This is a genomic window from Streptomyces sp. NPDC047042 (assembly GCF_040644035.1).
Classification (GTDB): Bacteria; Actinomycetota; Actinomycetes; order Streptomycetales; family Streptomycetaceae; genus Streptomyces.
This window is the reverse complement of the sequence record NZ_JBEYVP010000043.1, coordinates 1-57,671: the sequence shown is the minus strand read 5'-3', so window position 1 is coordinate 57,671 and position 57,671 is coordinate 1. Positions and strand designations below refer to the sequence as shown.

The 57,671-nt window shown below is 70.2% G+C and carries 44 protein-coding genes (1 of these 44 running past the window's edge); 19 read left to right on the top strand and 25 right to left on the bottom strand.

Annotated features, from left to right (window positions below):
* Positions 1–2,773 carry the 5' portion of an HYD1 signature containing ADP-ribosyltransferase family protein gene (locus tag ABZ855_RS38595; RefSeq protein ID WP_360815272.1) on the bottom strand. The gene continues 5,420 nt to the left of window position 1, outside the view, so only the first 2,773 of its 8,193 coding nucleotides appear in the window; its start codon is at positions 2,771–2,773; the stop codon falls past the left edge of the window.
* A 407-nt stretch (positions 2,774–3,180) separates the two neighbouring features.
* Here ABZ855_RS38595 and ABZ855_RS38590 point away from each other — a divergent pair, with 407 nt between their 5' ends.
* From ABZ855_RS38590 to ABZ855_RS38570, 5 genes are all read left to right on the top strand, one after another.
* The gene (locus ABZ855_RS38590) at positions 3,181–6,738 is read left to right on the top strand and encodes an FG-GAP-like repeat-containing protein (RefSeq protein WP_360815269.1); all 3,558 of its coding nucleotides are present in this window, start codon (positions 3,181–3,183) and stop codon (positions 6,736–6,738) included.
* A 637-nt stretch (positions 6,739–7,375) separates the two neighbouring features.
* Complete coding sequence (locus ABZ855_RS38585) at positions 7,376–10,942, top strand: LamG-like jellyroll fold domain-containing protein (protein WP_360815358.1); 3,567 nt, start codon at positions 7,376–7,378, stop codon at positions 10,940–10,942.
* A 53-nt stretch (positions 10,943–10,995) separates the two neighbouring features.
* Positions 10,996–17,520: an RHS repeat-associated core domain-containing protein gene (locus ABZ855_RS38580; RefSeq protein ID WP_360815267.1), complete on the top strand. Its 6,525-nt coding sequence runs from the start codon at positions 10,996–10,998 to the stop codon at positions 17,518–17,520.
* Positions 17,521–17,616: 96 nt separating this feature from the next.
* Complete coding sequence (locus tag ABZ855_RS38575) at positions 17,617–18,045, top strand: hypothetical protein (protein WP_360815264.1); 429 nt, start codon at positions 17,617–17,619, stop codon at positions 18,043–18,045.
* Positions 18,046–18,062: 17 nt separating this feature from the next.
* Entirely contained in the window at positions 18,063–18,518 is a 456-nt protein-coding gene (locus ABZ855_RS38570) for a hypothetical protein (RefSeq protein WP_360815261.1), read from the top strand.
* 11 nt (positions 18,519–18,529) lie between these two features.
* Here the strand turns inward: ABZ855_RS38570 and ABZ855_RS38565 are convergent, their stop codons facing one another.
* The 6 genes from ABZ855_RS38565 to leuA all read right to left on the bottom strand — a co-directional run bounded on the left by ABZ855_RS38565 (position 18,530) and on the right by leuA (position 26,938).
* Entirely contained in the window at positions 18,530–19,789 is a 1,260-nt protein-coding gene (locus ABZ855_RS38565; protein WP_360815258.1) for a sialidase family protein, read from the bottom strand.
* Positions 19,790–19,972: 183 nt separating this feature from the next.
* Positions 19,973–20,641 (bottom strand): response regulator transcription factor, encoded by a 669-nt coding sequence (locus ABZ855_RS38560; RefSeq protein WP_319204589.1) that lies wholly within the window; start codon positions 20,639–20,641, stop codon positions 19,973–19,975.
* The gene (locus ABZ855_RS38555; protein ID WP_360815355.1) at positions 20,638–21,882 is read right to left on the bottom strand and encodes a histidine kinase; all 1,245 of its coding nucleotides are present in this window, start codon (positions 21,880–21,882) and stop codon (positions 20,638–20,640) included. Before ABZ855_RS38555 ends, ABZ855_RS38560 begins: the two co-directional genes overlap by 4 nt.
* 119 nt (positions 21,883–22,001) lie before the next feature.
* The gene (locus tag ABZ855_RS38550; RefSeq protein ID WP_360815253.1) at positions 22,002–24,092 is read right to left on the bottom strand and encodes an MMPL family transporter; all 2,091 of its coding nucleotides are present in this window, start codon (positions 24,090–24,092) and stop codon (positions 22,002–22,004) included.
* 171 nt (positions 24,093–24,263) lie between these two features.
* A complete protein-coding gene (locus tag ABZ855_RS38545; protein ID WP_319204585.1) occupies positions 24,264–24,935 on the bottom strand; it encodes a TerB family tellurite resistance protein in 672 nt (223 codons plus the stop codon).
* 272 nt (positions 24,936–25,207) lie between these two features.
* Positions 25,208–26,938 carry a 2-isopropylmalate synthase gene (leuA, locus tag ABZ855_RS38540; protein WP_319204583.1) on the bottom strand — a complete coding sequence of 577 codons (1,731 nt, stop codon included), beginning with the start codon at positions 26,936–26,938 and terminating at the stop codon, positions 25,208–25,210.
* Between the two features lie 380 nt (positions 26,939–27,318).
* On the opposite strand from leuA, the gene ABZ855_RS38535 reads away from it, so the two are divergent.
* The 4 genes from ABZ855_RS38535 to ABZ855_RS38520 all read left to right on the top strand — a co-directional run bounded on the left by ABZ855_RS38535 (position 27,319) and on the right by ABZ855_RS38520 (position 31,505).
* A complete protein-coding gene (locus tag ABZ855_RS38535) occupies positions 27,319–28,401 on the top strand; it encodes a M4 family metallopeptidase (RefSeq protein WP_360815248.1) in 1,083 nt (360 codons plus the stop codon).
* A 57-nt stretch (positions 28,402–28,458) separates the two neighbouring features.
* Positions 28,459–28,725: a protealysin inhibitor emfourin gene (locus tag ABZ855_RS38530; protein ID WP_319204579.1), complete on the top strand. Its 267-nt coding sequence runs from the start codon at positions 28,459–28,461 to the stop codon at positions 28,723–28,725.
* A 112-nt stretch (positions 28,726–28,837) separates the two neighbouring features.
* A complete protein-coding gene (locus ABZ855_RS38525; protein ID WP_360815245.1) occupies positions 28,838–30,202 on the top strand; it encodes a GH1 family beta-glucosidase in 1,365 nt (454 codons plus the stop codon).
* A gap of 7 nt (positions 30,203–30,209) precedes the next feature.
* Positions 30,210–31,505, top strand: a complete 1,296-nt coding sequence (locus ABZ855_RS38520) for an MFS transporter (RefSeq protein WP_360815242.1) — start codon at positions 30,210–30,212, stop codon at positions 31,503–31,505.
* Positions 31,506–31,523: 18 nt separating this feature from the next.
* Here ABZ855_RS38520 and ABZ855_RS38515 read toward each other — a convergent pair whose 3' ends face one another.
* Complete coding sequence (locus ABZ855_RS38515) at positions 31,524–32,378, bottom strand: NAD(P)-dependent oxidoreductase (RefSeq protein WP_360815239.1); 855 nt, start codon at positions 32,376–32,378, stop codon at positions 31,524–31,526.
* A gap of 122 nt (positions 32,379–32,500) precedes the next feature.
* Here ABZ855_RS38515 and ABZ855_RS38510 point away from each other — a divergent pair, with 122 nt between their 5' ends.
* On the top strand, positions 32,501–33,343 hold the full coding sequence (locus ABZ855_RS38510) for a helix-turn-helix transcriptional regulator (RefSeq protein WP_360815237.1): 843 nt from the start codon (positions 32,501–32,503) through the stop codon (positions 33,341–33,343).
* A 12-nt stretch (positions 33,344–33,355) separates the two neighbouring features.
* Here the strand turns inward: ABZ855_RS38510 and ABZ855_RS38505 are convergent, their stop codons facing one another.
* Both ABZ855_RS38505 and era read right to left on the bottom strand, forming a co-directional pair.
* Positions 33,356–34,171: an acyl carrier protein gene (locus ABZ855_RS38505; protein ID WP_360815234.1), complete on the bottom strand. Its 816-nt coding sequence runs from the start codon at positions 34,169–34,171 to the stop codon at positions 33,356–33,358.
* A 198-nt stretch (positions 34,172–34,369) separates the two neighbouring features.
* The gene (gene era, locus ABZ855_RS38500) at positions 34,370–35,353 is read right to left on the bottom strand and encodes a GTPase Era (RefSeq protein WP_360815231.1); all 984 of its coding nucleotides are present in this window, start codon (positions 35,351–35,353) and stop codon (positions 34,370–34,372) included.
* A 109-nt stretch (positions 35,354–35,462) separates the two neighbouring features.
* Between era and ABZ855_RS38495 the strand changes: the two genes are divergently transcribed.
* The 3 genes from ABZ855_RS38495 to ABZ855_RS38485 all read left to right on the top strand — a co-directional run bounded on the left by ABZ855_RS38495 (position 35,463) and on the right by ABZ855_RS38485 (position 36,917).
* Positions 35,463–35,801 (top strand): P-II family nitrogen regulator, encoded by a 339-nt coding sequence (locus tag ABZ855_RS38495; RefSeq protein WP_360815228.1) that lies wholly within the window; start codon positions 35,463–35,465, stop codon positions 35,799–35,801.
* A gap of 249 nt (positions 35,802–36,050) precedes the next feature.
* Positions 36,051–36,452 carry a hypothetical protein gene (locus ABZ855_RS38490; RefSeq protein WP_360815225.1) on the top strand — a complete coding sequence of 134 codons (402 nt, stop codon included), beginning with the start codon at positions 36,051–36,053 and terminating at the stop codon, positions 36,450–36,452.
* 51 nt (positions 36,453–36,503) lie between these two features.
* Positions 36,504–36,917 carry a hypothetical protein gene (locus ABZ855_RS38485; protein ID WP_360815222.1) on the top strand — a complete coding sequence of 138 codons (414 nt, stop codon included), beginning with the start codon at positions 36,504–36,506 and terminating at the stop codon, positions 36,915–36,917.
* 10 nt (positions 36,918–36,927) lie between these two features.
* Here the strand turns inward: ABZ855_RS38485 and ABZ855_RS38480 are convergent, their stop codons facing one another.
* From ABZ855_RS38480 to ABZ855_RS38450, 7 genes are all read right to left on the bottom strand, one after another.
* A complete protein-coding gene (locus tag ABZ855_RS38480) occupies positions 36,928–37,935 on the bottom strand; it encodes a DUF916 domain-containing protein (protein WP_360815220.1) in 1,008 nt (335 codons plus the stop codon).
* Between the two features lie 101 nt (positions 37,936–38,036).
* A complete protein-coding gene (locus tag ABZ855_RS38475; RefSeq protein ID WP_360815352.1) occupies positions 38,037–39,368 on the bottom strand; it encodes a beta-xylosidase in 1,332 nt (443 codons plus the stop codon).
* Between the two features lie 269 nt (positions 39,369–39,637).
* A complete protein-coding gene (locus tag ABZ855_RS38470) occupies positions 39,638–40,132 on the bottom strand; it encodes a hypothetical protein (RefSeq protein WP_360815217.1) in 495 nt (164 codons plus the stop codon).
* A 250-nt stretch (positions 40,133–40,382) separates the two neighbouring features.
* A complete protein-coding gene (locus ABZ855_RS38465; RefSeq protein WP_319204551.1) occupies positions 40,383–40,742 on the bottom strand; it encodes a cytidine deaminase in 360 nt (119 codons plus the stop codon).
* Between the two features lie 276 nt (positions 40,743–41,018).
* A complete protein-coding gene (locus ABZ855_RS38460) occupies positions 41,019–41,384 on the bottom strand; it encodes a hypothetical protein (RefSeq protein ID WP_360815214.1) in 366 nt (121 codons plus the stop codon).
* A 60-nt stretch (positions 41,385–41,444) separates the two neighbouring features.
* A complete protein-coding gene (locus ABZ855_RS38455) occupies positions 41,445–41,807 on the bottom strand; it encodes a hypothetical protein (RefSeq protein ID WP_360815211.1) in 363 nt (120 codons plus the stop codon).
* A 145-nt stretch (positions 41,808–41,952) separates the two neighbouring features.
* Positions 41,953–45,216, bottom strand: coding sequence for a BTAD domain-containing putative transcriptional regulator (locus tag ABZ855_RS38450; RefSeq protein ID WP_360815208.1), 3,264 nt, complete (start codon positions 45,214–45,216; stop codon positions 41,953–41,955).
* Positions 45,217–45,520: 304 nt separating this feature from the next.
* Here ABZ855_RS38450 and ABZ855_RS38445 point away from each other — a divergent pair, with 304 nt between their 5' ends.
* The 6 genes from ABZ855_RS38445 to ABZ855_RS38420 all read left to right on the top strand — a co-directional run bounded on the left by ABZ855_RS38445 (position 45,521) and on the right by ABZ855_RS38420 (position 50,527).
* Positions 45,521–46,210 (top strand): M15 family metallopeptidase, encoded by a 690-nt coding sequence (locus ABZ855_RS38445; RefSeq protein ID WP_360815205.1) that lies wholly within the window; start codon positions 45,521–45,523, stop codon positions 46,208–46,210.
* A gap of 121 nt (positions 46,211–46,331) precedes the next feature.
* Positions 46,332–46,829 carry an RNA polymerase sigma factor gene (locus ABZ855_RS38440; RefSeq protein ID WP_360815202.1) on the top strand — a complete coding sequence of 166 codons (498 nt, stop codon included), beginning with the start codon at positions 46,332–46,334 and terminating at the stop codon, positions 46,827–46,829.
* A 114-nt stretch (positions 46,830–46,943) separates the two neighbouring features.
* On the top strand, positions 46,944–47,831 hold the full coding sequence (locus ABZ855_RS38435; protein WP_360815199.1) for an NlpC/P60 family protein: 888 nt from the start codon (positions 46,944–46,946) through the stop codon (positions 47,829–47,831).
* Between the two features lie 103 nt (positions 47,832–47,934).
* Positions 47,935–48,714 carry a M23 family metallopeptidase gene (locus ABZ855_RS38430; RefSeq protein WP_360815196.1) on the top strand — a complete coding sequence of 260 codons (780 nt, stop codon included), beginning with the start codon at positions 47,935–47,937 and terminating at the stop codon, positions 48,712–48,714.
* Entirely contained in the window at positions 48,708–49,115 is a 408-nt protein-coding gene (locus ABZ855_RS38425) for a hypothetical protein (protein ID WP_360815193.1), read from the top strand. The genes ABZ855_RS38430 and ABZ855_RS38425 overlap by 7 nt, the downstream gene beginning before the upstream one ends.
* A gap of 200 nt (positions 49,116–49,315) precedes the next feature.
* The gene (locus tag ABZ855_RS38420; RefSeq protein WP_360815190.1) at positions 49,316–50,527 is read left to right on the top strand and encodes a hypothetical protein; all 1,212 of its coding nucleotides are present in this window, start codon (positions 49,316–49,318) and stop codon (positions 50,525–50,527) included.
* A gap of 30 nt (positions 50,528–50,557) precedes the next feature.
* Here the strand turns inward: ABZ855_RS38420 and ABZ855_RS38415 are convergent, their stop codons facing one another.
* The 8 genes from ABZ855_RS38415 to ABZ855_RS38380 form a co-directional block, all read right to left on the bottom strand.
* Positions 50,558–50,917 carry an MmcQ/YjbR family DNA-binding protein gene (locus tag ABZ855_RS38415; RefSeq protein ID WP_360815186.1) on the bottom strand — a complete coding sequence of 120 codons (360 nt, stop codon included), beginning with the start codon at positions 50,915–50,917 and terminating at the stop codon, positions 50,558–50,560.
* Complete coding sequence (locus tag ABZ855_RS38410) at positions 50,914–52,227, bottom strand: hemolysin family protein (RefSeq protein WP_360815183.1); 1,314 nt, start codon at positions 52,225–52,227, stop codon at positions 50,914–50,916. The genes ABZ855_RS38415 and ABZ855_RS38410 overlap by 4 nt, the downstream gene beginning before the upstream one ends.
* On the bottom strand, positions 52,224–52,721 hold the full coding sequence (gene ybeY, locus ABZ855_RS38405) for an rRNA maturation RNase YbeY (protein WP_319204522.1): 498 nt from the start codon (positions 52,719–52,721) through the stop codon (positions 52,224–52,226). The genes ABZ855_RS38410 and ybeY overlap by 4 nt, the downstream gene beginning before the upstream one ends.
* 13 nt (positions 52,722–52,734) lie before the next feature.
* The gene (locus ABZ855_RS38400) at positions 52,735–53,802 is read right to left on the bottom strand and encodes a PhoH family protein (protein WP_319204520.1); all 1,068 of its coding nucleotides are present in this window, start codon (positions 53,800–53,802) and stop codon (positions 52,735–52,737) included.
* A 154-nt stretch (positions 53,803–53,956) separates the two neighbouring features.
* Positions 53,957–55,084 carry a PfkB family carbohydrate kinase gene (locus ABZ855_RS38395; RefSeq protein ID WP_360815178.1) on the bottom strand — a complete coding sequence of 376 codons (1,128 nt, stop codon included), beginning with the start codon at positions 55,082–55,084 and terminating at the stop codon, positions 53,957–53,959.
* Positions 55,085–55,221: 137 nt separating this feature from the next.
* Complete coding sequence (locus ABZ855_RS38390; protein WP_360815175.1) at positions 55,222–56,217, bottom strand: adenosine deaminase; 996 nt, start codon at positions 56,215–56,217, stop codon at positions 55,222–55,224.
* 20 nt (positions 56,218–56,237) lie between these two features.
* Positions 56,238–57,146, bottom strand: coding sequence for a ribonuclease Z (locus ABZ855_RS38385; RefSeq protein WP_360815172.1), 909 nt, complete (start codon positions 57,144–57,146; stop codon positions 56,238–56,240).
* 6 nt (positions 57,147–57,152) lie between these two features.
* The gene (locus ABZ855_RS38380) at positions 57,153–57,506 is read right to left on the bottom strand and encodes a histidine triad nucleotide-binding protein (protein WP_360815169.1); all 354 of its coding nucleotides are present in this window, start codon (positions 57,504–57,506) and stop codon (positions 57,153–57,155) included.
* Between the last annotated feature and the right edge of the window lie 165 nt (positions 57,507–57,671).

Below are 57,671 nucleotides of genomic sequence, written 5' to 3'. Positions count from 1 at the left end.
CCCAGGTGCGCGTCTTGGGACGCGAGAACTCCGTCTGGCTCTTCGCCCAGAGTGCGCCGGCCTTCTTGTCGGTGAGGTCCGTCTCGTACGTGTACTTCGTCGTCACATCCGTCGCGTCCGCCAGCTGCGGATACTCGGTGATCGAGTCGACCACGTACTTGTGGAACCAGGAGATGCGCTCGTCGCTCAGCTGTTCGTCGGCGTGCCAGTAGACCGGGTAGCAGCGCAGCGTGTTCTGGTCGAACGGAGGGAAGTCCTTGCCGCTGGCACAGGCACCCTCGGGCGCCTTGTACGTGACGTGGGTGCGCCCGCCGTACTCGGAGACCACGTCCTGGATGCGCAGCCGCCCGAACAGCGAGTCCGTGTCGCCCGTGGCCCACTTGACCCGGTTGGGCAGCACCAGCCTGTTGCTGCCGAAGGTCACCGGGTTCAGGGGCTTGGTGGAACCGTCCACCGCATAGCCGGTACGGGTGATGGACTCCAGCCACAGCGCCGTGTACTCACCGGTCAGGTCCCAGGGGAAGGACTGTCCGAGGCTCCAGGAGTCGACCTTCGAGAGGGCGGTGGTGCCGTACGTCGAGTCGTCGATACCGCAGGCGTTGCGGGAGCCCGAGTCGTTTTTGTCGTTGTACTCGGTGAGCCTCACGCCCCGCTCGCGCTGAGCGCACGCGGTCACCGCGGCCAGGCGCTTGCGGGACCAGAACGTGGGCGAGTACGTCGAGCACTTCTTGCCCGCCAGGCAGGCGAGGTCGGCCGGGGTGTCGTACCAGGGGCGGGTACGGTCGGACTGCTTGGAGTCGAAGCTGTCGTTGGAGCAGTCGCCGTCGTCCGTGAAGCAGCGCTCCAAGGCGGTGAAGTTCATACGGCCCAGGGGCTCGGCGGAGAAGAGGGTGTCCGAACGCTGCCCGTAGTCGATACGGGTCAGCAGGCCGGCCCGGTCGTAGGCGACCGCACCTGTCTCCGTCATGTTCTTCGCGTAGGCGTTGGTCTCCTTGTCCCACCACAGCGACATCGCGTTGCCGTTGAGGTCGACGACGTAGTCGAGCTGGAAGCGCCAGCCCTGGTCGCAGAAGGAGTTCTTGAACTCGGTGGCGTGGCACGGGTCGCTGCTGTGGTTGCCGGCGACCGGCACCTTCAGTACCGACTCGGTCTCCTCCTTGCCCGAGGACCAGCCCGGCAGACGGTTGAGACCGAAGTAGTACTGGGTGCCGTCGCTGGTGGTGACCCGCCAGAACTCCCCGTTGTCGTCACCGTTGCCGGACGTGTGGGTGACGTTCAGGATGCGCTTGTAGTCGGCCTCGGTGAGCAGTTCCACGCGCGTGTTGTCGCCCCGCGCGCTCTTCCACTCCTTGGTGGTGTCGTCCCGCACCAGTTCGGTGGTCGTGCCGTTCAGCGACAGCACCGCATTGTACGAACCCCAGCACTGGTCGCCCGTGAACTTGTCCTTGTTGTTCGCGTTCGCCGTGTCGGCCGCACAGCTCACAAAGGTGCGGGTGATCGCGCCGGGGTTGTAGTCCCAGCCCTCGCCGATCCAGGACACCTGGTTGTTCGTCGCGGACGTCCGCCCGTCCGAGGACTGCGAGTTGTAGCTCAGCGTCACGTTCGGCGACGGACCCGAGGGGACCTCGGGCCCTGCCATCGTGTACGAGTACGTGAACGCACCCGACGAGCCGCCCTGCGACCAGGAACCGGCCGAGGACAACGGGGTCGCGCCGAAGTCACCGCCCGCGCCCGAGCCGTAGGAGATTCCCGCCAGCACTCCTCCGCCAGTGGAGTCGGCGATCTGGCGGACACCGTTTCGGCTGTCGCCGCGCCACACCGCCGGGTTGGCCGAGCTCGCGTCCGTGTTCACGGCGGTGGATGCGCCGGTCGCCGTGGGGGCGGACACCGACGCGAGGGCGGCAGTGTCCACGGTCAGGTTGAGCAGGGTCTCCTGGATGTCCCTGGTCTTCTCGTTGCTGCCGGAGGTCTCGTCGGGCGCGGTGTCCTCGCCGGGGTCCGCCTCCGAGCCGGAGTCGTCGCCGCCGGCGTCGACCGACACGGTCACCTCGTCGGTGGTGCGCTCGACCTCGGTGGCGACGGGGATGCCCGTCGAGCACTCCTCGCGCTCCGGTGTGGTCGTGTAGCAGGAGGGCATCAGGGCGAAGGACATCCGGTCCAGCCACTGCGCGCTGTACGTCTCGGCGAAGCGGGTCGCGTCGATCTGGAGGACCGCGTCACCGGTCGCCGTGTCGGGGGCATCGACCTGTAGCAGCAGGCCTTGTGCACCGGCGGCCACCGCATCGGCCTCGGGTCTGACCGTGACGTCCCAGGCACCTTCCAGGGAGTCGGCCTGGGCCTGGGTCGCGCCGTCGGGCGCGGTGACGCCGACGGTCACCGTGCCGTCGGTGGAGGCGGCGACAGGCTTGGGGGCGCCACCCGCGGTCAGACCGTCGACCGGCGCGGCCAGGTCGACAACCGCCGGCACCTCGGCCACTGCCGCCGGGTTGTAGTCCGGCAGCTCGGCCAGATCCGGCTTTTCGAGCTCCTTCACCTTGTCGGTCTTGGTCTCGTCGAGCGGGACGGCGTCCGTCTCCTGCAACTCGTCCAGTTCGACCGTCGTACGGGTGTCGTTGTCGGGACCGAACGCCACCGCGCCCTGCAAGGAGGTGACGTTGAGAGCGAGGAACACCGCTGCGACCACACCGAGCCGCGCCCGTCGGCGAATCAACCGGTCACGGACCGATCTCTCCGTCAGCCGGCCCTTGCCGCACCACGACAGTCCCCCACGCATGGCCGACCGACCCCTCCCCGAACCCCGAGTCACACACCATCAGGAACGTTCGGACCGATGACGGAAACGTCCGGGGCGATGGCACATGGTGATCACTGATGGGGTCGAAGTTCGCTCCTCGTGAAGATCCACGTCAAGGAGAAATAAGTCCGCGTTAGCTATGTCACTGTTCAAAATTGGACAAATAACGGCAAAGAAACTCCATATAGCTCCATCGCTTACGCTCCTCCTACTTCGAGGCTTCACAAGGGTGTTGATCTCGCCGGTACGGCCTGCTCATACTCCAACCGCCGAAACCGGGGGATCACGCGTTCGCACGGCTTGCTTCAACAGGCCCGAGGGCAACCCGAAGAGCCACGCCGCAGCGGCACCGCCGCTGACGGCCCAGCCTGTTGGAGAAGGGTTCCTTGAGCGACCAAGAGAGCGCCGCCGGACCGAGCGAGACGGCCGCCGCCGAAGCAACACCCGTCGGCAGACGGGCCGGTCGGCGCGGCCTCGCCGTCGCACTCGCCCTGGCACTGCTGGCCGGCGGTGCCACGGTCCTGGCGCTACGGGACGACGGCCCGTCCAGGACATCGCCGGACGCCGATGCCAAGGCCAAGTCCGCGAGCAGCAGGCTCAGTTCCGAGGACGCGGCCCAGCAGAAGGCTCGTAGGACAGGCAAGAAGACCGAAGTCGCTTCGCTGACCGACGAGTTCTCGCAGACCTTCGCCAACCCCGACGGCTCCTTCACCTACACGGCATCCGTCGCGCCGGTACGGGCGAAGAACGCCCAGGGGAAGTGGGCCCCGGTCGACACCTCACTGCGGAAGAGCAAGGCCGGCTGGACGACCGTGAGCAGCCCCCACCCCGTCACCTTCGCCGCAGGAGACGCTGCTCATATCCCGGCCGCCGCTGGAACGCGGGTGAACAGCGCGAGTTACTCCGCCACATCCCGGGTGAACCGGACAGCGTCGTACCGCACCACGAACAACACCGCCGTGCAGGCCGCCGACGACAGCACTCCCGACGCCGTCTGGACACCGCTCCTGACGATGGCCGTCGAAGGCCACGACCTTCAGGCCGAGTGGCCCGGCACGCTGCCCGAGCCGGTGGTCGAGGACAACCGGGCGCTGTACGAAAGCGTGTTGCCCGACGTCGACCTGATGCTGACCGCACGGGACAGCGGCTACACCCTCGTCCTGGTCATCCACACGCCCGAGGCCGCCGCCGACCTGGCCGCGAACCCGCCCCGCTACCGCTTCGCCTCACCCACGCTCGCCTTCTCCCTCGACCCGTCCACCGACGTCATGCGCGGCAAGGACAAGGACGGCAACGAGATAACCGTCTCGCCCACCCCGTTCCTGTGGGACTCGGCGGGCACGCACGACACGGACACCCCGGCCGTTGACCCGGATGCCGCCAGCGGCACCAACGAGAACCCCGAGGACATCGAGACCTGGACCCCGCCCCCGGGCGATGCCCCCGAGGGCAACCCCGAGGAAGGCAGCGGGAGTTCCACGGACGACGGCGACTCCCGGCTCACCGGCTCGGACATCGACCCCGTCGCCTACGCGCTCCCCGCCGCCGCGAACAGCACCCTCGCCCTGTCGGCCGCCAACGGTCCCGGCGAGGGCGCGCACGCCGCCATCGCCGGGGCCTCCCTGGACCAGGTCAGCCGCGTCCTGACCATCACCCCACCGGCCGACTACCTGGCCCGGACCGGCGCAAAGGCCCCGGTCTACCCCGTCTTCCTCGACCCCTCCACGTCCGCCACCCGGTCCAACTGGACCAGCGTCTACAAGAAGTACCCGAGCTCCAGCTTCTACGACGGCGCCAACTACAACCAGGACACCAAGGAGGCCCGCGTCGGCTTCGAGCGCGACACCTGGGGCACCTCCCGCTCGTTCTTCAAGCTCAACCTCAAGAACTCCATCAAGGGCGCGGACGTCTCCAGCGCGACCATGAAGATCCTGGAGACCCACTCCTGGTCGTGCAGCAAGCGCACGATGCAGGTGTGGCAGACCGGCAACTTCTCCAGCTCCACCACATGGAACAAACAGCCCAGTTGGAGCCGGAAGATCACTTCCAAGTCCTTCGCCTATGGCTGGAAGTCCAACAGCTCCTGCCCGGACACCAACGTCAACTTCACCGTCACCTCACTGGCCCAGGATGCCGCGAACAACGGCTGGATGTCCTTCAACGTGGGCCTGGTGGCCTCCACTTCCTCCTCCGCCCCGACCACCTCGGCGTCGAGCCTGGAGACGGACACCTACTCCTGGAAGAGGTTCAGGGCCGAGGGCCCGGGCTCCCCGACAGTGGAGATCATCTACAACCGCAGACCGGGCCAACCGACCTCGGTCACCATGAGCCCCGGCTCCTGCGACACCAGCGCGGCGCCGTACATCAGCCTGGGCAAGACCGTACCGACCATCAGCGCCAGGGCCACCGACCCCGACAGCGACCTCGCCAGGCTCGAGTTCGAGGTCTGGCGCGAGGGTTCCTACGACGCCACCCACAAGGTTTTCTCCGACGCGGTCGACGACGGCGAGACCGCCTCGGTCAGGCTCGACTCCACCAGGTTCACGCTGTCCAACGGCTACAACTACGTGTGGCGGGTGCGCTCCTGGGACGCGAAGGTCAGCAGCGCCTGGTCGCCCACCAGCGGCGCCGCGCTGTGCCGCTTCCGCTACGACACGGACCTCCCCGACTCGCCCTCCAACGTCACCTCGGTGGAGTTCCCCGCCGACGGCGACTACGACAGCAACGGCGAGGTCTGGTCCACGGTCAGGTTCGGCACCGCCGGGAGCTTCACCTTCACCAAGGGCGCCGACACCGACATCGTCAAGTTCGAGTACTCCATCAACAGCAACAACTACGGCAACTACGTGTGCGCGGGCGGCAAGCAGGGCACGGGATCGGCGACCTGCACCACCGTCATCTCGTCGACGGCGACCGCGACCGGGGTCAAGCCCCCCGCGGCCGGCCCCAACACCCTCTACGTCAGGGCCGTCGACTCGGCGGGCAACATCTCGCCCACCCCGTACAAGCACTTCTTCTACGTCACCCCGCGTCCCACCGCCGACGCCCCCGGCGACCTCAACGGCGACGGCTCCCCCGACTACGCCCACCTCACCGCCGCCGGAAACCTCTGGATCAACACGACCGACCAGAACGCCACGTGGATCTTCAGCTCCTGGGGCCAGCACAAGAACGGGGAGCTACTGCGGGACAGCGGCACCGCCCCACACCTCTGGAACGGTGACACCGAGCACCCCGTGTACTCCCTGGTCACCCACAACGGCGACTTCGCGCCTGGCGACGGCGCCACCGACTGGGTGATCCGCACCCCCGACAACCGGCTGTTCGTCTACCCCGGTGACGGCTACGGCGCCATGAACGTCACCGAACGCGTCGAGGTACGGCTGCCCGCCAACATGCCCCCGCCGTCCACCTGGTCCGAGATGAAGTCGGCGGGCGATCTCACCGGCGACGGCCAGCCCGAGCTGTTCGTGGCAGGCGGCGTCAACGGCGGCGAGCTGTGGATCCTCTCCGGCTACACGGGCGGCACCTTCACCACCGCGACCCAGATGACGACCACCGCCTGGGACACCCGGGACTTTGTGGCCATCGCCGACTACAACGGCGACGGGGCGATGGACCTGACCTACCGGACAGTGGCGGGGAGCATCCAGTTGCGCAAGGGCATCCTCACCAGCGACAAGAAGGGCACGGTTCTCACCAGCCTGGGCACGTCCGGCGGCAGCCTGGACGGCGACGACCCCTACGACTCCGGCACAATGCTGCCCGACAGCTTCCCCCTGGTGTACGGCACGCCCGACATCACCGGCGACGGCGTCCCCGACATGCTGGCAACCAACAAGGCCGGCGCCCTGCTCCTGTTCGCAGGCACCGCCACCGCCAATGACACGACTCCGACGACGCTGAAGTCCAGCGGCTACGACACGGTGAGGCAACTGGGCTGACGGCTGGTCAGCCCAGGCTCCCGGCGGTCCGAAAGCGGAAGGCTGGCCCAACTGGCCGTCCGGGCCGTCGGCGAGCTCCAGGCTGCCAGCATCACTCGGCCTGTAGTAACTGGTGAACCGGCTCCGCTTGGCGGCCGGTACCTCGAAACCGGTGTCCACCACGTCCGGGGGCCCGAAGATCCGCTCCGCCAAGGAATTCCGGCAGCGGCTGTCCGCTTACCCGCGAAAGCAGCACCTCCTCCGTACCCGGTCCGGGAGGCCGGCACGGCGAATACGGTGACGGCTCGGGCGGGAATCATCGGAACCTTTGCTCTGAATTTCCTGTTCATTCGTTGCGTTCAGGGTTTGGCATGGCAGTCACTCCCCCTTCATGGGGTGCATACATCCATTCGATGGCCAACCAATGCCTCCACCTTTTGATTTCCTTTTAGCTTTCCTGTCCCGCCGGAGTGCGAGTTTTGGATGTCATGGGCAGATTCGGCACATCTGTTCTGTCCGAGCACGTTTGACAGGTGAAATTCGCTGAGTTTTGATCTGGCCGGCTGTGAATGGCAGTTGAAGGATCTGTGAGTGCGGGGGTCGGGCTATGTGGCGTGCCGGAAGACGGCTGAGATGGCTGGCGGCATCTGCGTTGTTGGTGCAACTGGTGGGCGCGGCGAGCGCCCACGCCGTTTCCGACGCGCCCGTGCGGGCCTCCTCGGCCACGGATGACCCGACCGACCTGTCGCCCGAGGCGGCCGCTTCGCTGAAGGCCGCCCGGTCGGGTTCGTCCGTTTCGGTGGACGCCGAGACTACGCCCACTCAATTGGTCACCGCGCAGCCCGACGGCACGTTCACCGTCGAGTTCGATCCCGAGCCGGTCCGGGTGCGCCATGCCTCGGGCTGGGTGCCCGTCGACACCGACCTCGCGGCCACCGCCGGGGGGCAACTCGCCCCGAAGGCCGCGGCCGTGGATGTCGCCTTCTCCGGGGGCGGCGCGCACGACCCGCTGGCGCAGATCACCAAGGACGGCAGGACCTACAGCGTCGGTTCGCCCTGGACTCTGCCGACGCCGGCCGTTGACGGCTCGACGGCGACGTACGCGGACGTTCTGCCCGACACGGACCTGGTGGTGCAGGCGACGCCGGACGGTTTCAGCGAGAACCTGGTGGTCAAGTCCCGTACGGCAGCCGATAATCCGGCTCTGGCGAGTGTGCGCTTTCCCGTCTCGGTCGACGGTGTCTCCGCGTACGACAACCACTCGGGTGGCGCGGCGTTCGTCGACGCTCAGGGGCGTCCGGTGTTCACCACCGGTACCGCGATGATGTACGACTCCTCGCCGGCTGCCGCCGCTCCGGCCGCTCCGGCCGCGACGGCCCGCACCGTCTCCCCGGCCTCCTTCGACGTCACGACCGCCGCAGTCCGGACGGCCGTCGCCGACCAGGGCGCGCTCGACGGGCCCGCCCCGGGGGCCCACGCGACCGCCATGGCCGTGACCGCCTCCGACAGTGCGCTGACATTGAAGCCCGACAAGGCGTTCCTCGACGATCCGGACACCACCTACCCGGTGGTGCTCGACCCGCAGACGACCAGCGCGTCGCTGTCGGGGTGGACGACGGTGTGGACGAGTTCGCCGTCGACGTCGTTCTGGAAGACGTCGCACGCGCTGGGTGTCGGCTACGACGCGTGGGTGGACAACAAGAAGGCCCGCTCGCTCTACCAGTTCGACACCCACACCCTCGGCGGCAAGAAGATCCTCTCCGCGACCTTCAACGCGCTCGAGGTGTGGTCGGCCAACTGCACGGCGAAGAGCGTGCAGTTGTGGCGTACGGGGTCCATCTCCTCGGGCACCACGTGGAACGCGCAGCCGTCCTGGTCCGCGCAGGTCGACTCGGTCTCCGCGGCCAAGGGCTACTCGTCGTCCTGCCCCGGCGGAAACGTTTCCTTCGACGCGACCGGCGCCGTGAGCTACACCGCCGGGCAGTCCGCGTCGACCACCACGCTCGGGCTGCGGGCCGCCGACGAGAGTGACGAGATCGCCTGGAAGCAGTTCGCCTCGCCGTCGGACACCAAGCCGACCCTGTCGGTGACGTTCGTGTCGAAGCCGTCCACGCCGACCGGGGTGAAGCTCTCCAACCCGAACCTGGCCTGCGCGACGACTCGCGCCACCGCCGTCGTGATCCGGGACACCACGCCCACGCTGGGCGCGGCGCCGAAGTCGGCGGACGGTTCGCAGTCGACGCTGCGGCCGAATTTCCAGGTGTACAAGTACGACGCCACTGTCACCGACCCGCTGGCCGGTTCGGGCAGCCCGTCGGCGTACACGACGTCGGGGACGACCGGTACGTGGACGACGCCGGCGCTGACGAACGGGCAGACGTACTGGTTCCGCGCCCGCAGCGAGTACAAGTACTCCTTCAACAGCACGACCGGTTACATGTACTCGGCCTGGACCAGCGGCTGTTGGTTCCGGATCGACTCCTCGAGGCCGGTGCAGCCGGACGTCGACTCGACGACGTACCAGGAGTGCGCGAGCCCGGACAGCCCGGACGACTGCACGGCCTACGGCGGGGTGGGTGCCCCCGCGACGTTCACGCTCAAGGCCAACGGGGCCTCGGACGTGGTCAAGTACACCTACCAGCTCAATGACAACCCGGTGCGGACCAAGACCTTCACCACCGCGACCACGAGCTATGCCGTGTCCCTGGCGCCGGACGTGCGCGGGGTGAACACCCTGACCGTCCAGACCTGGGACGCGGCGGGCAACGGCTCGCTCAGCTACACGTACACCTTCAAGGTCGCGCCCGGCGCGGCCCCGGTCGCCCACTGGTCCCTGGACGAGGGCACCGGCACCACGGCCACCGACTCGGTGAGCGGCCGGACGGCGGCCCTGGCCGGTTCGGCCGGCTGGTCCTCACTGGCCCGGCTCGGCAAGTCCCTCCAGGCCAACGGGACTTCGTCGTACGCGGCGACGAGTTCGTCCGTGCTGGACACCACCAAGAGTTTCACGATCTCGGCGTGGGCCCGGCTGACCGGCAACTCCCACAACGCGGTCGCCGTCGCCCAGGCGGGCGTCAACGGATCGACGTTCGCGATCTACTACTCGACCTCGTACAACGCGTGGATCTTCAACCGGTACACCACGGACGTGGCCGCGCCGACCATCGTCCGCTCGATCGGCACCACCACGCCCGAAGTCGGCGTCTGGTCGCACCTGATGGGCGTGTACGACGCGCAGGAACAGACCATCCAGCTGTTCGTCAACGGCGTACCACAGGGTGACCCGGTCGCCTTCACCACGCCCTGGCAGGGCACCGGCGGCCTGCAGATCGCCCGAGGCCAGTACGGCAGCGCGTTCAGCGACTACTTCCCCGGCCAGGTCGACGAGGTGACCGCCTGGAACCGGATCCTGTCCGAGGAGGAGATCGCGGACCTCCAGGCGATGACCGACGCGTCCACCGGGCACGCACAGCCGGCGCTCGCCGCCGACTGGAAGCTGGAGGAGACCTCCGGCACCAGTGCCGCCGACTCCTCCGGATACGGTCACACGGCCACGGTCGCCGGCGGCGGCACCTGGACCGCCGACACCGACGGCGGCAAGGGCAACGTCCTCTCCCTGAACGGCACATCGACCGCGAACGCCACCGCGACAGGGCCGATCGTGGACTCACAGGGCGACTTCACGGTGGCGGCCTGGGCCAAGCTCGACGCGGCCTCGCTCTCCGACACCACGGTGGCCCACCACATGCGGATCGCCACCCAGTCCGGCGGCGTCCGCGACTCCTGGGGCCTGTGGTACGACCAGGCGGCGGGCTCGGCCCAGGGCATGTGGGTGTTCGGCCGTACGACCGCCGACTCCACCAGCGGGACGGTCGTCACCGCGCCCGCGAGCATCGCCTCGGCCCAGCTGGTCGACCCGGGCGCCTGGACCCTGCTGACCGGTGTCTACGACGGCGCCCACCACCAGCTCTTCCTGTACGTCAACGGAATCCGTCAGGGCGCGCAGGGCGACACGGACACGGACGACGACACCGGCGACGGCGTCGTGTTCACCTCGCCCTGGCAGGCCACCGGCACCTTCAACATCGGGCGGGGCCGGATCAGCACAGGCGCGTACAGCGACTTCGCCGCCGGGCTCGTGGACGACGTACGGGTGTGGACGGGTGTGGTGTCGGACACCGACATCGACCAGCTGTACGTCAACGAGCTGCCCCAACCGCTGTAGACGACAGCGCTGACACGGCTTTCACCAACCTTCGAAACGCGGGGAGTTCACTCATGGGCGGGCAGGGGCGCAGACGGCGGGAACCGTTGCGGCGGATACGGCTGTGGGTCGTCGGGGCCACGGCGAGCGCCGTGGTGGCCGCCGGACTCGGCACCGCCCCCGCGGTGTGGGCGACCCAGCGTCACGGGCACCACACCGTGACGGCGCAGGAGGCCAAGAACGGTACGGCGGTCGCCTTCAAGGCGAAGAAGGCCGCGAGGAACGACCCGGCGAAGGCCGCCGCCGCCCGTACCGCCCAGGCCGTCGCCAAGCCGGTGACCTGGCCCACTGGTGCGGCCAAGACCTTTACCGTGAGCGGGAGTTCGGGGGCGGCCGCCACCGTCGGAAGCCTGCCTGTGCGGATGAGCAACCCCGCCAGGGGTGCCGCCGCCACGAAGATCACCGTCCGTACCGCCCCGCACAGCACGGCCACCGCTCTCGGCATCCATGGTGCCGTCTTCGCCCTCACTCGTGCCTCCGGGCCGAAGACGGCCGCCAAGACCCGCTTCACTCTCGACTACTCGGGCTTCGCGAACGCCTACGGCGGCGACTACGCGTCCCGGCTCTCGCTGGTCCGGCTGCCCTCCTGCGCACTGACCACCCCGGATCTGAAGCAGTGCCGTACCACGACGCCGCTGCCCACGACGAACGACACCGCGACCCACACCCTCACCACCACCGCGCCGCTCGCTCTCTCCACCATGGCCCTCGCCGCGACCGCCGCGGCGAAGTCGGGTGCCGGTTCCTACCAGGCGACATCGCTCAACCCGTCCGCCGCGTGGAGCGCGGGTGGCTCCAGCGGCGACTTCACCTGGTCGTATCCGCTGTCGGTGCCCCCTTCCAACGGCGGTCCGTCGCCGAATCTGGCGTTGACGTACGACGCGCAGAGCGTCGACGGCCGGCTGCCGTCGACGAACAACCAGCCGTCCTGGGTCGGTGAGGGCTTCGACCTGACAACCGGGTACATCGAGCGGTCCTACGACTCGTGTGACGACGACGGCCAGTCCGGGAAGAACGACGAGTGCTGGGCGAACGACAACGCGACCCTCGTCCTCGGCGGCAAGTCCAGCCCGCTGATCAAGGATTCGACGACCGGCGCGTGGCATCCCAAGACCGACGACGGTGAGCGCGTCACCCACTCCACGGGCGCCACGAACGGCGACAACGACGGCGAGTACTGGACCGTCACCACCCAGGACGGCACCCAGTACGTCTTCGGCAAGAACCACCTGCCGGGCTGGACCACCGGCGCCGCCGTCACCAACTCGACCTGGACCGCCCCGGTGTTCGGCGACGACTCCGGCGAACCGGGGTACGACCAGGGGACGTCGTTCTCCGGCCGCGCGCTCACCCAGGCCTGGCGCTGGAACCTGGACTACGTTGTCGACCCGCACGGCAACGCGATGTCGTACTGGTACACCAAGGAGACCAACTACTACGCCGAGAACGGCACCACGACCGCCAACGGCACGGTGTACGACCGCGGCGGCTACCTGAGCCGCATCGACTACGGCATCACCTCCTCCACCGTCTTCGGCACCGCGCCGGAGAAGGTCTCCTTCACCACCGCCGAGCGCTGCCTGGTGACCACGGGTGAGGACTGCTCGTCACTGACGTCGTCGACGTCGTCGCACTGGCCCGACGTACCGTTCGACCAGATCTGCGCCTCCGGCAAGGTCTGCACCGCCACCGGGCCGACCTTCTTCTCCCGCAAGCGGCTGACGGGCGTCACGACCAGCGTGTGGGACGCCAGTCTGTCGACTCCGGCCTACCGGGACGTCGACTCCTGGGCGCTCGACCACTCGTTCCCGGACCCCGGCGACGGCACCTCGGCCGGGCTGTGGCTCAAGTCCATCACCCGCACGGGCAAGGACGGTTCGACGACCGCCATGCCGCCGGTCACCTTCGCGGGCATCCAGCTGTACAACCGGGTGGACACGACCCACGACGACATCGCGGCGCTGGTCAAGTGGCGGGTGCGGACGATCACTTCGGAGACGGGTTCGGTCCTCACCGTCAACTACTCCGACCCGCAGTGCGTCGCCGGTACGACCATGCCCAGCGCGCCCGACTCCGACAACCTGCGCTGCTTCCCCACCTACTGGCAGCCTCCGTACACGACCGATCCCCAACTGGACTGGTTCCACAAGTACGTTGTGACCCAGGTGACCGAGGCGGACCCGACCGGCGGTGCGCCGCTGAAGGAGACCGACTACACCTACGGCGGTTCCCCGGCCTGGCACTACGACACCGACAACGTCACCGCGCCCGCCAAGCGCAAGACCTGGTCGCAGTGGCGCGGTTACGGCACCGTGACCACCACCACGGGCGACGCGCAGTCGACCCGGACGAAGACGGTGTCGACGTTCTTCCGGGGCATGGACGGCGACAAGCAGTCCGACGGCACCACCCGGAGCGTCAAGGTCACCGACTCCACCGGCGCCGCGGTCACGGACGCCGATCCGCTCGCGGGCCAGACCCGCGAGGCGGTCACGTACAACGGCTCGGCCGAGGTGGGTGGCTCGATCACCGACCAGTGGATCCACCAGACGGCCACGGACGGCACCCGCAACGCGTACCTGACCCGCCCGGCAGCGGTCCGCACCCGTACGGACCTGGCTTCCGGCGGTACCCGCGACACGTCGGTGACCACGACGTACGACCCGACCACCGGGGCGGCACTGACCGTCGACGACGCCGGCGACACGGCCGTCACGGGGGACGAGCAGTGCACCCGCACGACGATCGCGAACAACACCACCGACTGGCTGATGGCTTTCCCGGTCCGTGTCGAGACGGTCGACGTGGCCTGCGGCGCGACGCCGACCCGCCCCGACGACGTGGTCTCCGACGTCCGCACCCTCTACGACAGCCAGTCCTACGGCACCGCCCCGACCCTCGGTGACGAGACGTCGACGCAGCGGCTGTCGTCGTACAGCGGTGGCAGCCCCGTCTACCAGACCGTGTCCACGTCCCACTACGACACGCAGGGCCGCGTCGACTCGGTCAAGGACGCGGACCAGAACACGGTCAGCACCACCAAGTACACGCCCGCCACCGGCGGTCCGCTGACGAGCACGGTCACCACGGACGCCAAGACCTACCCGACGACCACCACCTTCGACCCGGCACGCGGCCTCGCCACCTCGGTCGTCGACGCCAACAGCAAGCGCACGGACTACGCCTACGACGGCCTGGGCCGGCTGACCAAACTCTGGCTGGCCAACCGCAGCAAGTCCTCGGGCCAGACCGCGAGCCTCGTCTACACCTACGCCATCTCCAACTCGGCGGCCTCCGTGGTCTCCACGGGCAAGCTCAACAACGACGGCACGACGTACGACACGACGTACGCCCTGTACGACGCGCTGCTGCGGCCCCGCCAGACGCAGACCCCGGCACCGGGCGGCGGCCGGGTCATCGCCGAGACCAAGTACGACAGCCGCGGGCTCGCCGTGGAGTCCGACGCCGACTACACCGACAACACCTCCCCGTCCGGGACCCTGGCGAACATCACCTCGGCGGTGCCGTCCCAGACCCTGACCACGTACGACGGCGCGGGCCGCGCCACGGCGGAGGACTTCTACGCGCTCGGCACCAAGCGCTGGACGACCTCCACCGCGTACGGCGGCGACCGCACCACCGTCACCCCGCCCAAGGGCGGCATCGCGACCACGACCCTGACCGACACCCTCGGCCGCACCACCGAGACCCGGCAGTACGACAGCGGCACCCCGACCGGCTCCTACACGTCCATCAAGTACCACTACGACGCGAAGAGCCGGCTGAAGGAGGTCGTCGACGACGCCGGCAACACCTGGTCGTACGGCTACGACCTGATGGGCCGCAAGACGACGTCGACGGACCCCGACACGGGCACCACTCAGACGACGTACGACGACCTGGACCAGGTCGCCACGACCACCACGGCGCTCGGCACGGCCGACGAGAAGACGCTCAGCTACTCGTACGACATCCTCGGCCGCAAGACCGACATGTACGACGGCACGACGAAGGACGCGGCCCACGAACTGGCCAAGTGGACCTACGACTCGCTGGTCAAGGGGCAGCCGACGTCGGCGATCCGGTACGTCGGCGGCTCGTCCGGCCAGGCGTACATCAGCCAGGTCGGCGCGTACGACTCCCTGTACCGGCCGACCGTCACCAGGGTCACCGTCCCTTCGGTCACGGGTGAGGAGGCGTTGGCCGGTACGTACACATCGACGACCGGTTACAACCTCGACGGCACCATCCAGGTCACCTCCGACCCGGCCGCCGGCGGACTGCCCTCCGAGTCGCTGACCTACGGCTACAACGACCTGAGCATGCCGACGACGCTGAACGGCGCCACCGGCTATGTGCAGAACACCGGTTACACCAAGCTGAGCGACATCAGCCAGCTCACACTGGGGGTTTCGTCCTCGGACACCGCCAAGTGGCTCCAGATAACCAACACTTACGAGGACGGCACCCGCCGTCTCCAGCGGGAACTGGTCACCGACGACGCGCAGAGCGCCCCGGTCCAGGACACGACGTACACCTACGACGACGCGGGCAACCCGACGAAGGTCGCCACGCACGCCGACGGCACCGACGACGTCCAGTGCTACCGCTACGACGGCCACGACCGGCTCACCGAGGCCTGGACGGCGACGGACGGCTGTGCCGCCGCCGCGTCCACGGCCGTCCTCGGCGGGCCGGCGCCGTACTGGCACAGCTATGCGTACGACGACCTCGGCAACCGCAAGAGCGACATCGACCACGCGACCGCGGCCGGCGGGTCCGACACCTCGACGTCGTACGTGTACCCGCCGCAGGGCGGCACCCGGCCGCACACCCTGTCGTCGTCGACGACGACCAAGGGCTCCACGACAACCACGAACGGCTACACGTACGACGCCGCGGGCAACACCCACACCCGCACCCTGGCCGGGAAGACCCAGACGCTGGACTGGGACAGCGAGGGCCACCTCGCCAAGGTGACCAACGCCGACGGGACGTCCGCCTCGTACCTCTACGACGCCGACGGCAACCGGCTGCTCACCCGCGACGACTCCGGCACCACCCTCTATCTCGGCGACACCGAACTGCACCTCGCCAAGGGCGCGACGACGGCCACGGGCACGCGGTACTACACCTGGGCCGGGCAGACCATCGCGGTGCGCTCGAGCACCGGCGGCCTGCAGTGGCAGGTCACCGACGCCCACGACACGGCCGAGACGGCGGTGGACGCGACGACACAGGCCGTGGCGCGACGGCGCCTCGACCCGTTCGGCAACGCCCGTGGCACACAGCCGGGTTCCGGTTCGTGGCTGGGCACCAAGGGCTTCGTGAACGGTGTCGCCGACACCACGACCGGGCTGACACACCTCGGCGCGAGGGACTACGACCCGACGATCGGCCGCTTCGTCTCGGACGACCCGGTCCTCGAACTGACAGACGCACAGCAGATCGACGGGTACACGTACGCGGCGGACAACCCGGTCACGGGCAGCGACCCGACGGGCCTGGACAACTGGGCCAGCGACCCGACCATGAACGTCTGTGCCATCGACTGCCAACCCCAGGGCTCGTCCGCACTGGTCGACACCGGCGCGCTCAACAACAGCGGCTCGACGACCCACCACAGCGGCGGGGGCGGGGGTGGGGGCGGCAGCTCGCACCACAGCTGCGGCTGGTCCTTCTCCTGCTACGCCAAGAAGGCCTACCACGTCGTCCAGCGGCACCCGGTGATCGCGGCGGTGGTCGCCACGGCGGCGGTGGTCGGGGTGGTCGCCTGCGTGGCCGCCACGGCGGGCGCCTGCGGAGCGGTACTGGCGGCCGGCGCCGAGGGCTTCACCGCCGGTGCCGAGGCGGGCAGCCTCGGAGCAGCGGTGACCGGCGCCGCCGTCGGAGCGGCGGGTGAGGGCGGGGCTGTCATAGCCGGGTCGGCCGGCATCGCCAGTGCCGGGGCCGCGGTGGTCGAGAAGAGCGTGGACACCGGCGTCAAGGAGGAAGCCGCGGCGTCGGCGGGTGCCAAGGCGTCCGCGGCCGGCGCGGTGAGCACGGCGTCGACGGGCGCGGCGAGCGGTACTGCGCGGGCCGCGAACGCGACGCCCAAGAGCGGCACGAGCGCGGCGCGCGGAAGCAGGGGCGCCAAGGGCAAGTTCCAGCCGAAGGTCACGATTCACCCGTCGACCGGGGACTGGGACCTGGAAGGCAGGGTCTCGGACGCGAACGCTCTCCGCGACGATGTCGGGACGGTCGCAACCGGTGACGCGAAATACCGCACGTACTCCGCTGCCATCAATACGACCAGTGGAGATATCGCGGTCGGTTGTTCCGGTGGCGGAAATTGCGCGGAAGTCAACATTCTCGAATTCACGGGTTGGGACCCGGATAACGTCCTGTTCACGCGGGCGGGCAGGCTCATGGACGTCGAGGACGGCCTTGGTAAGGTCTGGCAGGAGATGGAGATCTGCACGACCTGTCAGGGGATATTCCCGCTGGAATCGTTCGTTCCCGGAGCTCTTCTGGCGACGAAGCCGGGTCACAGCGGGTAGGAGGCGAAGATGCTGAGTGCGGCTCTGCTTGAGCTGGAGAGGTACGACTGGTCGCGGTTGCGGTGCGGCTGCGGCCAGGGGGCAGGGCACCTTCCCGTGACCTTTCGCAAGCTGCTGGCGGCGAGGTCGCCCCAGGACGCGGTCGGTTATCGGCTGGACGGGCACATCGAGGTCCAGTCGATGCTGTTCGAGGCCGCGGTCCCGGCCGTCCCGGTGATCCTGGCCGCGCTCACCGAGGAACTCGCGCCGTTCGTACGCAGTCATTTCCTGGTGGCTCTGCTGTTCGCGGTTTCCGGGGAGTCGCATTCCAGTGAGACCGCGGCAGGGCGGGAGAGTCTGGAAGAGGAGTGCTACGACAAGGCTCGGGAAGGTCTCTGGGTGCTCTATCGCGAGGCGGTGTCGGGAGACACGGAGAACGCGTTGGACATTCTCGAGATCATCGATGAGGACGAAACCCGTTTCTCTCACTTTCGCACCGCCCTGGCGAGCCGCCTCGCAAAGCAGCAGAAGACACGATCGGGATGAATTCCACGGAGGAAGAGATGGCTGTCGACGGCAGACCGGCGGCACGGCGTGCCGCCGGTACGCAGACCGCGTTCGATGTGCTGCTGCGCTGGACCTGGATCCGGCGCCGTACGCCCGCGCGGGACATCGCGGACTTCGAGAACGGCCAGGTGCTGCGGGTCGTCGGGTTCACGAAGAACATCGGCGGGACGGTCACGCGGTCCCTCGGCAACGGCAGGAGCATCGCCCGGCTGCGGCAGGGGAACCTGCGGCTCGCCGCCGGTGAGGCTCCGGTCTGGAGCGACCGGCGGGGCGACCGCACCGCGACCCTGCGCCCGCCGTTCCGCCTGAAGCTCACGGACGAAAAGGTGCCGATGGCGCGCAAGTTCGACCGCTACGAACTCGGCACCGCCGACGGGACGTACGACCTGGCGGTGCCGAAGTTGGACGGAGAGCTGATCCGGCACGTGTTCGCCCCGGTGGAGGGCGGCTGAGCCGGCTCCCGTCAGCCCATCTCATCCGCCTCGCCCACCCCGGCCGCCTCGCCCACCTCGGTCACCGGCACCCGGCGGAACTCGATCGACTCGTACGTCCCCGCAACCCCCGTCTCGTACAGCACGCCCACCAACTGCCCATCCACCCGCACCAGATCCGAGTAGGCCGCCCTCCGGTCCGACAGCGTCAGCACCTTCGCGAAGGTCGCTCCCCCGTCCCCGCTCCGCCAGATCGCAAGCGACCGGCGTGCGGTGGGGTCCGAGGGGCCCGAGAACAGCAACGCCTCGGAAGCATCCTGCAGTTGAAGCACGCTGCCCTGCACGATCGGTACGTCGTTCAGCGTCGGCTGGACGGTGTACGGGTGGTCCAGGGACTCCGCGCCGTCGCTCGAGTACGCGTCCAACCGGTTCCCCGGCATCAGGCCGCTCTGGTCCCTGGAGGAGAAGTACAGCCTGCCGTCGGGGAGTTGGGCCGCGCTCGTCTCGTTGGCGTTCACGATGCCGTCGTACGAGTCGTCGACGAACCCCAGGTGCCAGGTGCCGCCGCCGTTGTCGCTGTAGATCGCGTGGCCACCGTAGTACCTGGACTCCTGGCCGGTGTCGGAGGAACCCGTCGGCGGGGCCGCAGAGTGGTTGGACGGGATCACGATCCTCCCCGCGTGCGGGCCCCGGGTGAGGTACACCGCGTGCCCCGGGCCCGTCGCGTACCAGCGCCAGTCGGGCAGCTTCACCTGGGCCGTGATGTCGCGCGGCGGCGTGAAGCTGCGGCCGTCGTTCGCGGCGGTGCTCGTCTGGACGAACACCCTGCGGCTCTGCTGCGGGGTCGCCTCACCCCGCATGATCTGGGCCTCGGTCACCGCGCCGTCGTTGTACGACGTGACCAGGACGATGCGCCCCGTCTTCTGGTCGACCACCGGCGCCGGATTGCCCCGTGTGTCACCGTCCCCGGCGGCGACCACCGACAGCGGGCCCCAGCTGCAGCCGCCGTCCGTGGAGCGGCGCAGGACCACGTCGATGTCGCCGCTGTCGCCCGCACCGTTGTGCCTGCCCTCGGCGAAGGCCAGAAGGGTGCCCTTGCCGGTCGTGACGGTGGCGGGGATGCGGTAGGTGTCGTAGCCGCCCTCGCCCGCGACGTACGGGACGGACGAGACGCAGGAGGAGCGGGTGGCCGCCTGGGCCGTGGACGTGGTGAGGCCGGTGGCGATCCCGGCGCCGGTGAGCAGGGCGGCGCCGGTGGTCGCGGCGAGCAGGGTACGGCGCAGTGGGGTCATCGCTCTCCTTCGCGGAGTGGAGTCGAGTCGGTGCGTGGGGTGCCGAATACGACGATGGCGACAGGAGGTGACAGTAACTCCACTGACGGTCCGTCACCATGCGGGGCGCGCGTACGGAACATACGTACCCGCGCGCCCACCCCACCCCTTTGCGCCACTCCCCCGGGTCCTCAGAACGGCCCCTCACCCCGCCCCCGGCGTCACCAGCCCCGACTCGTACGCCACGATCACCAGCTGCGCCCGGTCCCGCGCGCCCAGCTTGCCCATGATCCGGCTGACGTGGGTCTTCGCGGTCAGCGGGCTCAGGCCCAGCGTCTCCGCGATCTCCGTGTTGTTGAGGCCCCGCGCGACCAGCCTCAGCACCCCGCGTTCCCGCTGCGACAGACATTCGGGGCCGCCCGTCGGTGGCGGCGCCTCGGCGTTGCGCAGCAGGCGGGCGATCAGCCGGGCCGTGGGCCCGGGGGAGAGCAGGGCCTCGCCCGCCGCCACCGTGCGGATCGCGTCCAGGAGGTCCGCCGGCCGCGTGTCCTTGACCAGGAAGCCCGACGCGCCCGCGCGCAGCGCCTCCACCACGTGCTCGTCCGTGTCGTATGTCGTCAGGACAAGCACCTTCACGCCCGCCAGGTCCTCGTCGGCCGCGATCAGCCGGGTCGCCTCGATACCGTCGAGGTCGGGCATGCGCAGGTCCATGACGACCAGGTCGGCGCGGGCGCTGCGGGCCAGCTCGACGGCCTGCCGGCCCGTGCCGGCCTGCCCCACGACCTCCATGCCCGGCGCCGACTCGACGAGCATCGCGAACGCCGCCCGCACGAGCGTCTGGTCGTCGGCGAGCAGCACACGAATGGCGGTCACCTCGCCCCCTCCCCCGCCCTCTTCACCAATACCGGCACCGGCAGCACCGCGCTCACCGTGAACCCCCCGTCCTCCCCGGGCCCGGCGTCCAGTGTGCCGCCCACGCTGCGCGCCCGCTCGCGCATCCCCACCAGGCCGAAGCCGCCGCCGGACATGTCACCCTCGTACGCCCCCACCCCGTCGTCCGTCACCTCGACGCGCAACGCGCCCTCACCCCCGTCCAGCAGTACCCGTACCGTCAGATCCTCCCGTCCCCCGTGCCGTACGGCGTTCGTGAGCGCCTCCTGCACGATCCGGTAGGCTGCCGCGCCCACGGCCGGCGGGGCCGTGTCCGCCCGTACCGTGAGTTCTACCTCGGCGCCCGACGCCCGTGCCGTCTCCGCGAGGTCGGGGAGGCCGTCGAGCCCGGGCAGGGGGCCGCGCCCCTCGCCCGCTCTCTCTCCCACGCCCTGGCCCTCCCGGAGTACCTCGAGCGTCGTACGCAGCTCGCCGCGTGCCGTTCGGCAGGTGTCGGCGATGTCGTCGAGGGCCTTGGCCACGGCCGCGCGGTCCAGGCGGTCCGGGTCGGCGGCCAGGACGTGGGCGGCCACGGATGTCTGGACCCCCACCAGGGTGATGGTGTGGGCCAGCAGATCGTGCAGGTCGCGGGCCACGCGCAGGCGCTCCTCCGCGACTCGGCGGCGGGCCTCCTCCTCGCGGGTGCGTTCGGCCCGTTCGGCGCGCTCGACGATGGCCGACACATACTGGCGGTAGAAGCGGACGTCGATGCCGCAGAACAGCACCGCGACGACCCAGCCGGAGATCCGCAGCAGTTCGACGGCCTGGTGCATGCTCACGGTGAGCATCACGCTCAGGGAGATGCCGAGGACGACGACGCCGGTCGCGATCGTGCGCAGGGGGCGGCCGGTGACGGCGACCGTGTACAGCGCGACGTACGAGGCCGGGGTCGGCGCGGTGTGGTTGTAGTCGAGCGCGTGGTAGGGCACGACGAGCGCCACCACGGCGACGAGCACCAGCATCGGACTGCGCCGGCGCCACACGATCGGCACGTACGCGGCGAGCAGCAGCGTCCAGCCGAGCGCGTCCGGCCGGCCGCCCCCGTCGAGGGTGTCCGGGCGGCTGCCTCCTCCGTCGGTGAACAGGGCGAGGACCGTGGCGAGCACGGCGCCCGTCAGCGCGAGCAGCGCGTCGTTGCGGAGCGCGTGCGGGGCACTGCGCGGGTCGCGGGTGATCGCCGCCATGATCCGCTCGCCCCACCCAACAGGGGCCGCTCTTACGGTGGTTGAGTACACGGCCCCATCCTCCGTCAGCGGGCGCCGCACCGTCAGGGAGAGGCGCCCGCTCGTTCGTACGACGGTTGTCATACGGTTTCCGGCTGCCGTTCCTGTCGTACGGCGGCCGGGTCGGGCCTGCGGGACAGGGCGCCCGGCCACCACACCCGCCGGCCCAGTGCCACGCTCGCGCTCGTCACCAGGTAGGTCCGGACGAGGAACGTGTCCAGGAGCACGCCGACCGCGATCACGAAGCCCAGTTCGACGAGCTGGACGAGTCCCATGTTGGTCAGCACCGCGAAGGTCGCGGCGAGGACCAGCCCGGCGGAGGCGATGACCCCGCCCGTGGTCCGCAGCGCGGTCAGCGCGGCGGCCACCGGATCCGCGCCCCCCAGCGCCTCCTCGCGCATCCGGTGCATGAGGAAGATGCCGTAGTCGACGCCGAGGGCGACCAGGAACACGAAGGACAGCAGCCCGAGCCCGGGATCGGTGCCCTCGAAGCCGAGCAGCGGGCCGAACACCAGTCCGCCGATGCCGAGCGAGGCCCCCCACACCGCGACCACGGCGACCACCAGCATCAGCGGCGCGACGAGCGAGCGCAGCAGCGCGACGAGGATCAGCAGCACGGAGACGAGCACGATCGGTACGACGACCCACACGTCACGCGCGTTGGTGTCGATGAGGTCGATCTGCTGGGCGCTCGGTCCGCCGACGTAGGAGCCCTTCAGCTCCTTCCGCAGCCGTTCGATGGTCGCGGTCTCGGCGGCCGACTGCGGCGCGTCCTTCGCGAAGACGGTGATCTCGGTCCAGTTGGAGCCGGTACGTCCCTCGCGGGCGTCGCTGATTCCGTCGGCGCCCCGGATCGTCGCGAGGGTCTCGTCGGCCCGTCCTGCCGGGGTGATGACGCTGATGGGCTGGGTGCCCCGGTCGGGGTAGGCCTTGGCGAGGGTCTGCATCGCGGCGACGGCCTCCGGCTTGTCGACGAAGGCGTCCTCCTGCTTCACCGGTCCGGGCAGATTCAGGACACCCAGGGCGAGGGCGCCGAGCAGGACGGCACCGCTCGCGAGGACCACCAGGGGCCGGCGTCCGGCGGAGCTGCCCATCGCGGCGAACAGCGACAGCCTGCGTACCTTGGGCGCGCTGCCGTAGGCGGGGACGAGCGGCCAGAACACCCGGCGGCCGAGGAGGACGAGGATCGCGGGGAGCAGGGTCAGCATGGCGACGAGCGCGCACAGCACACCCACGGTGCCCAACGGGCCCATGCTGCGACTGGAGTTCAGGTCGGCGGCGAGCAGGCACAGCACCCCGGCGGCGACCGTGCCGGAGGAGGCGAGGACGGCGGGTCCGCAGCCGCGCAGGGCGGCGACCATGGCGTCGTACGGGCGCTCGATCCGGCGCAGTTCCTCGCGGTAGCGGGAGACGAGGAGGAGGGCGTAGTCCGTGCCGGCGCCGAAGACGAGGATCGTCATGATCCCGGAGCTCTGGCCGGAAACCGTCGTGCCGAAGGCCTGGTTGAGGCCATAGGCGACACCCATCGACAGGAAGTCGGCGATGCCCGCGACGACGAGCGGGACCAGCCACAGCACCGGGCTGCGGTAGATGAGGATCAGCAGGACGGCGACCACGGCGACGGTGGTGTAGAGCAGGGGTCCGCCGAGCGAGTTGTAGACCTCGGCCGCGTCGGTGGCCATCGCCCCCGGCCCGCCGACCTTCACGCTCAACCCGCCCTGGGTGTGGGCGACTTCGCGCACGTCGTGGACGAGGGCGTCCCGTTTCTTCTCGTCGGTGCCGGGCTCGTTGCTGCTCACCGGGTACATGAGGGTGGTGCCGTCGGCGGACGGTACGCCCTGCGGGGTGGCCGTCAGGACGTGCTCGCCGGCGATCTTGTCCACCTGCCCGGCGGCCGTCGCCTTGTCGGCGGCGGTGAGTCCGCTGTCGCGGTGGTAGACGAGGACCAGCTGGGTGGTCTCGCCGCCGGGCAACTGGTCCTGGATACGGGCGACTTGGGTCGAGTCGGCGTTCGACGGCAGATAGTCGGTGATGCGGTTGTGCTGCACCTCGGAGAGCTTCGCCGCGAACGGCCCCACGATCGCGAGCACCCCGACCCACAGCCCGAGCACGAGCCAGGGCACGGTTCGCCCGCGCCGTGCCGCGCCCGTCAGTGTCTTTGCGGCCCCCATGTCGAGGCCCTCCCCTCGTTCGGACATCCGGGTGGATGACGCTCACCAGAATTCCGTCGCCGGGGCGTGGATTCGTCGCACGGGAGGGCGAGTTCGGGGGTACTCCCGGGGGTGGCCGGGAGGGGCCGTTACTCCCTGGGGAGTAGTGGGGGTGTGGAGGTGCGGGGGGTGTCAGGACGGCGTGCGTGCCGCCTCGAGCAGCCGGGTCACGTCGTCCGCGCAGATCGTCAGCGCCGCGCCGACCGTCGCCAGGACGTCGCGTTCCTCCGGGGTGTACGGGCCGTCGGCCAGGGCGATGCGGGCGCCCTGGAGCAGGATCGATTCGCGGCCGGGGGCGGCGAGGTGGGGGGCCAGGGGGTCCAGGGCCTCGTGGAGCTCTATGGCCAGCCCGGGGCCGCACGGCGGGCCGAAGAGGCGGCCGGTGTCGGCGGCCAGCGCCTCCACCAGGGCCGTGAGCTGGTCCTCCGTACAGTCGTCGAAGCCGGCCGCGCGGACGCCCGTCACCGCTGTCTCCAGGGTGAGGCGGGCCTGGGTGCCGCCGGCGGCGAGGACGGCGAGGGCGACCGTGTGGACCGCGTCGCGCAGCATCGCGGAGAAGCGGGTCGTGGTGGGGTGGTCGAGGACGTCCGTGCCGAAGTGGCTCTGGCAGGCCGCGCACTCGACGACCGGGCCGGTCTCGCCGCGCGGCAGAATCGGTACGCCCAGAAAGGTGAAGCGCCGACGGCCGGTCAGCCGCTGGTAGTTGCGGTCGCCGCCACAGCCGGGACAGAAGAACTCTCCGTCACCGACACCGGCCCAGACCGTACGGGAGCCCAGGACGCGCGCCGTCCGGCCTCCACGCACGACTCGGCGGTCCCGGCTGCCTCGGCCGTGTCGTCGCTGTCCTGGGAGCACGTAGCACCTCCGGTAACTCCCCCACTGCCTGCTGCAAGGCGCGGGAGGTACCCCCACCGGCAACACTGCCGCGCAGGCGTGATGTTAGCCACATTGTTGATGTGGAGTCAGTACCCAGGACCAGACCTGCCCATGACCCGCCCTTGGATTGGCCGGTATACGACGGCGGCCCCGCCCGCCACAGTGGGCGGACGGGGCCTGAAACCAGCCGGTCGGGTGAGTCAGCGGCCCGCGCGGTTGACGGCGGAGACGACCGCCTTCAGGGAGGCGCGGGTCGTGTTGGCGTCGATGCCGATGCCCCACAGGACCTTGTCGCCGATGGCGACCTCGATGTAGGAGGCGGCCTGCGCGGAAGCGCCCTCGCTCATCGTGTGCTCGGTGTAGTCCAGCAGCCGGGCGTCGATGTCCAGACCCTGCAGGGCGTGGAAGAAGGCCGAGATCGGGCCGTTGCCCGTGCCCACCAGGGTGGTCTCGACGCCGTCGACCTCGGCCTCGACGGTGAGGGTGTCCACGCCGTCCTTGTCGGTGGTCGACTGCCCGGCGCTGACCTGGATGCGTCCCCACGGGTTCTCGGGGTTCGGCAGGTACTCGTCCTGGAAGATCGTCCAGATGTCCTTCGGCGTGACCTCGCCGCCCTCGGCGTCCGTCTTCGCCTGGATCAGCTTGGAGAACTCGATCTGCATCCGGCGCGGCAGGTCCAGCTTGTGGTCGTTCTTCAGGACGTACGCGATCCCGCCCTTGCCGGACTGCGAGTTGACCCGGATCACGGCCTCGTAGGAACGGCCGACGTCCTTCGGGTCGATCGGCAGGTAGGGGACCGCCCATTCGATGTCGTCGACGGTGACGCCCTTGGCGGCCGCGTCGGCCTCCATGGCGTCGAAGCCCTTCTTGATGGCGTCCTGGTGGGAGCCGGAGAAGGACGTGTAGACCAGGTCGCCCACGTACGGGTGGCGCGGGTGGACCTCCATCTGGTTGCAGTACTCCCACGTACGACGGATCTCGTCGATGTCGGAGAAGTCGATCTGCGGGTCGACGCCCTGCGAGAACAGGTTCATGCCCAGGGTGACCAGGTCGACGTTGCCGGTGCGCTCGCCCTGGCCGAACAGACAGCCCTCGACGCGGTCGGCGCCGGCCATCAGCGCCAGTTCGGCGGCGGCGACGGCCGTACCGCGGTCGTTGTGGGGGTGGATCGACAGGACGACGTGCTCGCGGCGGGTCAGGTTGCGGCCCATCCACTCGAAGCGGTCCGCGTGCGTCGACGGGGTCGAACGCTCCACCGTGGCGGGCAGGTTGAGGATGATCTCGCGGCCCGGGCCGGGCTGCCAGACGTCCATGACCGCCTCACAGACCTCCAGCGCGAAGTCCAGCTCGGTGTCGGTGAAGATCTCGGGGCTGTACTGGTAGCCGAACTCCGTCTCGGGGCCCAGCAGCTTCTCGGCGTACTCCATGACCAGCCGGGTGCCGTCGACGGCGATCTGCTTGATCTGGTCCTTGGAGCCGCGGAAGACGACCCGGCGGAAGACGGGGGCGGTGGCGTTGTACAGGTGGACCGTGGCGCGCTTGGCGCCCTTCAGGGACTCGACGGTCCGCTCGATCAGGTCCTCGCGGGCCTGGGTCAGTACGGAGATGGTGACGTCGTCCGGGATCGCGCCCTCGTCCTCGATGATCGAGCGGACGAAGTCGAAGTCCGTCTGCCCGGACGCCGGGAAACCGACCTCGATCTCCTTGTAGCCCATCTTCACCAGCAGGTCGAACATCGCGCGCTTGCGGGCGGGGGACATCGGGTCGATCAGGGACTGGTTGCCGTCGCGCAGGTCCGTGGAGAGCCAGCGGGGAGCGGTGGTGATCCGCTTTCCGGGCCAGGTGCGGTCGGGGATGTCGACCTGCTCGTACTGGCCGTACTTGTGGATCGGCATGGAGGTGGGCTGCTGGCGGTTGGCACTGTGGGCCATGATGCGGGGCTCCTCGTGGTGTCCTGAAGGACGGCCGACGGCGCAACGCCAGACTCCGCGGGGAGGGGGTCGGCCTCTATTGCAGACCCTCACCGCGGCAGCTAAGGAGGAGCAGCCCGTAACGCATGATGCGAAGCATGCTAGCCGAGCCGCACCGGGGGCGCGGGCCTGTATCACTATGCGGGACTGCCAGTATGGGGGAGCCGAAGAACAAAAAGGGCAAAAAGTGCGCCATCCCACACCCCACGCCGGGCCACCCCCAGGGCTGTCACTCAGCTCATACCACTCCGTCACTGAGCGATGTGCCGCTTATCCCGGTATTTCACCAATCATGGTTGCGGGTAGTGACAGCCGTATGACGCGGTGCAAGGGTGCCGGGCATGACGACAAACGGGGGCTTTGAGCCCGTCTTCTGCACGATCGTTCCACCGCACCTCCTCCACACGCTCGCCCGTCACGAGGACCCCGCCCTCTCCGGCCCCGCGCAGCGCACACTGCTGCTCGACGCCGAGAAGCGTGCCCAGCGCAGCATCACCGCCGAGTTCGGTCTGTTCGCCGCCCCGGCCGTGAACGCCCCCTCCGACAAGCCGCTGCGCACGATCTACGACGCCGAGCACCGCACCGCGCTGCCCGGCAGGAAGGTGCGCGCCGAGGGCTCGGACCCCGGCCAGGACGCCAGTGTCAACCGCGCCTACGCCGGCCTCGGCGCCACCTTCGACCTCTATCTCAAGGCGTACCAGCGCCACTCGATCGACGGCGACGGCCTGCCGCTCGACGCGACCGTGCACTACGACGAGGGCTACAACAACGCCTTCTGGGACGGCAGGCAGATGGTGTTCGGCGACGGTGACGGCGAGATCTTCGTCGACTTCACCAACTCGATCGACGTCATCGGCCACGAGCTCACCCACGGCGTCACCCAGCACACCGCGAACCTCACGTACTACGGCCAGCCGGGCGCCCTCAACGAGTCGATGTCGGACGTCTTCGGCTCGCTGATCAAGCAGTACGCCCTCGGCCAGACCGCCGCCGAGGCCGACTGGCTGATCGGCGCGGACCTGCTCGCCCCGGGCGTCACCGGCACGGCCCTGCGCTCCATGAAGGAACCGGGCAGCGCGTACGACGACGACGTGCTCGGCAAGGACCCGCAGCCCTCGACCATGGACGGCTATGTCCGCACCGGCCGCGACAACGGCGGCGTCCACATCAACAGCGGCATCCCCAACCACGCCTTCTACCTCGTCGCCACCGCGCTCGGCGGCAACGCGTGGGAGCGGGCCGGGCAGATCTGGTACGACGTGCTGACCGGCGGCGAGCTGGACGAGCGGGCGTTCTTCGACGACTTCGCCCAGCTGACCGTCGCCACCGCGCGCAAGCGCTACGGCGACGGCGAGGAACTCCAGGCCGTGACGAAGGCGTGGGAGCGGGTCGGCGTGCCCACGACACCCCGGCCCCGTCTGTAGCCGGACAGCCGGACAGCCGGACTCGTGCCGGGGCCGTTCTCGTACTAGACAGGGACCATGCGTATTCAGGTGAGACGTACGGGCGGGTTCGCGGGTATCGAGCGGCACGCCCAGGTGGACACCGCGGGCCGGTCCGACGCCCACGAGTGGCAGGCCCTGGCCGAGCAGGCGGTCGCGGCCGGCCGGGGCACCCGCCCGGCCGGGGTTCCGGACGGCTTCGCCTACGAGATCACGGTGGACGGGAGGACGGTGTACTGCGCCGATCCCCGGCTCACGGAGGAGCAGCGCAAGCTGATCTCAAGGGTGTTGAAAGAGGGAGCGTAAAACGGGGAGGGACGGGAGACAGAGGGGGCATAACGGGTGCCACAACGGTCGGCGGACGGCACGTAAGGGGACGTTCACTCCCGGCCGTTGACACCCGTTACTCCCGGTACCCATGATCCGGCGCATGGCGATCAACCCGATACCCCAGTTCCCGGCCGGCTTCCTCTGGGGTGTGTCCACCTCGGCACACCAGATCGAGGGAGCGGCGGACCAGCGCGAACCGTCCGTATGGGACACCTTCACGGCCGAGCCCGGGCGGGTGAAGGACGGCTCGACGGCGGAGGTGGCCTGCGACCACTTCCACCGCTACCCCGAGGACGTGGCCCTGCTGGCCGGCCTCGGCGTGGACGCGTACCGCTTCTCCGTCTCCTGGCCCCGGGTGAACTCCCCCGGCGGCCTGGACTTCTACGACCGGCTGGTGGACGAGCTGTGCGCGGCGGGCGTACGTCCCGTCCCGACGCTCTTCCACTGGGACCTGCCCGTGAGCCTCGAGGAGAAGGGCGGCTGGCTGGAGCGGGACACGGCGTCCCGGTTCGCCGAGTACGTGGCCCTCGTCGCCGAGCGGCTCGGCGACCGCGTGAAGAAGTGGATCACGATCAACGAGCCCGCCGAACACACCCTGTTCGGGCACGCGTTGGGCGCGCACGCGCCGGGCAAGCAGCTGATGTTCGACGCGCTGCCGGCCGCCCACCACCAGCTCCTCGGCCACGGTCTCGCCGTACGGGCACTGCGCGCAGCCGGGGCCACCGACATCGGGATCGCCAACTCGCACGGGCCGACCTGGCCGGCGTCGCAGGAGCCCGCCGACCTCGAGGCGGCCGGATTCTACGACCTCCTCCTCAACCGGCTGTTCGCCGAGCCGATCCTCCTGGGCGAATACCCGGACGGTCTGGGCGAGTTGATGCCGGGTGACGTGGCGGCCGACCTCAAGGTGATCGCGGAGCCGCTCGACTTCTACGGCGTCAACTACTACGCGCCGACGAAGGTGGGCGCGCCGCAGGGTGCCGACATCGAGTTCGGCGGTCTGACGATCCCGGCCGAACTCCCCTTCTCCGTACAGGAGATAGCGGACGTGCCGGTGACGGACTTCGGCTGGCCCGTCGTACCCGAGGGGCTCACCGAGCTGCTCACCACCTTCCGGGACCGGTACGGCGACCGGCTGCCGCCCGTCGTGATCACCGAGAACGGCTGCTCGTACGAGGGGCTCGACGACCAGGACCGGATCGCCTACCTGGACGGTCATGTCCGGGCGCTGCACCGGGCGTTGGAGGCGGGCGTGGATGTGCGCGGCTACTTCGTGTGGTCGCTGCTGGACAACTTCGAGTGGGCCGAGGGGTACGCGCGGCGGTTCGGTCTGGTCCATGTGGACTTCGCGGACCCCTCCGCTCTGACGCGGACCCCCAAGGCTTCGTACGGCTGGTTCAGGGATCTCCTTCGGGCACAGCGCCAGGAGGAGCCGGAGGGGGCGGGACGGTGACCCGGAGATGACGACGGCCGAGGGCGCGGAGGAGGCCCAGGGGGCGCAGGGGGCTGAGGGGAGGGTGGCGGCGGCGCTCGCCGAGCCCGTGGAGCGGGTCGGGCGGGGGTGGACCGCCTCGCTGTCGCTCGCCAACGGGGCGATCTGGGTGGGCTGGTTCGGGCCGCTGCAGATCCTTCTCGCGTCCCAGGCCGAGGACTTCGCGCCCGGCACCGGGATGTCGAAGGAGACCCTGCTGGCGTGGGTGGCGGGCGCGGGCGCCCTGGTGTCGCTGGCGGCGAACCCGTTCTTCGGCGCGCTGTCGGACCGTACGACGTCCAGGTGGGGCCGCCGTACGCCGTGGATCGTGGCCGGTGCGGCGGGCGGCGCGCTGTCGTTGCTGCTGCTGGCGGGGGCGGGTGGGCCGTGGACGATGGTGGTGGGGTGGTGCCTGGTCCAGCTGACGCTGAACGCGGCCTTCGCCGCCGTCACGGCCGCCGTCCCCGACCGCGTCCCCCGGCTCCAACGAGGCTCTGTGGGCGGCTGGTTGGGCGTCGCGCAGATCCTCGGCGTGGTCGGCGGGACGGGCCTGGCGACGGTCGCGGGCGGGGTGGGCGCGGGCTATGCGGCGTGCGCGGCGTTCACCCTGCTGGGCGTGCTGCCGTACGTACTGCGGCACAAGGATCTGCGGATCGGGCCCGAGGACGTTCCTGCGTGGTCCTGGCGTACCTTCCTGGCCGGGTTCTGGCTGAGTCCGCGCCGGTACCCGGACCTGGGCTGGGCCTGGCTGACCCGTTTCCTGATCAACCTGAGCAACGCGCTGGTGCTGCTGTACCTGCTGTACTACCTGCGCGACCGCCTCGACCACTCCGACCCCGAGCAGGGCGTCCTCGTCCTGACGGCGGTGAACAGCGTGACGCTGGTCGCCACGGTCGTGGTCGGCGGGGTCTGGTCGGACCGGGTGGGCCGCCGCAAGCCGTTCGTGATCTGGTCGGGCGTACTGATGGCGGTGGCGACGGCGGCACTCGCGGGCTGGCAGACCTGGCCGGGGGCGATCGTCGCGTCGGCGGTCCTCGGGATCGGCTTCGGGGTGTTCACCTCGGTCGACTTCGCCCTGATGACGGACGTACTGCCGAAGGCACTGGACCGGGGCAAGGACCTGGGCGTCATCAACGTGGCCAACGCCCTGCCCCAGGTCGCGGCCCCCGCCCTGGCCGCGCCGATCGTGACCTATCTGGGCGGATACCGGGTGCTGTATCTGGTCGCCGCGGTGATCGGGCTGGCGGGGGCGGTGCTGGTGGGGCGGATCAGGGGGGTCGACTGAGGCGAAGGGGCGGCCGGCTCACAGGGCGCCGGCGTCCCGGGCCGCGTAGACGCTGGGGTACAGGGGGCTGAAGCCGAGTTCCCTGCGGATGCGGTCCGTGGAGGTGATCCCGAACCACGGGTCGGGGTCGGTGTTCTCGTACAGCTCGGCGGGGACCTCGACCCCGTTGAGCTGGTGCAGTTCGACCGCTGTGACGGGGGCGTAGTCGCCGATGTTGTAGATCCGGCCGGCGATGCCCGGTGCGTGCAGGATGCGGAGCAGGCCCTGGGCGACGTCCGCGTGGTGGGCCATCTGCAGTCGCTGGGCCGCCGCCCAGTGCGCGGCCCACATCAACGACTGGGCCAGGTGGGGGTCGCCCTCGCCGTAGACGAAGGGGAGCCGTCCGACGCGGACGTCCAGCCCCTCCAGCGCGAGCAGCCGGCGTTCGGCCTCCGCCTTCGACTCGGGGTACGCACCCCACATGGCGCCCCCGGGCCGGGACTCGTCCTCCTCGACCAGCGGGCGCCCGCGTCCGGCGCCGTACACGAGCCCCGTACTGACCTGGACGAAGCGCCCCACTCCCGAGGCCAGCGCGGCGCGGCCCAGTTCCACCGCCGCGTCCAGGTTGACGGCCCGCGCCTCCTCGTCCGGGACCCCGCGGAAGGAGGCGGCGACGTTGACGACCGCGTCCACCCCGGCGACCGCCTTGCCGAGCGCCTCCGTGTCGCGCAGGTCCCCGACGACGACCTCGGCGCCCAGCTCGGCGGCGCGCTCCCCACGGGCCGCGTCACGCACCAGGACCCGCACCTTCTCCCCCGGCCTGCTCTGAGCCAGCAGCCTCGGCAGGAAGCGCCGGCCGACCTGTCCCGTCGTACCCGTCACCAGTGTCAGCATGATCTTCTCCTTCGGTCTCGTGCCACCACCCTCCGGCCGGGCCGCCGGGCGCGGGAGAGACCCGTCGATCAGGGGATCAGCAGTCCCTGGATAAGCCGGGCGGCCGGCGACATCCTGGAGGGGTGAACCGAGCCGAACTCGCCGACTTCCTGCGCCATGGGCGTGCCCGTCTGGAGCCCTCGGCGGTGGGCCTCGCGTCCGGCGCCCGCCGCCGTACGCCCGGGCTGCGCCGCGAGGAGGTGGCGGCGCTCGCCGGTATGTCGGTGGACTACTACACGCGCCTGGAGCAGTCCCGGGGCCCGCACCCCTCGCGCCAGATGCTGACCGCCCTGGCCCGGGCGCTGCGCCTCACCGACGACGAAAGGGACCACCTCTTCCACCTTTCGGGCGAGGTACCGCCCCGGCGCGAAAGCCCCTCCGAACACGTACGGCCAGGTTTGCTGCTGATCCTCGACCGGCTGCACGACACCCCGGCCCAGGTGGTGACCGACTGCGGCGAGGTCCTGGCCCAGAACGCGATGGCGAGCGCCTTGTCGGGGGACGTGTCGGACCGTCCACCGCGCGAACGGAACCTCGTACGCCGGTTCTTCACGGACCCGACCGCCCGGACCCTGTTCCCACCGGAGGACATCGCCGAACACGCGCGCTCCCACGTGGCGAACCTGCGGGCGGTCGCCGCGACCCGCCCCGACGATCCGGTACCGACGGCGCTGGTGGCCGAACTGCGGTCGAGGAGCACGGAGTTCGCCCGCCTGTGGGAGTCGCACGAGGTGGCGGTACGGCGGTCTTCGACGAAGCGGTTCGTGCACCTGGTGGTGGGCGTCCTGGAACTGGACTGCGAGATCATGCTGGCCCCCGACCACCACCAACTCCTGATCGTCCACACGGCCCGCCCGGGCACGGAGTCGTACGAACGTCTGCGGTTGCTGAGGGTGGTGGGGGTGCAGGACATGTCGGCGCGGTAGTGACCCCGCAAGCTACCTGCGAGGAAGTGACGTGTTGATGATCGGGAGCCGCGTCGTGGTGCCCGACACGTACATGTCCGTCGGAGCCGTGCGCAGGACGAACTTGTTGTCGTAGCCGCGGACGCGTACCGACATCACGAAGAAGCCGTCCTCCTCGGTGGTCGTCATCACGCGGTACTCGTTCTCCCAGTACGTCTGCAGGAAGACCTCCGTGCCCCCGCGATGGATGCCCCTGGGGAGGATGACCTTGCCCTGGACCGTGAGGATGGTCCCCGCCTTCACCTTGCGCTTGTTGACCGAGTAGGTGACCGCGCTGACCTTGGGCTTGACGGTCACTCTGGTGTCCGCGTAGTAGCCGTCCTGCGGGGTGTTGTAGTTGCCGTCCTCGTCCCAGAAGGCGGAGATCTCCACCTGGTGGCGGACGCCGAGCAGGCTGCTGGTCGACACGTGGTCGATGTTCACATTGCGGATGCTGAACTTGCCGTTGGCGTCGGTGACCGGCTTGCCCAGGTCGCGCGTCTCGTAGTCGGTCGGGTCGATCGGGTCGCCCCACGGGTTCCACGACTCGAAGAGGACGGCCTCCTTGACGTCGATCGGGATGTTGGGCGCCGGAGTTCCGTCGGCCTTGGTGAGGGTGCCGGTGACGTTGACGCGGCGGCTGTAGTAGTGGGTGCTGGTGGGGTTGGTGGTCACCGTCAGCTTGTAGGCGCGGACCGGAGCGGCGTCCGCGGGCTTCGCCGAGGCGGCGGCGGGTACTGACAGGGCGCCTGCGGCGAGCAGGAGCGCGGCGGTTGCGGCAAGCCGCGTCGACATCAGGTTCCTGGGCACGGTTCAACTCCAAGTACGGTCGGGACTGGAGGAGTTGCGCCGGACGGCACCGGTTCCGCCGCGACGCGGGTGTGCGACACACCAGGTTCGACACGCGAGGCGGGGTGCAAGTTGTACCCGTACGGCCACTGTTACACGGCTGTGGGCGGGAAGATCCGGACTGCGCCGGGCGGGCGGACGGGCCGAGGACCCGCCGCCTCAGAAGCCCAGCTTCCGCAGCTGCCGGGGATCGCGCTGCCAGTCCTTGGCGACCTTCACATGGAGGTCCAGATAGACCGGCGTACCCAGCAGCGCCTCGATCTGCTTGCGGCTCTTGATGCCGACGTCCTTCAGCCGCTTGCCCTTCGGGCCGATGATGATGCCCTTCTGGCTGGGCCGCTCGATGTAGACGAACGCGTGGATGTCGAGGAGCGGCTTGTCGGCGGGGCGGTCCTCGCGGGGGAGCATCTCCTCGACGACGACCGCGATCGAGTGGGGAAGCTCGTCGCGTACGCCCTCCAGCGCGGCCTCCCGGATCAGCTCCGCGATCATGACCTGCTCCGGCTCGTCCGTGAGGTCGCCCTCCGGGTAGAGCGCCGGGCCCTCGGGGAGCAGCGGGACGAGGAGGTCGGCCAGCAGGTCCACCTGCTTGTCGGCGACCGCCGAGACGGGCACGATCTCCGCCCACTCGAAGCCCAGTTCGCGCCCGAGCTGGTCGATCGCGATGAGCTGTTCGGCCAGTGCCTTGCTCTCGACCAGGTCGGTCTTCGTCACGATCGCGATCTTCGGCGTCTTCTTGATCGCCGCCAGTTCCTTCGCGATGAAACGGTCACCGGGGCCGAGCTTCTCGTTCGCCGGCAGGCAGAAGCCGATGACGTCGACCTCGGCCCAGGTCGTCCGCACCACGTCGTTCAGGCGCTCGCCGAGCAGGGTGCGCGGCTTGTGCAGTCCCGGCGTGTCGACCAGGATCAGCTGTGCGTCGGGGCGGTGCACGATGCCCCGTACCGTGTGCCGGGTCGTCTGCGGCTGGTCAGCGGTGATCGCCACCTTCTGGCCGACCAGAGCGTTCGTGAGGGTGGACTTGCCCGCGTTGGGGCGGCCCACGAAGCAGGCGAAACCGGCGCGGTGCGCGGCCGAGGCCTTCGACGGCTCGGTCGGCTCGGACGGCTCGGATGACGGGGTACGGACACTCATGGCGCCCATTGTCCCTGATCCACGGAGACCCACCGCACGCCGAGCCCCTCCGAGCCCTTCCGAGCCCCTCCGGGCATCTCCGGGGTGCCCCGCCGGGCCGCGCATCTACCATGCTCCGATGAAGCTCATCACCGCGATCGTCAAGCCGTACCGCCTCGACGAGGTCAAGACCGCGCTCCAGGAACTCGGCGTGCACGGTCTGACCGTGACCGAGGCCAGCGGGTACGGGCGTCAGCGCGGGCACACCGAGGTGTACCGGGGCGCCGAGTACCAGGTCGACCTCGTCCCCAAGGTCCGTATCGAGGTCGTCGTCGACGACGCGGAGGCGGACACCGCCATCGAGGCGATCGTCAAGGCCGCGCGGACGGGGAAGATCGGGGACGGCAAGGTGTGGGTTCTGCCGGTGGAGACGGTCGTACGGGTCCGCACGGACGAACGCGGCCCGGACGCGCTCTGAGTGAGTCCGAGGAGTCCGAGGAGGCGGACTTCGCCCTTCGGCCTCCACGGCGTGTGAGCGGGTAGCGGCGGCCGGTTCCGGTGCTGCCCCGGCCGGGCGCGCGGGGGCACGGACATCCGGGGGCTCGCCGGGCGGCCTCGCGTCCAGCCGGGCACCCCCTCCGTGAAACGCCCACTCGTGGCACTCATACGGGACGGTTCCGCGCTCCGTCCGCTCTGTGACGAGCAGTCACTGAGCGAGGAGACGACAATGACGAGCACCCTGCGCGCGGCGGCGCGTTCACTGCGGCGCGTGATCCCGGCCGGCGCCGTCGCGACGGCCGCCGCGCTTCCCCTGCTGGTCCCCGGCCCGGCCCAGGCGACCACGGCGGACGCCCAGGTGTACGTGTGGGCGACCGGTGTGAACGTAAGGGCGTGCCCGCAGACCACCGCGGCCTGCCCCCCGATCTCCGGCGCGCAGATCGGCAGGCGGTATGTGACGGCGTTCTGCCAGCAGCAGGGCTCCACGGTCGTGGACGGCCCCTACCGCAACAACTGGTGGGTGCAGGTCAACGCGGGCGGCCCGATCGGCTGGATCAGCGCGGTGTACATACGCGGCGGCGACAACGACCAGCCGGTACCCGGCCTGTCCACCGACTCGTTCTGCCAGTGACCCAGTGACCCAGTCACCATCCGTCCACCGACACCGAGAGGGGCACCCGCTGTGTCCTCGAAGTCCTTGACCCGTCTGTTCTCCCTGCGGGCGCTCGGCGCCATGCTGCTCGGCCTGACCGCCGTACTGGGGCTGATGTCGGCCCCCGCGCAGGCCGACGCCTCGGCCTCGACCGTCCATGTCTGGGGCAGCCAGGTGCGGGTGCGGCAGTGCGCGAGCACCACCTGCGGGCTCGCCACGCAGGAGCGGCTCACCAACGTCAGCGTGCGGGCGTTCTGCCAGAAGTGGGGCGACCGCGTCTCCGACGGCACCTACTACAACCACTACTGGGTCGAGATCGTCACACCGCAGGGCTGGCTGGGCTGGGTGAGCGCCGTGTACGTCAGCGGCGGCTCCAACGACGGCCCGGTGCCCGGCGTTCCGGTCGAGACCGCCTCCAGCCCCGTGTACTGCGAGTACCCGTAGGCCGCGGTACCTAGGCGGCCTGCGTGTGGTCGTCGCGGCGCGCGCGTCTCCCGGGGCGCGCCCGGCGTGCCCTGACCGCCAGGACGGTTCCCACCACGCCGAACACCACCAGCACCACCGCCATGAGCCACGGCAGCGCGAAGAACGACACGCTCGCCGACTCCCGGGTGTCCTTGGCGGACGCCGTCAACGTGATGTCTCCCCAGTCGAGTTGGGGTGCGTCGTGCCAGGGTTCGGTGAGCCGGACCCGTTGGCCGGGCAACAGCTCGGAGGGGATGCGGGTGAGGTCGCGGGCGAGCAGCGTACGGCCGAACAGGCCCTGGGCGCGCACCTCCACCCGGGGGTCGAGGGTGACGTTGCCGGTGTTGTGCAGGGTGTAGGAGATCGTGGTGGTGCTGTCGCCGAGGCCGGGGACGAGGGGCTGGTGGTGGCTGATGCTGACCCGTTCGACGGCGATCGCGGAGACGGCCGGCCCGTTCACCCGCAGGTACACACGCGCTCCGACCGCGCGCCGCACGCCGAGTGCCAGGGAGCCGTCGCCCTTGTCGATCCGTTCGTCGAGGGCGACCAACGCGCCCACGTGGTCGCCGGGTTCGGCTCCTTCGGGCACCTTGAGGGTGAAGGGCACGGTCACGGACTTGTGCGGGGGCACGGTGACCCGGGACTTCGCGGGCCGGGCCCAGGCGCCCACGCCCCGCTGCTTCTCCTCGGCGGTGCGGATCGCGAACCCGCCGTCGCGGGCGGTGTTGTAGGCGTCGGCCGCGTACAGCCGGAAGGTGAGCGGTTCGCCGGTCTTGTTGGCGACGGTGACCTTGTCCTGGGCCGTCGTACCGGGATCGGCGGAGAGGTAGAAGTACGGGCGCTGCGCCACGGCGGAGGCGATGGGATACACCGACCAGCTGCCGTTGTCGGCGGCGCGGGCGGGGGCGGACGTCAGAAGTGACGTGCCGAGCGCCGCCAGCAGGAACAGGGGAAGCGCGAGAAGGACGTACGGCTTACGGCGCATCGGGAGTGACATGGGTGCGGACCCCCACGGACGAGGTAGGTGGCGGGCGGGTGCGCGCCCGGCCACCGGATGACGAACAGCCGTTCAGACAATGCTTGTTGGGTGTACGTCGGTCAGGAGAGGGTGAGGGTGAGTACGCCGGAGTACGAGCCCGGCGGGGTGAACGCCGGTACGTCCAGCGAGAGTCCGGCGTCGACGGTGAACTCGCCGCCGGTGAACGTTCCGTCGGGTACGGAGGCCAGGGTGGCTCCCGTACTGCCCACGGGACCGGGTGAACCGGGTCGGCAGGTGCTGGGACTTCCGGGCTTGGTGGCGCAGGCCGGGGTCCAACTGAGCTTGTCGGAACCGATCTTGGCGCCGGGTCCGGTGAAGTCGGTGACCTTGCCGGTCAGGGACCAGCCCGCGGGTCCGCCGCGGAAGTCCTTGACGGTCACCGGCTGCAGCGAGCCTGTGGAGGGCCCGCCCTTGCCGAAGTCGACCGCCTTCAACTGAACGGCGTCCCCGGCCTGGGTCATGGACAGATCACCGGCCCTGACGGTGGTGGTGATCTTCTGGCTGTTGTCGGGAATGGGCGTGTCGTCGATGACCACATAGGCGGCCGGGCCCGCGCCCTTGGTGTCGCTCCAGGCGCTGCCCTCGTACGCCACGACCCCGGTCGTCGTCTTGTCGTTGACGGCGAGGGTGCCGCTGAAGGCGCCCTGGGAGTCGGCGGTCACGGTCGCGGTGTCGGCGGTCTGGGCGGACCCGGACCGGCCGGCGAGCGTGACCGTGGCGCCCGGCGTGAAGTGGGCGCCGTTCACGGTGACCCCGGCCCCGGGTGCTCCGGAGGCCGAACCCAGGGTGATGGCACGGGTGTTGGTCTGGGTCCCGTCCGTGGCCGTGACCGTCTCAGAGACGGGTGCGGGCGGGTTGATGACCGTGCAGGGCGTGTCCAGCTCAAGGATGTAGCTGGTGTGGATGTTGTAGTCGCTGGGCGACAGCGTGATCGCGCCGGGCGCGGTGACCGTGAAGGTGCCGGTCATCGAGAAGCCCGGGAAGGCGCCCTTGCCGGGCACTGGGTCGTTCTTCTTGGGCCCCGCGACGGTGATGTCGCCGGTCTGCGCTCCGCCGAGGGTGACCTTTCCGGTGGGGGTCATGATGTCGGCGGGCAGTGCGAGATCGGTGGGGTTGCTGGCGGCCGGCTTCTGCACCGCGTACGTCACGGTGACGGTGTCGCCGACCTTGGGTGAGGTGTTGTCCACCGTGATCTGCGCGGTGGTGGTGCCTTCGATCGGCGGAAGGCCGGCGATCGGTGGCGGTACGCAGCGCGTGGCGAATTCCACGGGAACGGACGCCGTGGCGGCTGCTCCGGCCGGGACGGCCAGCGCACCGCCGGCGGTGACCGCGAGTGCGGTCGCCCCGAGCAGCGCGGCAAGGCGTCGTCGTCTTCGGCCGGTCGAACCCATGGATGCCGTGTTGGCCATGGTTGCCCCCTCTGAGGGATGCGGGCGCAGCGGCTCGTCTGCGCCGACAGGGGGCCATTGATGTGCAGGTTGTGTGAGAAGTCAATGCCATCTCACCGATTGACCGGCAAGCCGGGAAAGTGAACTGACGGTACATCAGTTCCAGTCTCAGTTCTTGTCGGTTCCCGGCTTCCCAGTCGGAAACGGCCGGCGCCGCGGTGAAGCGAGCGACACCGGCCGCTGTCGAGCAGGTGCGGGGAGGTGCGTCCTCGCTAGAAGACGAACGGTCCCGGTGACTGGTTTCCGGTCGGCGTACAGGTCACGGTGATGCCGAAGAGAACCATCTTGAGAGTGCCGCCGCCCGCCTCCAGGCTGTCACCCGAGGCGACGGTACCGTTCAGCGGGCCGACGGTGACCAGACCGCCGGTGGGAATGGCCGGGTTCTTGGTGCCGGTGAACGTGGTGAGGCCACCGCCGGCCTTCGCCAGGGTCAGCGTGGTGGCGATGGAGTCGGCGGCGAGCGGAAGCGGGGCCGCGATGTTGGAGCTGACGGTGATCGTGGCCGAGGTGCCGTTCTGCGTGACGGTGAGGACCGTCGAACCGCCGCCGAACACACCGCAGTTGTAGGAGATCGTCGCGGAGGGTGGGGTGACCGCCGCTGCGGCCGGCGCGAAGGCCAGACCGGTGACGGCGAGCGAGCCCGCCGCGAGTACCGCACCGATACCGATCCGCCTGCGCGCGGGCGGACGTACTGTCTTGCTGGTCATCGATCGGATTCCCTTCCCTGGTACGGGAATTGCCATGTGGGGAATTGCGATGTGGGGGGTTCGACGGCCGGGTGCGGTCAGCCGCGGGGCGGGTGCGGGGCGCCGCGCGGGGGAATCTGACGGTCCGTCGGAAGAGCGTGCTCCATTGACGCGTGGGTTGCTCGCGATTGCAAGACAAGCTGTGCGGGTTCTTCCGGACGCCGCGAAAGTGGCCGGAAGTCCTACCCTCGCCCGGTCCCCGCGCCCCGCCTCACCCGGCGGACACCGTCGCCCGCACCACGCCGTCCGGCCCGGCCCGGTGCACCGGGGTCGCGGGCCCGCCCAGATCCCGTACGGCCGCCAGGTCCTCCGCCGGCACCTCCTCGGCGCCCGTCACCACGGCCGCCGCCTCCAGCGAACGCGCCCCCGACGCCACGGCCATGGCGACCGCCGTCCGCAGCGCGCTCAGTTTCAGGGAGTCCAGGTCGACCGTGCCGGCGACATACGTACGGCCGGTCTCGTCCCGTACGGCCGCCCCCTCGGGGACACCGTTGCGAGCGCGGGCCGAGCGGGCCAGGGTGACGATCTTGCGGTCCTCGGAATCGAGGTCGAGCGCGTTGCTGTCGGTCATGCCATGAGCATACTTACGCGGTTTGTCCCCTGCTGAGGCCGACTGGGGCTTCATGACACAAGGAAGTCACACAAGAACAGGTATCAGGTACGGGCGATCAGGGCATGACCCAGGAACCGCGAGCCATGAGGAGGCGTTATGAACCGCCAGACCCGCATCCGCGTCATCCGCCGGCCCAGCGCCCCCTCCCCCCGCGACCTCCCCATCGACCGCAGGACGCCCTCGGGCCGCATCCTGCCGTACTAGCGGTGAGGTGCCGTACCAGCGGTGAGGTGGTCAGCAATTGGGAATGCCGGGCGCCGGGTCGGCGCCCACATTCACGTTGCCGCCCCATACCCACACGTTCATCAGCTCGTAGCCGCCGACGACGCCGCGGTACCAGACGTTGGTGGTGTATCCGCCCGCGGTGACCTGCTCGCCGGGGAGCCAGCAGTCGATGGCCGCCTTGGTCAGCTTCGTCGTGGTGCCGACGAGAACCTCCTTGCTGGAGGGGCCGCCGCGCAGGTTGCTGTTCGCCTGGACGGTCGTCAGGCGAGGGGTGCTCGAGGGCGCGGCCTCAGCGGTACCGGCGGTGCCGAGCAGGGAGACGACCGCGCCGAGCACGAGCCCGGCCGCCGCTGTCGAGACGCTTCGCCTGGTCATGGGTGTCATTCCTCTGGTCATGGGTGTCGTCATGGGTGTCGTCATCGGTCCGGTTCGGAATCAGCAGGGGGCGATGCCGGGCGCCGGGTCTGCGCCCACGTTCACGTTGCCGCCCCACATCCAGACGTTGTTGTAGATGTGGCCGATGTCGTAGTCGATGACGGTGCCGTAGTACCAGACGTCGGTGCCGTAGTTGCCGACCTTCACGTACTGGCCGCGCGTGTAGCACTCGACGCCGCCCTCGGTCTCCTTCGTGGTGGTGCCCCAGATCCGGCTGCTGGTGTTGGGGGCGCTGCGCAGGTTGCTGTTCGGCTGCACGGTCACCGCGCGGGGATCGGCGGACGCGGCCTCGGCGGACCCGGCGGTGCCGAGTGAGAGCGCCGCGCCGAGCGCCAGCCCGGTAGCCGCGAGCCTGGTGGACAACTTCGCCATTGTTCTGCCCTTCGCCGTGGATGTTTCCCGTTCGGCTCCATGACGGAAGGGGAGGCGCGCCCGTATGACCGTGTCGCGGGCCGCCTTCGGTTTTTTACGGCTACGGAACTGACGGGAACTACGGCTCTTACGGCACTTACGGCACTTCCTGCGCCTCGCGGCTGCCCAGCCGGCAAAAGACGCCGTAGGCCTCCTCCTCGAGTTCGCGCCCCGCCGCGCTCTCGCCCCTGGCCAGTGCCGCGCGGGACAGGTCCCGCAGGGTGCGGGCGCGCCACAGGGGCAGCTCCAGCTTGTCCCACAGGCCGAGCGCCTGACGCAGGGTCTCGGTCGCCGTCTCCCAGTCGGACGCGGCGAGGTGCCACTCGCCGATGGTGCGCAGGACGAGGGCCTCGCCGAACATGTCCTGGCGTTCACGGGTGATTTCCAGACACCGGTCGAGCCGCTGCCGGGCCTCGGCCATCCGGCCCTGCCGGAACTCGACCTTGGCCAGGGACTGGCTCGCGTACATCACGCCGAAGGCGTCGTCCGTCTCCTCGAAGAGGTCGAGGGACTGCCGCAGCAGCGGCTCCGCGCTCGCCAGGTCACCCCGGGCCCGGTGGCACAGGCCCAGTGAGCGCAGGGCGAGCGCCTCGCCGTGCCGGTCCCAGACGGTCACGTACAGGCGGTGCGCGCGGGACAGGGCCTCCCACGCGTCGTCGTCGCGGCCCTGTTCCCGGTGGACCGATCCGATGCCGTACAGCACATGGGCCATGGACGCGATGTCCTCCGGCTCCCGGTACAGGTCGAGGGCCGAGGTCAGCAGGGTCAGCGCCTCGTCGAAGCGGGCCTGTTCGCGGCGGGCCGCGCCCATGCCGGCCAACGCGTCGGCACGGCCGCTGCGTACGGACAGTTCCTCGAACAGGCCCAGTGCCGCCGCGAAGAACGCGTACGCCTCGTCGAAGCGGTCCTGCTCCAGGCGGAGTTGGCCGAGACCGTGCAGCAGCCGGGCCTCGCCCTCGACGTCCCCGCCACGGCGTACGGCCTCCAGGGCCACGTCGTGGGAGCGGGACCAGGCGTCGAACTGGTTGTAGAGCGCGGCGGAGGCGGCCATGAGGGTGGCGGCGAGCTCGCGGGCCGCGTCGAACATGCCGTACTCGGCGCAGTGGGCGACCGCGGCCAGCAGGCACCGCTGCTCGGCGGCGAACCACGCGGCCGGCTCACCCGTCAGGCCCGCTGCCGAATCCGTCGGCCAATCCGTCAGCGGGTCCGTGGGCGAGGTCGGCAAGGAGGTCGACAGGGAGGTTGTCAGGGAGTTCGCCTGCGAGGTCGACGGCGATGTGGGCCCGCCCGCGACAGCCGCCGACTCGCCCGTCGTGGTGACCGGGAGGAGGCGTGAGGCGCCGCCCGGTCCGTGGGCCGCCGCGCTGCGTGCCATGCCCAGCCAGCGGTCGACCAGCCGTCGGACCGCCGTCTCCCGTTCCTGCCGGGCGTCGTCGGCCAGACAGCGCTCCCGGGCGTACTCGCGCGCCAGGTCATGGATGCGGTAGCGCGTCCTGCCCGTCTCGTCGGTGCGGACGACCTCCACGAAGTGGCAGTCCACGAGTTGTTCGACCGCGTCGTCCGCGTCGTCCTCGTCGACGTCGAGGAGCGGCCCGGCGACCCAGGCGGCGAAGTCGGGCAGATCCATCAGGGCCAGCCGGCGCAGGGCGCGCTGCTCCTGCGGGTCGAGGTCCGCGTAGCCGAGTCCGAGGCTCGCGCGCACCTCCAGGTCGCCCGCCTGCAGTTCGTCCAGGCGGCGGCGCTCGTCCCGCAGGCGTGACGCGAGCCGGGCCGGCGTCCAGTGCGGGCGGGCGGCGAGCCGGACGCCCGCGATACGGACGGCGAGCGGGAGCCGGCCACACAGCGCGACGATCTCGGCGGCCCGGTCGGGCTCCAGGGCGGGCCGGGTCGGGCCGGCCACCCGGGCCAGCAGCTCCAGCGCCTCCGGCTCGGAGGGCACACCCAGGTCGAGGTGGGCGGCGCCCTCCAGCGCGACGAGCCGACGGCGGCCGGTGATCAGCACGGCCGAGCCGCCGCCCGGCGGGAGCAGCGGGCGCAGCAGGGCTTCGCTGACGGCGTTGTCGAGGATGAGCAGGACCCGGCGGCGCGCGATGTGCGTGCGGTACAGGCCGAGGAGGTCCTCCTCGTCGCGCGCCGGGGTCTCGGGGTCCACGCCGAGGGCGCGCAGCAGCCGGGCCAGGGCGTCCACGGTCCGTACCGGCTCGGAGTCCGAGGCGCGCAGGTCGACGAAGAGCTGCCCGTCGGGGAAGAGCGCGGCGGTGCGGTGGCCCACATGGACGGCCAGGGCGGTCTTGCCGGTGCCCGAGCGGCCGGAGATCACCCCGATGGGCGGCGCGGTGCGCAGGGGGTTGCGCACCTCCTCCAGGAGAGCGGTCGCCCAGGCGATCTGTTCCGTCCGCCCTATGAAGTCGGCCACGTCCGGCGGGAGTTGGGAGGGCGCCGGACGACCTGATCCGTCGCGGGGCGGCGAGAAGTGGGGCTGCTCGGGGTGGGGCTGCTCGAAGCGGCCGCGGGACGCCGGTACATCGTCGCCGGGGTGCGGGGTGGTCGCCGCCTCCGCCTGTGCGGGCACCTTCGCCGGGGGCGTGGCCCTTGGGCGGGCCGGCGCTCCCAGTACCGTCGTGTCCCCCCGGAGCAGGGCCTGGTGCAGCGCGCGCAGTTCTGGGCCGGGGTCCACGCCGAGCTCCGTACTGAGCAGCCGGCGGCCCTCGTCGTAGCAGCGCAGCGCGTCGGGCATCCGGCCGGCGCGGAACAGGGCGGTCATCAGCTGGCCGCGCGGGCGCTCCCTGAGGGGGTGAGCGGCGACGTGTGCGACGAGTTCGGCGACGAGATCCGTACGCCGGTCCAGGTCCAGCTCGGCGGAGAAGCGGAACTCCTTCGCCTCGAGCCGGAGCTCCGTCAGGCGCATGGCCTCGACGCGGGCGAAGGACTGCCCGAGCCCTTCCAGGGCGTCCTGGCCACGCCACAGGCGGGACGCGGCCTGCAGGGTCTCGACGGCCTCCTCGGCCCGCCCGTCGAGTGCCGCGTTCCGACCGGCGGCGAACGCCTCCTCGAAGCGCCGGGCGTCCACGGCGGTGTGCGGGAACTCGGCGACATAGCCCGGCGAGCGGGTGCGGATGGCGTCGCCGCCCTCCGTGCCGGCCAGGGCCCGGCGCAGTCCGGACACATGCGAGGCGACGAGCGCCCGCGCGGTGGCGGGGGGCTCTTCCTCCCAGGTCAGATCGACCAACCGCTCGGCGGACAGCACCTCACCGAGATGGACGACGAGAGCCGCGAGTATGGCCGTCGGTTTGGCGCCGTTGAGCGGAACGCGATGTCCCCCGCTCGAGACTTCGACCGGCCCAAGAAGGCGAACGTCCACCGTGTCCCCCGATTTAACGTGCAGTCGGGGACAACATACCGGCACCCACCGACAGGCATGCCTCACACCGGACTGCCCTTTTTTCGCGGCAGACCGGTAAGGAGTGCGGGTGGCCTGAAATCACTGGGTTTCCGGTGAGAATTCCTCCCATTCCGAAGAAAAGACTGTCCGGCTTTCGACTGGGGACGGAAGAGGACGCCCTTCCGTATGAGCGGCACCGCCCTGCAGCTCTGCAGCAGGCGTTGCAGGCGTCCTGCAGAGGATCTGCATCGTTCCTGAATGACGCTCCTCCACGCTGTGAAGCGTGACGGACATCATCCTGCTCTCGGATCCCCGGGTCGCAGCCACGCGTGTCACCGAGAACGGTGAACTCCTCGCAGACGCAAGGGAGTTCCCCGCACTGCGGGTCGACACGCGGAAGGCCGACCACGACGGCTCGTACGCCCACCTCAGGGCCGACGTACTGCGCCGGCTGCTGCTCGCGCAGGCCGCGTTGCCCTCGGGCATCCGCCTGCTGATGGTGGAGGGCTTCCGGCCCCCCGCGCTGCAGCGCCACTACTTCGACACGTACGCGGCGACGCTGCGCACGGCCCACCCGGACGCCGGGCCCGCCCGGATCCGCGAGCTGGCCAGCGCGTACATCTCGCCCCCGGAGGTCGCCCCGCACGTCAGCGGGGGCGCGGTGGACCTGACGCTGTGCACCGAGGACGGCAGGGAGCTGTCCCTCGGTACGGAGGTCAACGCCACGCCCGAGGAGAGCGAGGGCGGCTGCCGCACCGCCGCGGCCAACATCGACGCCGAGGCCCGGGCCAACCGGGCGGTGCTGGGCCGGGCGATGACGGCGGCGGGGTTCGTCAACTACCCGACCGAGTGGTGGCACTGGTCGTACGGCGACCGGTACTGGGCGCTGCTGACCGGGGCGCCGACCGCCAAGTACGGCCCCGCCTCCCTGAACCAGCCACAACCCCACAGCACGGCAGCACCGCAGAGCTAGAAGACGCCGAAGGCACCGAAAGCACCGACAACGCCGGCCCGACCTCAGTCTGAGACCGACAGACCCCGGGGGAAACACCGTGGAGAACACCTGCATAGCGACGACGCCGACCACGTCGTCCATGACCACCGACCACATGACGGCAGCCGAGTTCGACGAGGCGTTCACCGCCGCGATGCCGAAACTGCGGCGCCGGCTGCTGGCCATGACCGGCAATCCGCACGACGCCGACGACCTGCTGCAGGAGACGTACCTGAGACTCTCCCGCCGGGCACGGGCCCGCACCCTGGCGCGTCAGCAGCAGCCGTACGCCTACACCTGCGCGGCGGCGCTGAACCTGCTGCGCGACCTGTACCGGCACCCCTCGCGCCAGGAGCGCTGCACCGACCTCCTGCCGGAGGGCAGCTGGGACGGCGGTTTCGCGAGCAGGGAGGCCGAGACGGTGACGACCGCGCTGCTGCGCGGGCTGTCCCCCAAGGAGGCGGCGGCCGTGATCCTCGTCGACATCGAGGGCCTGACCCACGACATGGCGGGGGAACGGCTCGGCGCACACCGCGGCACGGTGCAGCGCAACCGAATGCGCGGCCTCGCCAAGATCCGCTCCGCACTCGACGCATAGGAACCGGCGCCGGCCGCGACGCGCGAACGGCCACGACGTTAGGCAGCCCGACCACCTGCCCGACACCAGCACTCACCCGCACACAACAACCTGCGCAGCACACAGGGGGAACACATGCGCCGCACCAACCGCAACCGCAACCGCACACTCGCGACGGCAGGCGGACTGCTGCTCGCCACCACCCTGGCCTGTACCGGGACGGCGATGGCCGCCGCGTCGCCGCTCCCCGCGAAGGCCGTGGCCGCCGCCGACTGCCGGCCTCTGGCGAACGCGTCCGCCCAGGCACAGGCGATCGTCAACGCCGCGTGCTCACAGCTCGGGGTGCCCTACTCGTGGGGCGGCGGCTCCATCCACGGGCCGACGTACGGCCAGGACTACCCCGGCGGCGGCCCCGGCGCCCACGACAGCCAGGTCAAGGGCTTCGACTGCTCGCACCTGGTGCAGTACGCGGCCTGGCAGGGGGCCGGCATCGCCCTGCCCGAGGGGTCCTGGAACCAGGCCAAGTGGAGCGGCGCCACCGCCCGGTTCACCCGCGACCAGGGGCTCGGCCCGCTGCAGCCGGGCGACCTGCTGCTGTGGGGATCCAACCCGGCCGACCTCGGCAGCGTCCACCACATCGCGATCTACCTCGGCGGCGGCAAGATGGTCGAGGCCCGCGAGTCCGGGACGGTCGTGATGGTCAGCGACGTACGGCTGAACTCCGAGTACGCGGGCGCCCTGCGCATCGCCGGCGCCGAGCAGCCGCCCGCCGGGACCAAGCGGTTCATGACCTGGGGAACCGGCGTGGGCCTGCGCCCGGACCCCGGCACCCAGAGGCCGCCCGTGACCCGGCTGCCCGGCCCCACCGCGGTGGACGTGCAGTGCCAGGTGCACGCGGAGACGGTCACCGCCGAGGGCTACACCAACGACGCCTGGTCGTACCTGCCGAAGTACAAGGCGTGGATCTCGAACATCTACATCCAGGACCCGGCCGCCTGGCTGCCCGGCGTCCCCAACTGCTGACCAGCCGGCAAGCCCTACCGGACACACCCCCAAGCACAAGCCGGCACACCAATCACCAGTAACCAATCACCAGTAACCAGCTATTCACGGAGGAGAGTTCGCCATGCGCGTGCTCAATCGCACCAAGTCCATCGGCATGCTCGTCGCCACCGTCGTCGCGACCGGCCTGATCCCGCTCGCGGCCGGCCAGGCCGACGCCGCCCCCAGCGCGGTCGCCGCCGCCGGTGCCTGCCCGGCCGCCGGCACGGTGACCCAGGGGTGGCACTCCGGTCACGACGGCGTCGACATCGCCAACAGCCGCGGTACGGCGATCTACGCCACCGGGGCGGGCACCGTCATCGCCTCCGGCCCCGCCCAGGGCTACGGCCAGTGGATCCGCATCAAGCACGACGACGGCTCCATCACCGAGTACGGCCACATGTACGAGCGCCTGGTCTTCTTGAACGATCGGGTGAACGCCGGTCAGCACATCGCGCGCATGGGCTCCGAGGGCGACTCCACCGGCAACCACCTGCACCTCAGGACGTACGCGTCGTCGTCCGCCAGCCGCGGCATGAACCCTGTCGACTACCTCTCGGCGCGCGGTGTGAGCCTGCCGTGCACCCCGGGCGGCGGCGGTGGAACGCCCACGCCCGGGACCAACTTCACCACCTGGGGCACCTCGGTCCGCGTGCGCGCCGACGCGCGGCTGAACGCGGCGGTCGTGCGCACGCTGACCGGGCCGACGGCGGTCTACGTGGAGTGCCAGAAGCACGGCGACACGGTCAACGCCGAGGGTTACACCAACGACGCCTGGTCCAAGATCCCGGCGCTGGGCGGCTTCGTCAGCAACATCTACATCGACCACCCCGCCGCCTGGCTGCCGGGTGTGCCCGAATGCTGACCGTCGCCCGCGCCGGTACGACGGGTCTCGCAGCGGTCGCTCTGGCCGCCGCGATGCTTCTCTCCCCCGGCCTCACCTCGTCCGCGCGGGCCGCCGACTCGGCGCCCTGTACCCCCGACCGGAACTACCCGGGAACCTTCCTGTGCCCGATCTGGGGATCGAACGTCAACCTGCGCTCGGCCCCCGAACCGCAGGCCCCGGTCATCGCGACGTCACCCGACGGCGGCTTCCTCAGGGTGCTGTGCCAGGTCAAGGGCGGCCGTGCGACGTACAACGGCTACTGGCACACCTGGTGGGTCAAGACCCAGGCGATGGGCATGGCCCCGTCCGCGTACATGAGCGAGATCTTCCTCGCCGGAGGCGGCAACGACGAGCCGGACTCGGGACTGCCGAACTGCTGAACGGCCACTGAAAGACCGCTGAAGGTCCGCTGCACCACGGGCCCCGCGCCAACCGGATGCCCCCGGGATCACCCCAGATCCCGGGGGCATCCGGCGTCATACGAGGCCATAAGGCGTCATACGAGGCGGACTGTGACGCCGTCTCATCACTGGTGCGAGCGACGCACCGCTACCCGACCCGAGGGATGACCATGATGACCTTGAGCAGCGCACGGGGCGGGGCCGTCGTCCGGTCCGCCCGTCGTGGCGCGGTGCGGGCGGGCCTGCTGGCCGCCGCCCTCGCCGCGCTCGTCTCCACCACCGCGACCGCCGCCCCCGCCGCACTCGCCGAGACCCCCGCCCCGCGCCCGGCGGCGGTCCAGGCCGACGTGCCGGCCGGGGTGACGGCGGGCGTCGCCGTGTTCGACCGCCAGACCGGCACGTTCACCGAACAGCTGAACACCGCCGGGCAGTTCCGCTCAGCGTCCGTGGTGAAGCTGCTGATCGCCCTGGACGTGCTCTGGAACCGCAGCCCCGACGCCCTCCCGGCCGCCGACCGGGCCCGGATCGACACCATGCTGCGCGGCAGCGACGACACGGCCGCCAGCACGTTCTGGTCGAACAACGGCTCGGGGGCGATCGTCGACCGGATGGTCACGCGCCTCGGCCTCACGGACACCCTCCGCCCGCCGTCGACCCACCCCGGCTACTGGGGCTACACGGCTCTCTCGGCCCGTGACACCGTGAAGATCTACCGCCATCTGCTGGACTCCGCCCCGGCGGCGACACGCGACTACCTCCTCGGCAACCTCAGGCAGTCCACCCGCTGCGCGACCGACGGCTACGACCAGCACTTCGGCATCGCGGGCTCCTTCAACCGCCCCTGGGCCGTCAAGCAGGGCTGGTCGGGCTTCAGTTCGGGCGGCTGCACGGCCACGACCCCGACCGCGACGGCGGCAGCGGCGAAAGAACCGGCCGCGACGGCCGCTCGGACAGCGGCCGGCGCCGACGCCGTGGACCTCTCCCGTCCCGCGCTGCACACGACGGGTGTGGTGGGCGCGGGCGACCGTTCCATCGTGGCGGTCTTCACCCTGCACCCCAGCGGTACGTCCTACGGCAAGGCCTACACGGACATCGGCCGGCTGACCCGCTCCCTGAACGTCCCCGGCGCCACCCGCCCGGCCGGCACCTGGATCGGCACCTGGGGCAGCGGCGTCCGGGTCCGCGCCCAGGCGACGACCGCCTCGAGCACGCTCACCACACTGCCCGCCGGTGTCGAGGTCCTGGTCGACTGCCAGAGGCGCGGCCAGCAGGTCAGCGAGCCGCCCTACGTCAACGACTGGTGGGCCCATCTGCCGCAGTACGGCGGCCACATGACCAACATCTATCTCAGCGTCCCGGAGAACCAGGTACCAGGGGTACCGGTCTGCTGACCGGTCCGCACCGGCCGGTCCGCCGACCGCTCAGGGCCGGTCGAGCCGCAACCGCTCCGCACGCGGCAGACCGGCCACCACCAGGTCGTACGAGTCCTCGATCAGCTCCCGTACGAGCTGATCGGGCAACTCCCCGTCCACCGTCACCGTGTTCCAGTGCCGCTTGTTCATGTGGTACCCGGGGCTGATCAGCCCCGGGTGGTCGGCGCGCAGCCGGATCGCGTCCTCCGGGCCGCACTTCAGGTTGACCTTCAGGGGCAGATTGTCCGTCCAGGACAGGGCGAACATCTTGCCCAGCACCTTGAAAACCGAGATCTCCGGGCTGAACGGGAAGTCCTCGACGGCGGCGTTGAAGGAGAGACAGAAGGCGCGCAGCTCCTGCGGGGTCACGCCTCGCTCCCCTCCTTCTCCTCCTCCGCGATCCCGGCGGGGTCGGTCGGCTCCACCAGCACCGTCACGATCTTGTTCCGGCGCCCGGCCGCGGCCTCCGCCGTGAGCCGCAGCTCGCGCCCGTCGGGCAGCTCGACGGTCGCCGAGGCCCCGGCGATCGGTACGCGGCCCAGGGCCTTCGCGAGCAGCCCGCCCACCGTCTCCACGTCCTCGTCGTCGTACTCCTCGAGGCCGTACAGCTCGCCGAGGTCGGTGATGTCGAGGCGGGCGGTGACGCGGTGCCGCTCGTCGCCGAGCTCCTCCACGGGCGGGAGTTCACGGTCGTACTCGTCGGTGATCTCGCCGACGATCTCCTCGAGGATGTCCTCGATGGTCACGATGCCGGCCGTGCCGCCGTACTCGTCGATGACGACGGCGACGTGGTTGCGGTCGCGCTGCATCTCGCGGAGCAGGTCGCCGGCGTTCTTCGTGTCGGGTACGAAGGCGGCGGCCCGCATCGCGGTCGACACCAGCTCGCTCTCCGCGTCCCGGCTGATGTGCGTCTTGCGGACGAGGTCCTTCAGATACACGATCCCGACGATGTCGTCCTCGCTCTCCCCGGTGACCGGGATGCGCGAGAACCCGGAGCGCAGCGCGAGGGTGAGCGCCTGCCGGATCGTCTTGTACCGCTCGATGACCACCAGGTCCGTACGCGGGACCATGACCTCCCGTACGAGGGTGTCGCCCAGCTCGAAGACGGAGTGCACCATACGGCGCTCGTCGTCCTCGATCAGGGACTCCTTCTCGGCCAGGTCGACCAGCGCGCGCAGCTCCGCCTCGGAGGCGAACGGGCCGCGCCGGAAGCCCTTTCCAGGCGTGAGGGCGTTGCCGATGAGGATGAGGAGGGAGGGGATCGGCCCCATGATCCGGGCGAGGGGCAGCAGGACGTACGCGGCTGCCGTGGCCGTGTTCAGGGGGTGCTGACGCCCGATGGTCCGCGGCGAGACCCCCACCGCGACGTACGAGACGAGCACCATCACGCCGATGGCGACGGCGAGGGCCTGCCAGGTCCTGTCGAACTCCTTGAGGCAGGCGTAGGTGACGAGCGCGGCGGCGGCCATCTCGCAGGCAACGCGCACCAGCAGCGCCACGTTGAGATAGCGGGTCGGGTCGGCGGCGACCTGGGCGAGCTTTGCGCTGCCGCGCCGGCCACCGCGTACGGCTTCCTCGGCGCGGAAGCTGGAGACGCGCGCGATGCCCGCCTCCGCGCAGGCGGCGAGCCAGGCGACGACGACCAGCGCTATGGCGCCGGTGACGAGTTGGGGATTCATGACACCGTCGGGGCGGGCGACGGACCGGTCATCCCCTGCTCGCCGCGCCACCCGTCGACGATGGCGGCCTGGAGGCCGAACATCTCGGCCTTCTCGTCCGGCTCCTCGTGGTCGTACCCGAGGAGGTGCAGCACGCCGTGGACGGTGAGGAGTTGGAGCTCCTCGTCCATGGAGTGCTGCGTCTCGGCCTCCTTGCCCTGCTTCTCGGCGACCTCGGGGCAGAGCACGATGTCACCGAGAAGCCCCTGCGGCGGCTCGGCGTCGTCCTTCGACGGCGGACGCAGCTCGTCCATCGGGAAGGACATGACGTCGGTCGGACCGGGCAGGTCCATCCACTGGATGTGCAGTTGCTCCATGGCGTCGGCGTCCACGACGATCACCGAGAGTTCGGAGAGCGGGTGGATGCGCATCCGCGCGAGCGCGTAGCGGGCGATGTCGAGGATCGCCTGCTCGTCGACCTCGGTTCCGGACTCGTTGTTGACGTCGATCGACATGGTGCTGGTCTGTCTACTTCCGTTTGTTGCGGCTGTCCCGGACGCCCTTGTGGGTGCCGTTCTCCGTACCGTTCTCGCTGTCGTACTTCTCGTACGCGTCGACGATACGGCCGACCAGCTTGTGCCGGACGACATCCTGGGACGTGAGACGCGAGAAGTGGACGTCGTCGAGGCCCTCGAGGATGTCCTGCACCTGCCGCAGGCCCGACTTGGTCCCGGACGGGAGGTCGACCTGCGTCACGTCACCCGTGATCACGATCTTCGAGTCGAAGCCGAGCCGGGTGAGGAACATCTTCATCTGCTCGGGCGAGGTGTTCTGCGCCTCGTCCAGGATGATGAAGGCGTCGTTGAGAGTCCGGCCCCTCATGTACGCCAGCGGCGCGACCTCGATCGTCCCGGAAGCCATCAGCTTGGGGATCGAGTCCGGGTCCAGCATGTCGTGCAGCGCGTCGTACAGCGGGCGCAGATACGGGTCGATCTTCTCGTAGAGCGTGCCGGGCAGGAAGCCCAGCCGCTCTCCCGCCTCCACCGCGGGGCGGGTCAGGATGATCCGGTTGACCTGCTTGGACTGCAGCGCCTGCACGGCCTTCGCCATCGCGAGATAGGTCTTGCCCGTACCGGCGGGCCCGATGCCGAAGACGATGGTGTGCTTGTCGATGGCGTCGACGTAGCGCTTCTGGTTGAGGGTCTTGGGACGGATCGTGCGGCCCCGCGAGGACAGGATGTTCTGGGTGAGGACCTCGGCCGGGGTCTCCAGGCCGTCACCCTCCCCGTTCCCGCTCGCTCTGAGCATGGCGATCGAGCGTTCCACTGCGTCCTCCGTCATCGGCTGTCCGGTGCGGAGCACCAGCATCATCTCGTCGAACAGCCGCTGGACGAGGGCGACGTCGCCCGCTTCGCCAACGGCGTTGACTTCATTGCCCCGGACATGGATGTCGACCGCCGGGAAGGCCCTTTCGATCACGCGCAGGAGGGCGTCTCCCGAACCCAGCAGGGTCACCATGGGGTGGGCGGCCGGGACGGTGAACTGCGCTCGCGCCTGCCCCCGCGCGGGGGTCTGAGCTGTGGGTGTCTGAGTCATGGGCCGGCTCTGTAGGCCTGCACGACCTCCTCGATGAGGCTCGCTTACCACGTGGGTAGCCTTCCGCTCCCAGGGTACGTCGGTGCACTGACAACGCCGTAGGGCTTTTCGCTCACGGTCCGGTGTACGTAGGTCGTTGCCCGCGTGTCCGTGCTCAGGCCGATCTGCCGAAACCGATCGTCGGGACGGCCCGTCGCAGCGGCCAGGGGCGCGGTCGGGCGCTCTGGGGCACCAGGTCGGCGAGGAACGCGTACCGCCGCAGGGCCGCCGGGTCCTGCCGCTCGTACGACTGGATCTCGCGCCACCAGGCGCCGACCTCGGCCCAGCCGGGTGCGGAGAGGGAACCGCCGAAGTCCTGCACGGAGAGCGCGGCGGTGAGCCCGGCGAAGGCGAGGCGGTCGGCGAGCGGCCAGTCGGCGAGTGTGCCGGTGACGAACCCGGCGACGAAGACATCCCCCGCACCCGTCGGGTCGAGTGCCTCCACGGCGATGGCGGGCACCTCGGCCGTCTCCCCCGTCCGGCCGTCCACCGCGTACGCGCCCTCGGCACCGAGGGTGACGACGGCGAGCGGCACGTGCTCGGTGAGGGCGCGGGCGGCCTTGCGGGGGCAGTCGGTGCGGGTGTAGCGCATGGCCTCCTCGGCGTTGGGCAGGAAGGCCTCGCAGTGCTCCAGGTCGGCGAGGCCCGCGAGGTCCCAGCGCCCGGTGTCGTCCCAGCCGACGTCGCCGAAGATCCGGGTGCCCTTGCGGGCGGCCTGGGCGATCCAGGGGGCGCGGACGCCCGGGGTGAGGGAGGCGACGGCGGCCCTGGCGTGCGGCGGGCACTCCGGGGCGGGCTCCTCGGGGGGCGGCTCGTGACCGTGCGAAACCATCGTGCGCTCGCCCTCGTACGCCATGGAGACGGTGACCGGGGAGTGCCAGCCGGGGACCGTGCGTGACGTGGACAGGTCGATGTGCTCGCCCTGCTCGAGGGCGTCCCAGCAGTACTCCCCGTAGTGGTCGTCGCCGAAGGCGGCGGCGAGGGAGGTCCGCAGGCCGAGCCGGGCGAGGGCGGTGGCCATGTTGGCGACCCCGCCCGGGCTGGACCCCATCCCGCGCGCCCAGGACTCGGTGCCGCGCACGGGGGCGGAGTCGAGCCCGGTGAAGATGATGTCGAGGAAGACGGTGCCCGTCAGATAGACGTCCCACGGAGGTTCACCGGGCGTGCGCAGCGCGGCCAGGGGATCGACCTGGGCCTGACGGTAGGACGATCCCTCTCCGGTGGACGCGGTGGACGCGATCACGGTGCGCTCCCTGACGACGGACCCTGAATACGGACCCTGATGACGGACAGTGCGGATCAGGCCAGTCTGCACCACACCACTGACACCGGCCCGCCCCTACGGCCCCGGGAGCCGCGCGTGGCGCCCGGCGGAGCCGGTCAGCCCCCGAACTCGTACGCCGCCACCTCGGCGAGATACCGGGCCCGCCGCTCCTCGTCGTCCTCCAGGAACGACGCCAGGAACGAGTTCCGCGCCAGCTCCCGCAACCGCTCCTCACTCAGCCCCAGGGCCTCCCGTACCGCCCCGAAGTTGTCGCCGACGTATCCGCCGAAGTAGGCGGGATCGTCGGAGTTGACGGTGCACAGCAGACCCGCGTCGAGCATCGCGGGCAGCGGATGCTCCGCCAGCACATCGACGGCCCGCAGCCGCACATTGGACAACGGACACAGCGTCAGCGGCACCCCCTCCCGCACGAGCCGCGCAACCAGCACCGGGTCCTCCATACAGCGCAGCCCGTGGTCGATCCGCTCGACGCCGAGCACGTCGAGAGCCTCGGTGATGTACTCGGGCGGCCCCTCCTCCCCCGCGTGCGCCACGCGCCGCAGCCCCAGCGCGGCGGCGGCCTCGTACACCTCGCGGAACTTCACCGGCGGGTGCCCGACCTCGGCGGAGTCGAGCCCAATGCCGATGATCCGATGGAGATACGGCTTGGCCGCCTCCAGCGTCTCCATCGCGGACTCGGCGGACTGATCACGCAGGAAGCACATGATCAGCCGAGTGGAGATGCCATGGGCCGCCTCACTCTCCCCCAGTGCCCGCCACAGCCCCTCGACGACCGTCCCCATCTCCACACCGCGCGCGATGTGCGCCTGCGGATCGAAGAAGATCTCCGCGTGCCGCACACCCTGGGCGGCGGCCCGCGCGAGATAGGCGTTGGCGAGATCCGCGAAGTCCTGCTCGGTACGCAGCACGGCCATGAGCTCGTAGTACAGATTCAGAAAGGACTGAAGATCATCGAAGTCGTATGCCTTACGCAGTTCTTCACTGTCGCCGTAGGGCAGCACGACGCCATTGCGCGCGGCGAGCGCGAAGGCCAGCTCGGGTTCGAGGGTGCCTTCGATGTGGAGGTGCAGTTCAGCTTTGGGGAGGGACATCAAAGAATCGTACGACCGGTTTACCGCCGTTTCGGAACCGGAACCCGGAGCAGGTCGTAGGCGACGGTCAACTCACCCTCGTACCCGGCGGCCCGAGCCTGCCGCTCGAACTCGTCGGGGTCGGAGTAGCGCTGGCTGAAGTGGGTGAGAACGAGATGCCGGACGCCGCCGTCCCGGGCGACGGCGCCCGCCTGACCAGCGGTCAAGTGCCCATGGTCATCGGCAAGTTGCCGATCCTCGTCGAGGAAGGTCGACTCGATGACAAGCATGTCCACGCCCTCGGCCAACTCATACACCCCGTCACACAACCGGGTGTCCATGACGAACGCGAACCGCTGTCCGCGCCGCAGCTCACTGACGTCGTCGAGGGTGACGGACCCGAGGGAACCCTCCCGCTGAAGGCGCCCCACGTCGGGCCCCTTGATCCCGTGCTCGGCGAGCAGCTCGGGCAGCATGCGGCGCCCGTCGGGCTCGACGAGGAGATAGCCGTACGACTCGACGGGGTGGGAGAGCCTGCGGGCTTCGAGCCGATAACCGCCGGCGTCGGCCAGCATCCCACCCTCCCCCGCAACCGGCACCTGCCCGAGCTGAACGGTCTCGCGATAGGCGGTGGCGTACCGCAGCCGGTCGAAGAACTTCTGCCCGGAGCGCGGGTAGTGCGCGGTGATCTCGTGCGGGACCCGGTCGAGGTTGATGCGCTGGATGACTCCGGCGAGCCCGAGCGAGTGGTCCCCGTGGAAGTGCGTGACGCAGATCCGGTTGAGGTCGTGGGCGGCGACCCCAGCGCGCAGCATCTGGCGCTGGGTGCCCTCGCCGGGATCGAAGAGGATGCCCTCGCCGTCCCAGCGGAGCAGGTAGCCGTTGTGGTTGCGGTGCCGGGTGGGTACCTGGCTGGCGGTGCCGAGGACGACCAGTTCACGTGCGGACATGGCGTGTTATCCGGGCGGCCAGTGCAGTCCGCGCCCGCCGAGGAGGTGCGCGTGGGCGTGGAAGACGGTCTGGCCGGCGCCGCTGCCCGTGTTGAAGACGATGCGGTAGCTGTCCAGCTTCTCCTCGGCGGCGATCTCACCGGCGTCGCGCAGGACGTCGGCGGCGGCACCGGGTTCGGCGGCGGCGAGGGAGGCGGCGTCGGGGTGGTGGACCTTGGGGATGACGAGGATGTGCGTCGGTGCCTGGGGGTTGATGTCCCGGAAGGCGAGGGTGGTGTCGGTCTCCCGGACGATGGTCGCCGGGATGTGCTTCGCGACAATCTTGCAGAACAGACAGTCGTCCTGCGGTGCCCCTGCCATGTGGTGTCTCCTCACCCGATGACCGACGCGACGGTTGATCGCGTACCTGGGGCATCGTATCGAGGTGATTTCGCCCCCGCCGCCCCTACCCGTCCCATCCGTCTCGGGGGCGCTGCCCCCGAACCCCCGCTCCTCAAACGCCGGAGGGGCTAATTTTTAGCCCGT

Bases quoted from the DNA above. Each gene is read 5' to 3' on its own strand.
- ABZ855_RS38580 (WP_360815267.1), top strand. From the start codon at position 10,996: ATGGGCGGGCAGGGGCGCAGACGGCGGGAACCGTTGCGGCGGATACGG.
- ABZ855_RS38570 (WP_360815261.1), top strand. From the start codon at position 18,063: ATGGCTGTCGACGGCAGACCGGCGGCACGGCGTGCCGCCGGTACGCAG.
- ABZ855_RS38565 (WP_360815258.1), bottom strand. From the start codon at position 19,789: ATGACCCCACTGCGCCGTACCCTGCTCGCCGCGACCACCGGCGCCGCC.
- ABZ855_RS38555 (WP_360815355.1), bottom strand. From the start codon at position 21,882: ATGGCGGCGATCACCCGCGACCCGCGCAGTGCCCCGCACGCGCTCCGC.
- ABZ855_RS38550 (WP_360815253.1), bottom strand. From the start codon at position 24,092: ATGGGGGCCGCAAAGACACTGACGGGCGCGGCACGGCGCGGGCGAACC.
- leuA (WP_319204583.1), bottom strand. From the start codon at position 26,938: ATGGCCCACAGTGCCAACCGCCAGCAGCCCACCTCCATGCCGATCCAC.
- ABZ855_RS38535 (WP_360815248.1), top strand. From the start codon at position 27,319: ATGACGACAAACGGGGGCTTTGAGCCCGTCTTCTGCACGATCGTTCCA.
- ABZ855_RS38530 (WP_319204579.1), top strand. From the start codon at position 28,459: ATGCGTATTCAGGTGAGACGTACGGGCGGGTTCGCGGGTATCGAGCGG.
- ABZ855_RS38525 (WP_360815245.1), top strand. From the start codon at position 28,838: ATGATCCGGCGCATGGCGATCAACCCGATACCCCAGTTCCCGGCCGGC.
- ABZ855_RS38520 (WP_360815242.1), top strand. From the start codon at position 30,210: ATGACGACGGCCGAGGGCGCGGAGGAGGCCCAGGGGGCGCAGGGGGCT.
- ABZ855_RS38515 (WP_360815239.1), bottom strand. From the start codon at position 32,378: ATGCTGACACTGGTGACGGGTACGACGGGACAGGTCGGCCGGCGCTTC.
- era (WP_360815231.1), bottom strand. From the start codon at position 35,353: ATGGGCGCCATGAGTGTCCGTACCCCGTCATCCGAGCCGTCCGAGCCG.
- ABZ855_RS38495 (WP_360815228.1), top strand. From the start codon at position 35,463: ATGAAGCTCATCACCGCGATCGTCAAGCCGTACCGCCTCGACGAGGTC.
- ABZ855_RS38490 (WP_360815225.1), top strand. From the start codon at position 36,051: ATGACGAGCACCCTGCGCGCGGCGGCGCGTTCACTGCGGCGCGTGATC.
- ABZ855_RS38480 (WP_360815220.1), bottom strand. From the start codon at position 37,935: ATGTCACTCCCGATGCGCCGTAAGCCGTACGTCCTTCTCGCGCTTCCC.
- ABZ855_RS38475 (WP_360815352.1), bottom strand. From the start codon at position 39,368: ATGGGTTCGACCGGCCGAAGACGACGACGCCTTGCCGCGCTGCTCGGG.
- ABZ855_RS38470 (WP_360815217.1), bottom strand. From the start codon at position 40,132: ATGACCAGCAAGACAGTACGTCCGCCCGCGCGCAGGCGGATCGGTATC.
- ABZ855_RS38465 (WP_319204551.1), bottom strand. From the start codon at position 40,742: ATGACCGACAGCAACGCGCTCGACCTCGATTCCGAGGACCGCAAGATC.
- ABZ855_RS38460 (WP_360815214.1), bottom strand. From the start codon at position 41,384: ATGACCAGGCGAAGCGTCTCGACAGCGGCGGCCGGGCTCGTGCTCGGC.
- ABZ855_RS38440 (WP_360815202.1), top strand. From the start codon at position 46,332: ATGACCACCGACCACATGACGGCAGCCGAGTTCGACGAGGCGTTCACC.
- ABZ855_RS38435 (WP_360815199.1), top strand. From the start codon at position 46,944: ATGCGCCGCACCAACCGCAACCGCAACCGCACACTCGCGACGGCAGGC.
- ABZ855_RS38430 (WP_360815196.1), top strand. From the start codon at position 47,935: ATGCGCGTGCTCAATCGCACCAAGTCCATCGGCATGCTCGTCGCCACC.
- ABZ855_RS38425 (WP_360815193.1), top strand. From the start codon at position 48,708: ATGCTGACCGTCGCCCGCGCCGGTACGACGGGTCTCGCAGCGGTCGCT.
- ABZ855_RS38410 (WP_360815183.1), bottom strand. From the start codon at position 52,227: ATGAATCCCCAACTCGTCACCGGCGCCATAGCGCTGGTCGTCGTCGCC.
- ybeY (WP_319204522.1), bottom strand. From the start codon at position 52,721: ATGTCGATCGACGTCAACAACGAGTCCGGAACCGAGGTCGACGAGCAG.
- ABZ855_RS38400 (WP_319204520.1), bottom strand. From the start codon at position 53,802: ATGACTCAGACACCCACAGCTCAGACCCCCGCGCGGGGGCAGGCGCGA.
- ABZ855_RS38390 (WP_360815175.1), bottom strand. From the start codon at position 56,217: ATGTCCCTCCCCAAAGCTGAACTGCACCTCCACATCGAAGGCACCCTC.
- ABZ855_RS38385 (WP_360815172.1), bottom strand. From the start codon at position 57,146: ATGTCCGCACGTGAACTGGTCGTCCTCGGCACCGCCAGCCAGGTACCC.
- ABZ855_RS38380 (WP_360815169.1), bottom strand. From the start codon at position 57,506: ATGGCAGGGGCACCGCAGGACGACTGTCTGTTCTGCAAGATTGTCGCG.